The sequence below is a fragment of the Stenotrophomonas sp. Steno-Z10-HUANG genome (assembly GCF_056393075.1).
The window spans coordinates 111,821-158,840 of record NZ_JBWJPA010000009.1; the positions used below are offsets into that span (position 1 = coordinate 111,821).

Annotated in this window: 39 protein-coding genes (1 of these 39 only partly in view); 15 read left to right on the top strand and 24 right to left on the bottom strand. The window is 70.7% G+C overall.

What is annotated here, in order from left to right:
- Window positions 1–1,009 carry the 5' portion of an AMP-binding protein gene (locus AC06E6_RS12860; RefSeq protein WP_240212544.1) on the bottom strand. 263 nt of this gene lie to the left of the window's left edge, so the window shows 1,009 of its 1,272 coding nt (coding positions 1–1,009); the start codon lies at window positions 1,007–1,009; its stop codon lies off the left edge, out of view.
- A 283-nt stretch (window positions 1,010–1,292) separates the two neighbouring features.
- Here AC06E6_RS12860 and AC06E6_RS12865 point away from each other — a divergent pair, with 283 nt between their 5' ends.
- From AC06E6_RS12865 to hemF, 4 genes are all read left to right on the top strand, one after another.
- Window positions 1,293–3,656, top strand: coding sequence for a S9 family peptidase (locus tag AC06E6_RS12865; protein ID WP_240212545.1), 2,364 nt, complete (start codon window positions 1,293–1,295; stop codon window positions 3,654–3,656).
- 151 nt (window positions 3,657–3,807) lie between these two features.
- Window positions 3,808–4,227, top strand: coding sequence for an NUDIX hydrolase (locus AC06E6_RS12870; protein ID WP_240212546.1), 420 nt, complete (start codon window positions 3,808–3,810; stop codon window positions 4,225–4,227).
- A 43-nt stretch (window positions 4,228–4,270) separates the two neighbouring features.
- Window positions 4,271–4,849: a hypothetical protein gene (locus AC06E6_RS12875; RefSeq protein WP_240212547.1), complete on the top strand. Its 579-nt coding sequence runs from the start codon at window positions 4,271–4,273 to the stop codon at window positions 4,847–4,849.
- 22 nt (window positions 4,850–4,871) lie between these two features.
- Window positions 4,872–5,792, top strand: a complete 921-nt coding sequence (gene hemF, locus AC06E6_RS12880) for an oxygen-dependent coproporphyrinogen oxidase (protein ID WP_104939925.1) — start codon at window positions 4,872–4,874, stop codon at window positions 5,790–5,792.
- A gap of 50 nt (window positions 5,793–5,842) precedes the next feature.
- On the opposite strand, the gene AC06E6_RS12885 is transcribed toward hemF, so the two are convergent.
- Together AC06E6_RS12885 and polA are read right to left on the bottom strand one after the other, a co-directional pair.
- The gene (locus AC06E6_RS12885) at window positions 5,843–6,322 is read right to left on the bottom strand and encodes a DUF421 domain-containing protein (RefSeq protein WP_104939926.1); all 480 of its coding nucleotides are present in this window, start codon (window positions 6,320–6,322) and stop codon (window positions 5,843–5,845) included.
- A 553-nt stretch (window positions 6,323–6,875) separates the two neighbouring features.
- On the bottom strand, window positions 6,876–9,644 hold the full coding sequence (gene polA, locus AC06E6_RS12890) for a DNA polymerase I (RefSeq protein WP_104939927.1): 2,769 nt from the start codon (window positions 9,642–9,644) through the stop codon (window positions 6,876–6,878).
- 91 nt (window positions 9,645–9,735) lie between these two features.
- On the opposite strand from polA, the gene AC06E6_RS12895 reads away from it, so the two are divergent.
- On the top strand, window positions 9,736–10,023 hold the full coding sequence (locus AC06E6_RS12895; RefSeq protein WP_161614598.1) for a DUF2782 domain-containing protein: 288 nt from the start codon (window positions 9,736–9,738) through the stop codon (window positions 10,021–10,023).
- 219 nt (window positions 10,024–10,242) lie between these two features.
- Here AC06E6_RS12895 and AC06E6_RS12900 read toward each other — a convergent pair whose 3' ends face one another.
- The 20 genes from AC06E6_RS12900 to AC06E6_RS12995 form a co-directional block, all read right to left on the bottom strand.
- Window positions 10,243–10,692, bottom strand: coding sequence for a universal stress protein (locus AC06E6_RS12900; RefSeq protein WP_161614597.1), 450 nt, complete (start codon window positions 10,690–10,692; stop codon window positions 10,243–10,245).
- A gap of 102 nt (window positions 10,693–10,794) precedes the next feature.
- Window positions 10,795–12,984: a DNA helicase II gene (uvrD, locus tag AC06E6_RS12905; RefSeq protein WP_240212548.1), complete on the bottom strand. Its 2,190-nt coding sequence runs from the start codon at window positions 12,982–12,984 to the stop codon at window positions 10,795–10,797.
- Between the two features lie 113 nt (window positions 12,985–13,097).
- Window positions 13,098–14,486, bottom strand: a complete 1,389-nt coding sequence (locus AC06E6_RS12910) for an FAD/NAD(P)-binding protein (protein ID WP_478061594.1) — start codon at window positions 14,484–14,486, stop codon at window positions 13,098–13,100.
- A 153-nt stretch (window positions 14,487–14,639) separates the two neighbouring features.
- Window positions 14,640–14,807, bottom strand: coding sequence for a 50S ribosomal protein L33 (gene rpmG, locus AC06E6_RS12915; protein WP_172675037.1), 168 nt, complete (start codon window positions 14,805–14,807; stop codon window positions 14,640–14,642).
- 10 nt (window positions 14,808–14,817) lie between these two features.
- Window positions 14,818–15,054 (bottom strand): 50S ribosomal protein L28, encoded by a 237-nt coding sequence (gene rpmB / locus AC06E6_RS12920; RefSeq protein ID WP_054668347.1) that lies wholly within the window; start codon window positions 15,052–15,054, stop codon window positions 14,818–14,820.
- Between the two features lie 215 nt (window positions 15,055–15,269).
- Entirely contained in the window at window positions 15,270–15,956 is a 687-nt protein-coding gene (locus AC06E6_RS12925) for a hypothetical protein (RefSeq protein WP_478061596.1), read from the bottom strand.
- Window positions 15,957–16,014: 58 nt separating this feature from the next.
- Entirely contained in the window at window positions 16,015–16,647 is a 633-nt protein-coding gene (locus AC06E6_RS12930) for a cation efflux transmembrane domain-containing protein (protein ID WP_478061598.1), read from the bottom strand.
- 114 nt (window positions 16,648–16,761) lie between these two features.
- Window positions 16,762–19,935, bottom strand: a complete 3,174-nt coding sequence (locus AC06E6_RS12935) for an efflux RND transporter permease subunit (RefSeq protein WP_478061616.1) — start codon at window positions 19,933–19,935, stop codon at window positions 16,762–16,764.
- A gap of 19 nt (window positions 19,936–19,954) precedes the next feature.
- Complete coding sequence (locus AC06E6_RS12940) at window positions 19,955–20,947, bottom strand: efflux RND transporter periplasmic adaptor subunit (protein WP_240212562.1); 993 nt, start codon at window positions 20,945–20,947, stop codon at window positions 19,955–19,957.
- On the bottom strand, window positions 20,944–22,215 hold the full coding sequence (locus tag AC06E6_RS12945) for a TolC family protein (RefSeq protein WP_478061600.1): 1,272 nt from the start codon (window positions 22,213–22,215) through the stop codon (window positions 20,944–20,946). The genes AC06E6_RS12940 and AC06E6_RS12945 overlap by 4 nt, the downstream gene beginning before the upstream one ends.
- Window positions 22,216–22,269: 54 nt before the next feature.
- Entirely contained in the window at window positions 22,270–22,653 is a 384-nt protein-coding gene (locus tag AC06E6_RS12950; RefSeq protein ID WP_161615192.1) for a hypothetical protein, read from the bottom strand.
- 636 nt (window positions 22,654–23,289) lie between these two features.
- Window positions 23,290–25,077 carry a DUF885 domain-containing protein gene (locus tag AC06E6_RS12955; RefSeq protein ID WP_478061618.1) on the bottom strand — a complete coding sequence of 596 codons (1,788 nt, stop codon included), beginning with the start codon at window positions 25,075–25,077 and terminating at the stop codon, window positions 23,290–23,292.
- Between the two features lie 144 nt (window positions 25,078–25,221).
- A complete protein-coding gene (locus AC06E6_RS12960; RefSeq protein ID WP_409476027.1) occupies window positions 25,222–25,554 on the bottom strand; it encodes a lipid-A-disaccharide synthase N-terminal domain-containing protein in 333 nt (110 codons plus the stop codon).
- Between the two features lie 2 nt (window positions 25,555–25,556).
- Window positions 25,557–26,279, bottom strand: a complete 723-nt coding sequence (locus AC06E6_RS12965) for a glycosyltransferase family 2 protein (protein WP_104939936.1) — start codon at window positions 26,277–26,279, stop codon at window positions 25,557–25,559.
- Window positions 26,280–26,349: 70 nt separating this feature from the next.
- Entirely contained in the window at window positions 26,350–27,315 is a 966-nt protein-coding gene (locus AC06E6_RS12970) for an SDR family NAD(P)-dependent oxidoreductase (protein ID WP_293755557.1), read from the bottom strand.
- A 207-nt stretch (window positions 27,316–27,522) separates the two neighbouring features.
- Window positions 27,523–27,825: a helix-hairpin-helix domain-containing protein gene (locus tag AC06E6_RS12975; protein WP_054668371.1), complete on the bottom strand. Its 303-nt coding sequence runs from the start codon at window positions 27,823–27,825 to the stop codon at window positions 27,523–27,525.
- Window positions 27,826–27,859: 34 nt separating this feature from the next.
- Window positions 27,860–28,774, bottom strand: a complete 915-nt coding sequence (locus AC06E6_RS12980) for a ParB/RepB/Spo0J family partition protein (protein ID WP_240212565.1) — start codon at window positions 28,772–28,774, stop codon at window positions 27,860–27,862.
- On the bottom strand, window positions 28,774–29,571 hold the full coding sequence (locus AC06E6_RS12985) for a ParA family protein (protein ID WP_054668374.1): 798 nt from the start codon (window positions 29,569–29,571) through the stop codon (window positions 28,774–28,776). The genes AC06E6_RS12980 and AC06E6_RS12985 overlap by 1 nt, the downstream gene beginning before the upstream one ends.
- A gap of 195 nt (window positions 29,572–29,766) precedes the next feature.
- The gene (rsmG, locus tag AC06E6_RS12990; RefSeq protein ID WP_240212566.1) at window positions 29,767–30,405 is read right to left on the bottom strand and encodes a 16S rRNA (guanine(527)-N(7))-methyltransferase RsmG; all 639 of its coding nucleotides are present in this window, start codon (window positions 30,403–30,405) and stop codon (window positions 29,767–29,769) included.
- A gap of 105 nt (window positions 30,406–30,510) precedes the next feature.
- Window positions 30,511–31,107, bottom strand: coding sequence for a 4'-phosphopantetheinyl transferase family protein (locus AC06E6_RS12995; RefSeq protein ID WP_161615188.1), 597 nt, complete (start codon window positions 31,105–31,107; stop codon window positions 30,511–30,513).
- Between the two features lie 87 nt (window positions 31,108–31,194).
- Between AC06E6_RS12995 and AC06E6_RS13000 the strand changes: the two genes are divergently transcribed.
- The gene (locus AC06E6_RS13000; protein ID WP_104939941.1) at window positions 31,195–31,449 is read left to right on the top strand and encodes a GlsB/YeaQ/YmgE family stress response membrane protein; all 255 of its coding nucleotides are present in this window, start codon (window positions 31,195–31,197) and stop codon (window positions 31,447–31,449) included.
- Between the two features lie 87 nt (window positions 31,450–31,536).
- Here AC06E6_RS13000 and xth read toward each other — a convergent pair whose 3' ends face one another.
- Entirely contained in the window at window positions 31,537–32,307 is a 771-nt protein-coding gene (gene xth / locus AC06E6_RS13005) for an exodeoxyribonuclease III (RefSeq protein ID WP_161615187.1), read from the bottom strand.
- Between the two features lie 143 nt (window positions 32,308–32,450).
- Between xth and AC06E6_RS13010 the strand changes: the two genes are divergently transcribed.
- From AC06E6_RS13010 to AC06E6_RS13050, 9 genes are all read left to right on the top strand, one after another.
- Complete coding sequence (locus AC06E6_RS13010; RefSeq protein WP_104939943.1) at window positions 32,451–33,314, top strand: HpcH/HpaI aldolase/citrate lyase family protein; 864 nt, start codon at window positions 32,451–32,453, stop codon at window positions 33,312–33,314.
- Window positions 33,315–33,396: 82 nt separating this feature from the next.
- Complete coding sequence (locus AC06E6_RS13015; protein ID WP_240212567.1) at window positions 33,397–35,757, top strand: sodium:solute symporter; 2,361 nt, start codon at window positions 33,397–33,399, stop codon at window positions 35,755–35,757.
- Window positions 35,758–35,842: 85 nt separating this feature from the next.
- On the top strand, window positions 35,843–36,724 hold the full coding sequence (locus AC06E6_RS13020) for a LysR family transcriptional regulator (protein WP_199776739.1): 882 nt from the start codon (window positions 35,843–35,845) through the stop codon (window positions 36,722–36,724).
- A 270-nt stretch (window positions 36,725–36,994) separates the two neighbouring features.
- Window positions 36,995–39,187 carry a TonB-dependent receptor gene (locus AC06E6_RS13025; protein WP_240212568.1) on the top strand — a complete coding sequence of 731 codons (2,193 nt, stop codon included), beginning with the start codon at window positions 36,995–36,997 and terminating at the stop codon, window positions 39,185–39,187.
- Between the two features lie 221 nt (window positions 39,188–39,408).
- The gene (locus AC06E6_RS13030; RefSeq protein ID WP_240212569.1) at window positions 39,409–40,692 is read left to right on the top strand and encodes a serine hydrolase domain-containing protein; all 1,284 of its coding nucleotides are present in this window, start codon (window positions 39,409–39,411) and stop codon (window positions 40,690–40,692) included.
- Entirely contained in the window at window positions 40,689–41,630 is a 942-nt protein-coding gene (locus AC06E6_RS13035; RefSeq protein ID WP_478061605.1) for a ribokinase, read from the top strand. Before AC06E6_RS13030 ends, AC06E6_RS13035 begins: the two co-directional genes overlap by 4 nt.
- Window positions 41,631–41,659: 29 nt before the next feature.
- Window positions 41,660–43,849 carry a formylglycine-generating enzyme family protein gene (locus tag AC06E6_RS13040; RefSeq protein ID WP_478061607.1) on the top strand — a complete coding sequence of 730 codons (2,190 nt, stop codon included), beginning with the start codon at window positions 41,660–41,662 and terminating at the stop codon, window positions 43,847–43,849.
- Window positions 43,846–45,699, top strand: coding sequence for a glycoside hydrolase family 127 protein (locus AC06E6_RS13045; protein ID WP_478061609.1), 1,854 nt, complete (start codon window positions 43,846–43,848; stop codon window positions 45,697–45,699). The genes AC06E6_RS13040 and AC06E6_RS13045 overlap by 4 nt, the downstream gene beginning before the upstream one ends.
- A gap of 114 nt (window positions 45,700–45,813) precedes the next feature.
- Window positions 45,814–47,007, top strand: a complete 1,194-nt coding sequence (locus tag AC06E6_RS13050; protein WP_104939950.1) for a CaiB/BaiF CoA transferase family protein — start codon at window positions 45,814–45,816, stop codon at window positions 47,005–47,007.
- The last annotated feature ends 13 nt before the right edge of the window (window positions 47,008–47,020 follow it).

The window sequence follows — 47,020 nt, forward strand, 5'->3', positions numbered from 1 at the left end:
TCAGGTCGCCCAGCGACGCGCGCTTGCCGGCGATCTCCAGCAGGTCCGCGCGACGGCCGCGCAGCAGGAAGCGGTCGTGCGGCAGCGGCTCGACCAGATCGGCCAGCAGCACCGGCTCGGCCAGGTGCGGTGCATGCACCCGGGTGCCGTCGTCGCGCGGCTCCAGGCGCACGCCCGGCAGCAGCGTCCAGGCCTGTTCACGGGCGGTGCGGCGGCGGGCGAAGATGCAGGTCTCGGTGGACCCGAACACCTCGCGCACTTCCGTGGCGAAACGCGCTTCGGCCGCGGCGGCCAGCGGCTGCGGCAGCGGCGCGGTGGCGGTGACGATGCCGGCCAGCGGCGGCAGCGCCACGCCCGATTCGACCAGTGCCTTCAGGTGCACCGGCGTGGTGACCAGCAGCCGCGGCGCGGGCACTTCGGCCAGCGCCTGCGCCACGTCCTGCGGGAAGAACGGGCGGCCGGCATGCAGCATCGCCGGCGCCAGCAGCGGCAGCAGCACCGACATTTCCATGCCGTACATGTGCTGCGGCGGCACCGTGGCGACCACCGACGGCATGCGCTCGCCCCACAGGTCGCCCAGCGCCTGCAGGTTCTGCGCGGTGCTGGTGACGAACGCGCCCCAGGTCTTGGGGTTGGCCGCCGGCGCGCCGGTGCTGCCCGAGGTGAAGCCGATGGCGACCAGCTGCGCCGCATCCAGCAACGGAACCTCGCCCGGCAGCCGTGGCAGCACCTCCGGCAACGCGAACCAGCCCGCCGGCAGCGGATCCGGAGCGGTGTCGCCCAGGCACCAGGCCTGCTCGTGGCGCCGCTGCACGTCGTCCACCACCGCCGGCGCGCGCGAGGGCGGCAGCAGGTTGACCTGGCCACGCAGGGCGATGGCGCAGAAACCGACCAGGAAACGGTAGCGGTCCTCGCACAGGTTGACCGCGTGGCGCCCCGGCGGCAGCAGTGCCGCCACCCCGCGCACATGCGCGAGGAACGTATCCAGGTCGATCGTCGCGGCGGCCATCGCCAGTGGTCGCGCGCGGGCGCCGGTGGCGAGGGGATGCAGGCAGCGGGAAATCGGATGGGCAGCGGGCACGCGGGACGACCTTCGGGAAAAACCGCCGCGCAACGGAGGTCGCGGCCGGCGCCCAGCATAGCCGCTGGCGGAAGCCGCACAAACGCGGGCGCGGCGGAGCGCGGGCGCGCAGGGCCCGGGCGCGGTCTGCGCGCCCGTCCATGACCTGTGGCCCAGCCCTGCGGCGGGGCGGGCTGCTAGGCTTTGCCGGTTTTCTCCACCGGTGCCCGCGATGTCCAGATTCCTGCCCCTGTCCCTGTTGCTGCTGGCCGCCGCCGGCGGTGTCCACGCCGCGCCCACGCCGATCACCATCGAGCAGGCGATGGCCGACCCGGACTGGATCGGGCCGCCGGTGGAATCGGCCTGGTGGTCGTGGAACGGCCAGCAGGTCGAGTACACGCTCAAGCGCAAGGGCAGCCCGGTACGCGACACCTTCCGCCAGGCGGTCGACGGCGGCGCGGCGCAGCAGGTTGCCGACGACCAGCGCGGCACGCTGGACGCGGCCACCCGCGTGTATGACCGCCAGCGCCAGCGCATGGCCTTCGTGCGCAACGGCGACGTGTTCGTGCGCGACCTGCGCAGCGGCGCGCTGACCCAGCTCACGCGTGGCAACGAGCGCGCCGCGGGCGTGGATTTCGCCACCGACGGCGGCGTGATCTGGAGCGTCGGCAACACCTGGTACCACTGGAACGCGGGCAGCGGCGCCATCGCCGTGGTCGCCCAGCTCAAGGCCGAGAAGAACCCCGCCGATGCGCCCAAGGCCGACGTGCTGCGCGACCAGCAGATGCGCACGCTGGAGACCCTGCGCCGCGACCGCGCCCAGCGCGAAGCGCTGCGCGAGCAGGGCGAGCGCTGGCGCCAGGCCGATCCGACCCGCGCCCCGGGCCCGCTTTACCTGGGCGCGGACGTGGAGATCGTGGACAGCGCGCTGTCGCCCGATGCCACCCACCTGATCGTGGTGACCAAGCCGAAGAACTTCGAAGACGGCCGCGGCGGCAAGATGCCGCTGTACGTCACCGAATCCGGCTACGAGGAGACCGAGGACACCCGCACCCGGGTCGGCCGCAACGGCTTCGCCCCACACGCGCTGTGGCTGGCCGACGCCCGCACCGGCCAGGTACGGCCGCTGGCACTGGACGCGCTGCCCGGCATCGGCAGCGACCCGCTGGCCGCGCTGCGCAAGGCCGCCGGCAAGGAGCCGCTCAAGGGCAACCGCAGCGTGCAGGTGATGGGCGACTTCATGGGCGGCGGCATCCGCTGGAGCGCCGACGGCAGGCAGGCGGCGGTGATGCTGCGCGCCAACGACAACAAGGACCGCTGGATCGTCAGCGTCGGCGACGACGGCCGCCTGCAGAACCGCCACCGGCTCACCGACCCGGGCTGGATCAACTGGGGCTTCAACGATTTCGGCTGGATGGCCGACGGCCGCACGCTGTGGCTGCTGTCCGAGGAGTCTGGCTTCTCGCACCTGTATACCCAGGCCGGCAGCGACAGGCCGCGCGCGCTCACCAGCGGCAAATGGGAGTCCTCGGCGCCGGTGCCCTCGGCCGACGGCAAGGGCTTCTACGTGCTGTGCAACCCGCAGGCACCGCACGACTACGAGGTGTGCGGCGTCGACGTCGCCAGCGGCCAGGTGCGCGAACTGACCGATCTCAACGGCGTGGAGGACTTCTCGCTCTCGCCCGACGGCCAGCAGCTGCTGGTGCGCTACTCCGGCGCCTACCTGCCGCCCCAGCTGGCGGTGGTGCCGGCCGCGGGCGGCAGCGCGCGCGTGCTCACCGACACCCGCAGCGCCGAGTTCAAGGCGCGGCAGTGGATCCAGCCGCAGCTGGTGGCGGTGCCGTCGAAGCACGGCGCCGGCGTGGTCTGGGCCAAGTACTATGGCCCCGCGCAGAAGGAGCCGGGCAGGAAGTACCCGGTGGTGATGTTCGTGCACGGCGCCGGCTACCTGCAGAACGTGCACCAGCGCTACCCCGCCTACTTCCGCGAACAGATGTTCCACAACCTGCTGGTGCAGAAGGGCTACATCGTGCTGGACATGGACTACCGCGGCAGCGAGGGCTACGGCCGCGACTGGCGCACCGCGATCTACCGCAACATGGGCCACCCCGAGCTGGAGGACTACCTGGACGGCCTGGACTGGCTGGTGGAGACCCAGCAGGGCGACCGCGACCGCGCCGGCATCTACGGCGGCTCCTATGGCGGCTTCATGACCTTCATGGCGCTGTACCGCGCGCCGGGCACGTTCAAGGCCGGCGCCGCACTGCGCCCGGTCGGCGACTGGCACCAGTACAACCACGGCTACACCAGCAACATCCTCAACACCCCGGACATCGATCCGGAGGCCTACCGCGTGTCCTCGCCGATCGAGTACGCCGAAGGCCTGCAGGACCACCTGCTGATCGCCCACGGCATGATGGACGACAACGTGTTCTTCCAGGACTCGGTCAACATGACCCAGCGCCTGATCGAGCTGCACAAGGACAACTGGTCGATCGCGCCGTACCCGCTGGAACGCCACGGCTACACCCGCGCCGATTCCTGGCTGGACCAGTACAAGCGCATCCTCAAGTTGTTCGAGGAAACGCTGAAGTGAGCACCCGGCAGGGGCGGCCCGGCGCCGCCCCTGCGCGGTGCGCCGCCTTTCCGGTGGCACCGGCGCGCCGCCGCCTCGTGGCCTGGGCGACGGCGTCCACGACACCGGGTACCGCCGCGGGCAGGCCACGCCGCGCGGCGGATTCCAGCCGATGACCTCCCCCATCCGCATCGTTACCGCGGTGATCCTGGACCGCGCCGGCCGCGTGCTGGTGGTGCGCAAGCGGGGTTCGCGCGCCTTCATCCAGCCCGGCGGCAAGCGCGAGGCCGGCGAACAGGCGCTGCACACGCTGGCGCGCGAACTGCGCGAGGAACTGGGCGTGGCGCTGCGCGCCGGCGGCGCGCACGCGCTGGGCACCTTCGAGGACGACGCGGTCAACGAACCCGGGCGGCGCGTGCAGGGCGAATCGTTCCTGGTGCAGGTGGACGGCACGCCGCGCGCGCGCGCCGAGATCGCCGAGCTGGCCTGGATTCCGCTGCATCCGCCGCATGGCGTGGTGCTGGCGCCGCTGAGCGAACGCCATGTACTGCCGGCGGCGCGGCGCTGGCTGGGGGCTGGGCAAGCCGGCTGAAGCCGGCGATAGTGCCCGCCACCGCAACCGACAGCGCCTCCGCGTGATCCCATCCACTCCCCCGCCGCTCCGCCGCGCGTCGCAGACCGCCGCCGGCTTCGTCGACGTCACCGCCCGGCTGTCGCTGGCGATGGCGGTACTGTCCATCGGCTGGAGCCTGCTGCAGCTGCTGCTGGTGGCCCTGCTCGGCCGGCTCGACCCGTTGGGCTGGCTCGAGCGGCAGGGCCTGCCGGTGCCGGCGGCGCTGCACTGGGCCGCACAGCACGCGCTGTCGCTCAGCGTGCTGATGCTGCTGTTGTCCGTGGCCCTGCTCGCGGTGTCGTGGGCGCTGCTGCGCCACCACGAATGGGGACGGATCGGCTTCATCGTGTTCCTGGTCGTGGTGGCCCTGGCCAACTTCGCCATGCTGCCGCTGGTCGACGGCCTGTTCACGGCGATGCAGGCGGTGCTGCCACCGGGCTTCCACGACTCGGCCGACGGCCGCCATGCGATGGCGCAGATGCAGGCCAGCCGCTGGACCGCGCTGCTCAGCGCCGGCGCCACGGCGCTGGCGTTCGCCGGCCTGCACGCCTGGCTGGTGGTCAAACTGTGCCGCGACGAGGTCCGCGCGCTGTTCCGCTGAACGCCTGCGCTACAGTACGCGCATGGACGATTTCGAACGCGTACGCGACTACCTCACCGGCCTGCAGGACCGCATCTGCCAGGCCATCGAATCCGCCGACGGCCGGGCCCGTTTCGTCGAAGACCGCTGGCAGCGCGCCGACGCCGGCGGCTCCGCGCCGCTGCTGGGCGGCGGTGGCCGCACCCGGGTCCTGCGCGATGGCGCGGTGTTCGAGCAGGCCGGCATCGGCTTCTCCGACGTGTCCGGCACGCGCCTGCCGCCGTCGGCCTCGGCGCACCGCCCGGAACTGGCCGGCGCGTCGTGGCGCGCCTGCGGCGTGTCGCTGGTGTTCCATCCGCTCAATCCCTACCTGCCCACCACCCACGCCAACGTGCGCTACTTCCAGGCCGAGCGCGACGGCAAGGCGGTCGCGGCCTGGTTCGGCGGCGGCTTCGACCTGACCCCGTTCTATCCGTTCGACGAGGACGTGCGCCACTGGCACCAGGTGGCGCATGATCTGTGCGCGCCGTTCGGCGCCGAGCGCTACCACGCGCACAAGCGCTGGTGCGACGAGTACTTCTTCCTCAAGCACCGCAACGAGACCCGTGGCGTCGGCGGCCTGTTCTTCGACGACCTGCAGGGCGATTTCGAGCGCGATTTCGCCTATATGCGCGCCGTGGGCGACGGCTTCCTCGATGCCTACCTGCCGATCGTGGCGCGCCGCAGGGACACCGCGTATGGCGAGCGCGAACGCGAGTTCCAGCTGTACCGCCGCGGCCGCTACGTGGAATTCAACCTGGTCTACGACCGCGGCACGCTGTTCGGCCTGCAGAGCGGCGGCCGCAGCGAGAGCATCCTGATGAGCCTGCCACCGCGCGTGCGCTGGGAGTACGGCTACCAGCCCGAAGCCGGCAGCGACGAGGCGCGGCTGGCCGGCTACCTGGTCCCGCGCGACTGGCTGTAACGGCCGCGGCCCCGCGCCGGCACCGACCGGCGCACGCGGCCATGGCCGGGTCAGTCGCGGCGGCGCGGCACGATGGTGATGTGGCCATTGGTTTCCAGCAGCGCCAGCTCGACCTCATCGACGCCACGGCATCCCTGCTGGCGCATCGCCGCGTCGAAGTCGGCGTGGGTGATCAGTTCGCGGCGCAGCACCGAATCCAGCAGGCGGCCATCGCGCGCGATCAATACCGGTTCGCCTTCCACCAGCCGCTCAACCCGGCGGCTGCGGGTGGTGAGCCAGCCCACCGCGTAGTTGATGGTGATCAGCGTCGCGGCCAGCAACAGGCCACCGGCAAGCGAGGTGTCCTGGCCGAGCAGCGCGTTCTGCACGGCGTTGCCCAGCAGCACGATCAACAGCACGTCGAACGGCGTGATCTGCCCCAGCGCGCGCTTGCCGGTCAGCCGCACCATTCCCAGCACCACGACGTAGACCACCACCGCGCGCAGGATGAACTCCCACCACGGCATCGCCAGCGCGAACATGTCCGACATCGGCCCACCCCCCTTTCTGTCTGTGCGGCCATGATGCCCAGACCACCGCACCGGTGCACGCTGGACATGGCTGCGCGGGGCGCGGCCGGCACAAAAAAAAGCCCCGCCGACCAGGGGGGGGTCGACGGGGCTCGAGGAGCGGCGATTTGGGGAGGAATCCCCGCTCCGAGATCTGCTCCAGGGGATGGGAGAGATCCGCGACAGGCGTTGCACCTGTCACGGGCTATATGACCATCGCGCACATTGATGGTTCGTGAAGAGCGGCTATTTATTTCCGGACGATTAAGGAGGGATTCATCCGCAAAACAAGGTGTGCGCCATTACCCATTACGTGCGTGACGCAACGTTCCAGAAGTGGCATTTCGCACGTCGATCCATCGACAATCCGTGCTGCATTCCGCAATTGCAGCGGCAGGCATCACCAAATCCACTGGATGCCATTGGCAACACGAATACAGGTGAAGCCGCGACGCCAGCGCGGCGTGTGGCCAGCGCCCGGCAGCGGCCCCGCGCGGCGGCGCGACAGGCGTGAGCCGTGGCGCCGCCCGCACGCCTAGTGGGCCTGGTCCCAGTTGTCGCCCACACCGGTATCGACCACCAGCGGCACCCGCAGCTGCGCCGCGGCGGCCATGCGCGATTCCACCTCCGCGCGCAGCGTGTCGATGAAGTCCGCATCGGCCTCGAACACCAGTTCGTCGTGCACCTGCAGGATCATCTGCGCGCGTTCGCGGTGCGCGGCGAGCCAGCCATCCACGCTGACCATCGCGCGCTTGATGATGTCCGCGGCGGTACCCTGCATCGGCGCATTGATCGCCGCGCGCTCGGCGCCGGCGCGCAGGCCCTGGTTGCGCGCGTGGATGTCGTTCAGGTACAGGCGGCGGCCGAACAGGGTCTCCACGTAGCCCTGCTCGCGCGCCTGCACGCGCATGCGCTCCATGAAATCACGCACCGCCGGGTAACGGCTGAAGTACAGCGCCACGTAATCCTGTGCCTGGCCGCGGTCGATGCCCAGGTTCTTGGCCAGGCCGAACGCGCTCATGCCGTACATCAGGCCGAAGTTGATCGCCTTGGCGGCGCGGCGCTCGTTCGCGGTGACATCCTCCAGCGCGCGCCCGAATACTTCGGCGGCGGTGGCGCGGTGCACGTCCACGCCCTGCTCGAAGGCGCGGATCAGGCCCGGGTCTTCGGACAGGTGGGCCATGATGCGCAGCTCGATCTGCGAGTAGTCGCAGGCCATCAGCCGGCGCCCCGGCGGCGCGACGAACGCCCTGCGGATGCGGCGGCCGTCGTCGGTGCGGATCGGGATGTTCTGCAGGTTGGGATCGGACGAGGACAACCGCCCGGTGGCCGCGCCGGACTGGTGGTAGCTGGTGTGCACGCGGCCGGTGTCGGGGTTGACCATCTCCGGCAGCTTGTCGGTGTAGGTGCTGCGCAGCTTGGCCAGGCCGCGGTACTCCAGGATCACCCGCGGCAGCTCGTGCTGCTCGGCGATGGCTTCCAGCGCCTCCTCGTTGGTGCTGGGCTGGCCCTTGGGCGTCTTCACCAGCGCCGGCAGGCCCAGCTCGTCGAACAGCACCGCCTGCAGCTGCTTGGGCGAATCGAGGTTGAAGCTGCGCCCGGCCAGTTCGGTGGCCTTCTGCTGCGCGGCCAGCATGCGCGCCGACAGGTCCGCGCTCTGCCGCCGCAGCTCGGCGGCATCGATGCACACGCCGTTGGCCTCGATGCGCGCCAGCACCGGCACCAGCGGCATCTCGATCTCGCGGTAGACCTTTTCCAGCGCCGGCTCGGCGGCCAGCTGCGGCGCCAGCACGCGGTGCAGGCGCAGGGTGATGTCGGCATCCTCGGCGGCGTACTGGCCAGCCTCTTCGATGCCGACCTGCGAGAACGGGATCTGCCTGGCGCCCTTGCCGGCCACGTCCTCGAACTTGGTGGTGGTGTAGCCCAGGTAGCGATGCGCCAGCGAATCCATGTCGTGGCGGGTGGCGGTGGAGTTGAGCACGAAGCTCTCCAGCATGGTGTCGTCGGCGTAGCCGCGCACCTCCACGCCGTGGCGGCGCAGCACGTGGATGTCGTACTTGCCGTGCTGGCCGAGCTTGCGCCTGGCCGGGTCCTCGAGCAGCGGCCGCAGTGCGTCGAGCACGCGCGCCAGCGGCAGCTGCGCCGGCGCGCCCGGGTAGTCGTGGCCGACCGGGATGTAGGCGCCCGTGCCCGGCTCGACCGCCAGGCTCACGCCGACCAGCCGCGCGCGCATGGCATCCAGCGCATCGGTTTCGGTATCGAAGGCGAATTCGGCGGCGGCCTGCAGGCGTTCGACCCAGGCCCGCAGCTGTTCGTCGGTGAACACGGTTTCGTACTCGCCCTTGCCGGCCAGCGCCGGGTCCGCGGCGACGGCGGGCGCCGCCTCGGCGGACCGGGCGAAGCCGGCGGCGGTACCGCGCAGGCTGACCCTGGCCTCGTCGGCGGCGGCCGGCGCGGCGACGCCGCCCAGCTCGCGCAGCGCCTGGGTGAAGCCGTAGCGGCCATACAGCTCGCGCAGGCTGTCCACATGCTGCTCGCGCAGGCGCAGGTCGCGCGGGCCCTGTTCCAGCGCCACGTCGGTGCGGATGGTGACCAGCTCGCGGTTGAGCGGCAGCCGCGGCAGCGCGGCGCGCAGGTTCTCGCCGATCTTGCCCTTCATGGTGGCCGCGGCGGCCATCACGCCGTCCAGGTCGTTGTACTCGGCCAGCCATTTGGCGGCGGTCTTGGGCCCGCACTTGTCCACGCCGGGCACGTTGTCCACGGCATCGCCCATCAGCGCCAGGTAATCGACGATCTGGTCGGCGCGCACGCCGAACTTGTCCATCACCGCGGCATCGGAATCGGTACGGCTGCCGGTCATGGTGTTGACCAGGATCACCCCCGGGCGCACCAGCTGGGCGAAGTCCTTGTCGCCGGTGGAGATGGTCACCTCCAGCCCGTCGGCGGCGCCGGCCAGGGCCAGGGTGCCGATCACGTCGTCGGCCTCCACCCCGGGCACGCGCAGGATGTCGATGCCCAGCGCGTGCACGATGTCGCACATCGGCTGCACCTGCGCGCGCAGGTCGTCGGGCATCGGCGGGCGGTTGGCCTTGTACTCGGCGTACAGGTCGTCGCGGAAGGTCTTGCCGGGGGCGTCGACCACGAAGGCCACGTAGTCGGGCTTTTCCTTCAGCGTGGCCCGCAGCATGTTGACCACGCCGAACAGCGCGCCGGTGGGTTCGCCGGCGGCATTGGACAGCGGCGGCAACGCGTGGAACGCGCGGTACAGGTAACTGGACCCGTCGATCAGGACTAATCTGCTCATCCGGCGATTCTACGCGGCCGGCCCACGACGACGCGCGCGCCCGCCGCAGGCAGGCATAATCACCCGGACACCGATGCGAGGAGCCGCCGTCATGAAACACCTGCTGCTGATCCCCCTGCTCGCCCTGGCCGGTTGCGCCAGCATGGGTCGGGACGCCGATGCGCCGCCGGTGGACGTGACCGGCGCCGATGTCACCCGCCGCAGCCTCGACAACGGCGACACCATCGAGGAGTACCGCGTCGGCAGCCAGCTGCGCATGGTCAAGGTCACCCCCGCGCGGGGGGCGCCGTTCTACCTCTACGACCGCAATGGCGACGGCCGCATGGACAACGACAAGGACGGCGTGTCGCCGGTCTACTGGAAGCTGTACAGCTGGTGATGCCGGGGTGGCTGCCGCGACGGCGGCCAGCCAGCCCCGCCACAGCCTGGGCGCCGCCCGGCGGCGACCCCGCGCTCATCACCCCGGCCATCAAAGAAAAGCCCCCTTCGGCAACGATGGCGATGAAGGGGGTACGCTGAAAAAGGGAAAGCGACGGCCGCAGGCCGCCACCGGGACGCCGCGGGGGACGTCCCGGGCCGGGCAGGCGCAGGGCCTGCCTCAGCGGATCACCAGCACCGGTACCCTGCTGCGCGCCAGCACTTCGGCGGTCTGGCTGCCGAGCAGCACCCGGGTCATGCCGCGGCGGCCATGCGAGGTCATCACCAGCAGGTCGCTGCCGCAGGCATCGGCGGTCTCGATGATGCCGTCGGCGGCATAGCGGTCGAGTACGTGGTGGCCGGTCACCTCGGCCACGCCGGCGGCGCGCGCGGCGTCCAGCGACGGCTGCAGGATCTTCTGCGCCGCGGCCTCGCGGTCCTGCTTGTACTCCGGGCTGGCTTCGTAGCCGGCGCTCCAGCCCATGGCGTCGTACATGCCCACCGCCCACGGCTCGGACACGGTGACGATGTCGACCTTGGCGCCGAGCTGCGCCGCCAGTTCCAGGCCCTTCTGCAGGCCCTTCATGGCCAGCTCGGAACCATCGGTCGCGATCAGGATGCGCTTGTACATGGCGGTATTCCTCGGCAAGGGTGGCAGGCGAGCATTACACACCCGATGCCACCGGCGTGCATTGAGCCTGATCAAACCGCCCCGCCCGGGCCGGGCCGCGGCCTAGAGCACGTTCAGGTTGGCGTAGGCCATCACCAGCCACTTGCTGCCGGCCTCGGCGAACTCCACCTGCACCCGCGCATGCGCGCCGCTGCCCTCGTAGTCGGTGACCACGCCCTCGCCGAACTTGGGGTGGCTGACGCTGGCGCCCAGGCGGATCGCCGGGGCCTCCAGCGCGGCATGGCCGGCCACCCGGCTGCTGCCGAGCGAGGCCGGGCGCGAGACCTGCACCCTGGGCCGTACTTCGTGCAACAGCTCGCGCGGGATCTCACGCAGGAACCGCGACGGCAGGCTGTAGTTGTCCTGGCCGTGGATGCGGCGCGACTCGGCGTAGCCCAGCACCAGCTTGTGCCGGGCGCGGGTGATGCCGACGTAGGCCAGCCGGCGCTCTTCCTCCAGCCGGCCGCTTTCCTCCAGCGAGCGCGCACCCGGGAACAGCCCTTCCTCCAGCCCGGCCAGGAACACCAGCGGGAACTCCAGGCCCTTGGCCGAATGCAGGGTCATCAGCTGTACCCCGTCCTCGCCGGCCTGGGCCTGGCCTTCGCCGGCCTCCAGCGAGGCGTAGGACAGGAAGGCCACCAGCTCGCTCATGTCGGCGGCGCCCTCTTCGTCCTGGTCGCGCTGGACGAAGCGCGAGGCCACCGAGACCAGTTCGTCGAGGTTGTCGCTGCGCGATTCGGAGTCGAGCGTGTTGCGGCTCTCCTTGCTCCAGTGTTCGCGCAGCGCCGAACGCACCAGCACGTGGTCGATGCGCTCGGCCAGGGTCATCTGCGCGGTTTCGGCGCCGATCTGCTGGACCAGGTTGAGGAAGCCGGCGAGCGCGTTCTTCGCGCGCGCCGCGAGGTCGTTGCCCTGGGTGGCGAGCATCGCCGCCTCCCACAGCGACAGCGACTGCGCGCGCGCGATGCGCCGCACCTCGTCCAGGGTACGCTCGCCGATGCCACGCGCCGGCGTGTTCACCGCGCGCTCGAACGCAGCGTCGTCGTTGCGGTTGGTCAGCAGCCGCAGGTAGGCCAGCGCGTCCTTGACCTCGGCGCGCTCGAAGAAGCGCATGCCGCCGTACACGCGGTACGGCACCTGCTCGGACAGCAGCGCCTCTTCGAAGGCGCGCGACTGCGCGTTGCTGCGGTAGAGCACGGCGATGTCGCCGTAGCTGCCGCCGTCACGCACCCATTGCCGCGCGCGCTCGACCAGGTAGCGCGCCTCGTCCATCTCGTTGTAGGCGGCGTACAGGTCGATCGGCTCGCCGTCGCCGCTGTCGGTCCACAGCTGCTTGCCGATGCGGTCCGGATTGTGGGCGATGACCGCGTTGGCGGCATTGAGGATGTTGGCGCTGGAGCGGTAGTTCTGCTCCAGGCGGATGGTCTGCGCGCCCGGGAAATCCTTGAGGAAGCGCTGCACGTTCTCGACCTTGGCGCCGCGCCAGCCGTAGATCGCCTGGTCGTCGTCGCCGACCACGAACACGTGGCCCGAATCACCGGCCAGCACCCGCACGAAGGCGTACTGGATGGCATTGGTGTCCTGGAATTCGTCGACCAGGATCTCGCCGAAGCGCGCGCGGTAGTGCGCCAGCAGCGCCGGGTTGTCGCGCAGCAGTTCGTGCGCGCGCAGCAGCAGTTCGGCGAAGTCGACCAGGCCGGCGCGGTCGCAGCGCGCCTGGTATTCGGTGTAGGCCTGGCGCATGGTTTCCAGCCACGCATCGTGCGGCTCGGGCTGGATGTGCTGCGGCCGGCGGCCCTCGTCCTTCTGCTCGTTGATCCACCAGGCAATCTGCTTGGGCGGGTGCTTGCCGTCGTCGATCTCCAGCGCCTGCACCACGCGCTTGACCAGCCGCAGCTGGTCGTCCGAATCCATCACCTGGAACGCTTCGGGCAGCCTGGCGTCGGCCCAATGCAGGCGCAGCAGGCGGTGCGCCAGGCCGTGGAAGGTGCCGATCCACATGCCGCGCGCGCCGTTGCGCAGCTGCAGGTCGATGCGGTGGCGCATCTCGCCGGCGGCCTTGTTGGTGAAGGTCACCGCGAAGATGCCGTGGGTCGGCACGCCGTGCACTTCATTGAGCCAGGCGATGCGGTGGGTAAGCACGCGGGTCTTGCCGGAGCCGGCGCCAGCGAGGATCAGGTAGTGGCCGGGAGCAGCGGAAACGGCCTCGCGCTGGGCCGGGTTCAGCCCGTCGAGCAGGTGGGAAACATCCATCCCAGCATTTTAGGGCGTAGCGTGGCCAAAAGCCGAGAAACCGCAGGCGCCGGCACCCTGCGTGGCCGGGCCGGGGCGAGGAATGCCCGGCCCGGCGGGGTCCACCGCCGCGTTCATGCCTGCGGCGGCAACAGCCTCGCGGCCGCCTGCGCGGCCTGGCCGCGCAGTTCCGGGATGGCCAGGCTCTCCCACAACCGGCCGATACGCAGGCTGCCGACCACCTGTATGCGCGGCTCGGCCACGCCATCGGCGTCGAGCAGGCTGCCATCGTCCGCGCTGTCCAGGCCGATGCCGTGCGGCCCCGGGCGCGCGATGCCGCTGCCCAGCAGCTGCTGCAGCAGCGGATTGCGCATGGCCTGCGCGCGCATCTCCACGCCGGTGGCGTTGACCACGCAGTGCGCGTCGATCTGGAACGGCTGCCGCCGCGGGTCGAGCGCGCCCAGGCGCACGCAGGCGCCTTCGGCGATGGCGGTTTCCAGGCGCCCGCGGTGCAGGTGCAGGCGCCCCTGCCGGCGCAGCTCCAGCAGCTGCGCATGCACCGGCGCGGCGATGCGGTGCCGGTGCACGTCCCAGTAGCGCACCACGTGGCGCAGGAAACGGCGCTGGTCATCGAAGGACAGCGACTGCCACAGCGCCTGCCCCAGCGGGCGGATGCGTTCCATCACGCTCTGCCAGGGGATGCCGCGGCGCGCCGCGTCGGCGGCATGCCGGCGCAGCGCGCGCATGCGCTGGCGCAGGCCCATCGCCAGCAACGGCTCGGGATCGTAGTCGGCGGCCGCGCCGCTGGCGTGCGGCAGCGGCAGCAGCGCGTGGCGCGAGAGCACGTGCACCTGCCCGCGGTGCCCGGACGCCGCGAGCGAGGCCACGCAATCGGCCATGCTCAGCCCGGAGCCGACGATGGCCACGTCGGCGCTGGCGGCGACATCCTGCACCGCGTCGTAGTCCCAGGCCTCGATGCGCTTGCCCGGCGGCACCGCGCCGGCGCCGCGCGCCGGCAGCGGCCGCAGCGCGTTGCCGCTGCACAGCGCCACCGCGGCGGCCCGCAACGGCGGGCCCGCGTCCAGCTGCAGCAGCAGCCCGTCGGCGTGGCGCTGCAGGGCGTGGACCCGCGCGGCGCGCACGTCCAGCCGCGCCGGGCTGGCGTCCACCGCCTCCTGCAGGCGCTGCCGCAGATAGGCGGCGTAGTGGTGGCGGGCGACGAAGGCCTGCGCCAGCGCGTCGCGGCCGGTGCCCGGCAGGGCCTCGTGCGCGACCAGGTAATCGAGGAAATCGTCGGGCCGGTCCGGGAAGCCGCTCATCTTGCCGGCCGGCACGTTGAGCAGGTGTTCGGGACGACGGGTGGCATAGGCCACGCCGCGGCCGAGCGGGAGCTGCGGTTCGACAAGCACCACGCGCAGCTCGCCGCGCGCGCCACGCAGCACGCCGATCGCGGTGAGCACGCCGGCGGCGCCACCGCCGATGATGGCGATGTCGCAGGTCTGCATCGGGTCGGGAACGGTCATGCGCCGATTGTAGGCGATGCGCCCGGCGCGGCATGATGCCGCCGCCGCATGTGCTGATGGAGCATGCTGATGGCGCCGCGCATGCCCCGGAAACAACGAACCCGCCTTGCGGCGGGTCCGGTGTGGAACGGCGATCCAGGCAATCCGTGCGGATTACTTGATCTTGCCTTCCTTGTACATCACGTGCTTACGGACCACCGGGTCATACTTCAGGAATTCCATCTTCCCGGGGGTGTTCTTCTTGTTCTTGTCCGTGGTGTAGAAGTGGCCGGTACCGGCCGAGGAAATCATACGGACCTTGTCGCGCTTGCCTGCCATGATGGTTTACTCCTCAGACCTTTTCGCCGCGCGCACGCAGCTCAGCCAGAACGGAATCGATGCCGTTCTTGTCGATGGTGCGCAGTGCATGCGCGGAAACACGAAGCTTGACCCAGCGGTTCTCGCTGGCGACCCAGAAACGACGCTCGTGCAGGTTCGGCTGGAAACGACGACGGGTCTTGTTGTTGGCATGCGAGACGTTGTTACCCGTCTGCACCTTCTTGCCGGAAACTTGGCAAACTCGGGACATTGCGCACCTCGGTAATGTCGGTTGTCTCTTCCTTGGCCAGGAAGAGGGCGGCCCCGGCGGTTGCCCGCCACGTGTCATGGGAATCAAAGGGTTACGCTGACGAGGGTGGGCGGATGACACGTTCCCGGCCACCGATCCGGAGGTTTCCGGACACAGCGAGCCGGCAATTATGCCGGGCCAAGGCCCCGAGTGCAAACCGCCGGCCGCGGCCGGCCCTACCGGGGCGCGAAATCCAGGCTCCGGCGCCAGCGCAGCGGCGTGGCGGCCCGGCCCGGGTCCGGCGGAAACAGGCTCAGGTAGCCGGCGGCGATGGCACGGTCGCGCAGGCGTTCGCCCACGCCTTCGGCCACTTCGACCTCCACATGGGTGACCTTGCCCTGCGGATCGACGTCCATCGCCCAGACCAGCCGGCCCCCCCATTGTTCCGGGGCGATCGAGGCATCGTAGTTCGGGCGGCCGGCGACATAGGGAACGTCGCGCTGCTGGAACAAGGGTGAGTCCTCCAGCCGTGGATCGACACGGATCGTCGCGGTGTTGCTGCCACCGTCGCCGAGGACCGCATGCGCGGTCCAGTCTCCCGGCCGGCCACCGCTGCCCAGGTCGGCCCGGTAGCAGCGCTTGCTGCCGCGGTAGTCGTCATGACGCTGCAGGGACACCCGCTTGCCGTCGGCATCGCGCAACTCCAGTTGCAGGCCGCCGGCATCGCCGCTCGCGGCAGTGCCGGCCACACAGATCTGGTGCGCGTGATCGCCGGTCATGACGAACTGCCGGGTCTGCTGGCGGGCAAGCGCGTCAGCCGGGGTCCTGGACCACAGGAACTCGATGTAGATGCCGCTGTCCTGCGCGGCGGCCGGGCCGCACAGCGACAACAGCAAGGGCACGACAAGCTGGCGCGATCGCATGGGTCCGCTCCCTGGAGATACCGCCGGACTCTAGCCAACCCGGCAGGTGCGGATCAAATCAGCACGCGCGCGCCCGCGCGCCACGCAGCTCACGCCAGGCCGTGCGCGCCACCTTCCAGGCCGAGCGCAGGAACAGCAGCAGCAAGGCCACCGCGATCAGCAGGTCCGGCCAGCCGGCACCGAACGCCCACACCGCCAGCGCGGCCAGGATCACCGCGCCGCCTTCGTAGACGTCATTCAACGAGCATGCCCAGGCCGATGCCAGGTTGATATCGCCCTGGCGATAGGGCCACAACAGGCGCAGGCACAGCAGGTTGGCGGCCAGGTTCAGCAGCGCGGCGATGCCCATGCTCTCGAACAACGGCAGGTGCGGATGGCCCAGCTTCCAGCCGATGCCCACGGCCACCGCGATGGCCGCGCCCAGGATGAAGGCCGCCTTGAGCAGGGCGACCCTCGCCTTGGCGGCGAGGCCGGCACCCACCACCGCCAGGCTCAATGCGTAGGTCAGCGCGTCGCCCAGGTTGTCCAGGCTGCCGGACAGCAGCGACGCCGAACCGCTGTGCCAGGCCGCGGCCATCATCATCACGAAGGTCAGCAGGTTGATCACCAGCACCCACACCAGCACACACCGCTGGCGTGCCTGCATGCGCCCGACCTCCAGGGTCCGGCCACAGCCGCAACAGTCGCTCATTCCGGTTCCAGACACGATGCCAGGGCCGATTTTCCCACCGGCGGGCACGGCTTGCAGCGCACCCCGCAGCGCAGCGTTCCCGGCCCACGCCGATGGCGTGGGCCGGGGCTGGGTTCACGCTTCGCGGCGATGCAGCCAGCGGTACAGCACCGGCAGCAGCAACAGGGTCAGCAGGGTCGAGGACACGATGCCGCCGATCACCACCGTGGCCAGCGGCCGCTGCACCTCCGAGCCGGCGCCGACGTTGAAGGCCATCGGCACGAAGCCCAGCGACGCCACCAGCGCGGTCATCAACACCGGCCGCAGGCGGCCGAGCGCACCTTCGCGCACCGCTTCCAGCAGCGGCCGCCCCTGTGCACGCAGGCTACGCACGAAGCTGATCATCACCAGCCCGTTGAGCACCGCCACCCCGGACAGCGCGATGAAGCCCACGCCCGCCGAGATCGACAGCGGGATGCCGCGCAGGGCCAGCGCCAGCACGCCGCCGGTAAGCGCCAGCGGCACGCCGCTGAACACGATGGCCGCATCCTTGCCCGAGCCGAACGCCCAGAACAGCATCGCGAAGATCAGCACCAGCGTCGCCGGCACCACCACCGCCAGCCGCTGGCTGGCCGAGATCAGCTGCTCGAAGCTGCCGCCGTAGTCGACCCAGTAGCCGGCCGGCAGCTTCACCCCGGCGTCGATGGCCTGCTGCAGCTCGCCGACGAAACTGCCCAGGTCGCGGTCGCGGACGTTGGCGGTGACCACGATGCGGCGCTTGCCGTTGTCGCGGTTGATCTGGTTCGGGCCTTCGCTGGTGTCGATGCGTGCCAGTTCGCGCAGCGGCACCGTACGCGGGTTGCCGGTGAGTACGCCGGCGGCGCCGCCGCGGCTCAGCTCATCGGCGTTGCCGCTGGCCAGCGCGGTTTCCAGTGACACCGGCAGGTCCGCCAGGGCCGCAGGATCCTGGCGCAGTTCCTCCGGCAGGCGCACCACGATGTCGAACCGGCGGTCGCCCTCGAACAGCTGCCCCGCCACCTGCCCGCCGACCGCGGTGGCCACGGTGGACTGCACCTGGCCCGGGTTGAGGCCATAGCCGGCCAGTTTCTGCCGGTCCGGGGTGACGGTGAGCAGCGGCAGCCCGCTGGTCTGCTCCAGCCGCACGTCGGCCGCGCCAGGCACGCCGGCGACCACCTTTTCGATGCGCCGGCCCACCTCCGCCAGCGTGTCCAGGTCGTCGCCGTAGAGCATCACCGCCACGTCGGCGCGCACGCCGGAGATCAGCTCGTTCATGCGCATCTGGATGGGCTGGGTGAACTCGTAATTGTTGCCCGGCAGCTCCTCCACCGCCGCCTCCAGCTCGGCCAGCAGGCCTGCGCGTGGCTTGCGCGGGTCTGGCCACTGGCTGCGTGGCTTCATCATGATGAAGGTGTCGGCGACCGACGGCGGCATCGGGTCGGAGGCCACTTCCGGCGTGCCGATCTTGGAGAACACCTTGGCCACTTCCGGGAACTGCAGCAGCCGCAGCTCGATCTGGCGCTGCATCTGCAGTGACTGGGTCAGGCTGGTGCCCGGGATGCGCATGGCGTGCATCGCCACGTCGCCTTCGTCCAGGTTGGGCACGAACTCGCTGCCGAGCTTTGTTGCCAGCAGGCCGCAGCCGACCACCAGCAGCAGCGCGCCGGCCACCATCCAGCGCCCGCGGCGCAGGGCCAGGTCCAGCAGCGGCTGGTAGCGCCGGCGCAGCCACGCCATCAGCCGGTTCTCCTTCTCCTGCACGCGGCCACCGAGGAACAGCGCGATCGCCGCCGGCACGAAAGTCAGGCACAGCAGCATCGCCCCGCTCAGCGCCAGCACCACGGTGATCGCCATCGGGTGGAACATTTTTCCTTCCACCCCGGTGAGGGCGAAGATCGGCAGGTACACCGCGGTGATGATGCCCAGCCCGAACAGGCTGGGGCGGATCACCTCGGCGGTGGCGGCGGCGGTCTCGGCGAAGCGCTCGGCGCGGGTCATCGCCCGGCCCAGTGCATGGGTGCGCTCACCGAAGCGGCGCAGGCAGTTCTCGATGATGATCACCGCGCCGTCCACGATCAGGCCGAAGTCCAGCGCACCCAGGCTCATCAGGTTGGCCGACACGCCGCCGCGGGCCATGCCGGTGAGGGTGAACAGCATCGCCAGCGGGATCACCGTGGCGGTGATCAGTGCCGCGCGGAAATTGCCCAGCAGCAGGAACAGCACCACGATCACCAGCAACGCGCCTTCCAGCAGGTTCTTCGCCACGGTCTGGATGGTGCGGTCCACCAGCGCGGTGCGGTCGTAGCTGGCGGTGACGGTGACGCCCGCGGGCAGGCTGCGCTGCGCCTGCTGCAGCCGGGCCGCGGCGGCCTGCGCCACCTCGCGGCTGTTGGCGCCGATCAGCATCACCACCGTGCCCATCACCACTTCGTGGCCGTTCTGGGTGGCCGCGCCGCTGCGCAGCTCCGGGCCGTCGGCGACCGTGGCCACGTCGTGCACGTGGATCGGCACGCCTTCGCGGCGATCGAGCACGATGTTGCCGATCTGCTCCAGGTCGGCGACCTGGCCGGGCACGCGCACCAGGAACTGCTGGCCGTTGCGCTCGATGTAGCCGGCGCCCACGTTCTGGTTGTTGGCCTCGACCGCGGCGGCGACGTCTTCCAGGGTGAAGCCCAGCGCGCGCAGCTTCGCCGGGTCCGGGGTGATGTGCACCTGGCGCTGGAACCCACCGATGGTGTTGACCTCGGTGACCCCGGGCACGTTGCGCAGCTGCGGCCGGATCACCCAGTCCTGCAGGGTGCGCAGGTCGGTGGCGGTGTAGGGGCTGCCATCGGCCTTGCGCGCGTCGGGGTCGGCATCGATGGTGTACATGAAGATCTCGCCCAGGCCGGTGGCGATCGGCCCGAGCTGCGGGTCCAGCCCGTCGGGGATCTGCGAGCGCGCCTGCTGCAGGCGTTCGGCCACCTGCTGGCGGGCGAAGTAGATGTCGGTGCCGTCCTCGAACACCACCGTCACCTGCGACAGCCCGTAACGCGACAGCGAGCGCACGCTCTCCATCTTCGGCAGCCCGGCCAGCACCGTCTCCACCGGGAAGGTGATGCGCTGTTCGGTTTCCAGCGGCGAGTAGCCCGGTGCGGAGGTGTTGATCTGCACCTGCACGTTGGTGATGTCCGGGGTGGCGTCGATCGGCAGCCGGCTGAAGCTCCAGGCACCGAGCAGCACCAGCACGCCGGTGAGCAGCAGCATCAGCCAGCGATGGGCGATGGCCGCGCCGATGATGCGTTCGAGCAGGCCGCGGCGCGGCGCGAAGTCAGTGCTCATGGCCCGCCCCCGCCTTGCCGATGTCGGCCTTCACCGTGTAGCTCTGTTCGACCACCACCTCTTCGCCGGCGCGCAGCCCGGCGCTGACCGCCACCTGGCGCGCGTCGCGCGCGCCGAGGGTGACCGGCCGCGCCTGGTAGGTGTCGCCGTTGCGCACGAACACCACGTCGCGGCCGTCCATGCTCTGCAGCGCGGTCAGCGGCACCACGATGTCGGCCGGGGTGCTGGCCACGACGATGCGCGCGCGCACCGCCGCGCCCGGCCGCCACAGGCCGTCGGCGTTGTCCACGGTGGCGCGGGCCACCGTGCTCTGGCTGGCGGTGGCGGTGCCCGGCAACACGCGCTCGAGCGTGGTGGACTGGCTGACGCCATCGGTCATGCGGGTGACGGTGACCGGCACCCCGGCGGTGATGTGCTGGGTATCGGCGCCGAAGATGTGCAGGTCCACCCACAGCTGCGAGAGATCGCCGATCTCGAACAGCAGCTGGCCTTCGGCGGCGACCCCGCCGACCTGCGCCTGGCGCGACAGCACCACGCCGGAGATCGGTGCGCTGACGCCATAGGTGGTCAGGCTCAGGTTGCTGTCGATGCTGGCCAGCGCCTGGCCGGCGCGCACGCGGTCGCCGACGTTGGCGCGCAGCGCGCGGATCGGGCCGGGAAAGCGCGCGGTGACCTGGGCCATGCGCCCGTCGATCGGCGCCAGCAGACCCTGCACGTCGTGTTCGTCGGCGATGGTGCCCGGGCCGACGGCGGTGCTGACGATGCCCGCGGCTTTGGCGCGCGCGGCGGGGATGGTGGTCTGTTCGGGCGCAGTGTCCTCGTCGGCGTGGTTTCCGCCCTCGTCGCCGGCATGGCCGTGGTCGTCCGCGGCGGCATCTTTGGCGGTGGCGGCGGGGTCGCCGCCGCAGGCGGTGAGCGCGGCCAGCAGCAGGCCCAGCGCGGCCAGGCGGAACATCGGGAAAGCAGTCAGCGAAGCCTTCATGGCGTGTTTCCTTCGGAAGCGGTGGCGACCAGGGGCTGCCCGGTCAGGCGCTGGATTTCGATCAGGGCGGTCTGCGCGGCGAGCGCGGCATCGAGCTGGCGTTGCCGCGCCTCGATGCGCATGGCCTGCAGCTGCGCCCATTCCAGGTAGCTGATGGCACCGGCGCGCCAGGCGCTCTCGGCGGCCTTCTCGGCACGCTGCAGCTGCGGCAGCACGTCGCTGTCCAGGCGCGCCACTTCCAGCCGCGCGGTGGCGTAACGGCCATGGGCCTCGGCCAGCGTCGAGTACAGCTGCAGCGCACGCGATTCGCGCTGCACCGCGCTCATCGCCAGTTCGGCCTCGGCAGCGCGGATCTCCGGCCCGGCGCGACGGGCATTGCCCAGCGGCAGGCTGAAGCCGCCGACCAGGGCGGTATCGCCACTGTCGCGGTTGTTGCGCATGCCCAGTTGCCAGGACAGGTTGCCGCGCAGCTCACTGCGCGCCAGTTGCAGCTGGGCCTCGCGCACCCGCGCCTCGCCGGCGATGAGCGCCAGCTCCGGGGTATCGGACAGCAGCACCGCCAGTTGCTGGAAGTCCTCCAGCGCCGGCAGCTGCAGCGGCTCGCCACTGACTTCGGTGAAGTCGGCTTCGCGCGCGTTCCACAGCGCCGCCAGCGCCAGCCGTGCCGCGCGCTCGGCCTGCGCGGCACGGTCGCGGTCCAGTTCGGCCTGGGCCAATGCCGCCTGCGCGGTCATCAGCGTGGAGGCGGGCGAGGCGCCGGCCTGCAGCCGCACCCGCGCAGCGGCGACCGCGCGGCGACGCTGCTCGATGTCGTCCAGCGCGATCCGGCGCTGGCCGCGTGCGGCAGTGATGGCCAGGTAGCGGCGCGCCACCTCGGCCATCAGGTCCAGGCGGGTGATCTCGCGCTGCGGCGCGAGGGTGTCGATGTTGGCCTGCGCCAAGGCGCGGCGGGCGTCGAGCTTGCCGCCGCGTTCGAGCACGCCGGCCAGCGAGACGGTGACCTCGCTGGCGTCGAAGCCGCGGCTGGCGCCGGTGCCCAGGGCGTTCTCGATATCGACCCCGAACGCCAGCGGTGGCTTGAAGCCGGCGCCCTCGTAGCGGGCCTCGGCGGCGGCACGCTGCAGGACGGGCAGGCGCAGGTCGGGATGGGTGCGGGCGACGCGGCTGATCGCCGCGTCCAGGGTCAAGGGTTCAGGCGGCGACGGCACCTGCGCGATGGCGCACGGTGCGATCGCCAGGGCCGCAAGCGCGGCCAGGCGTTTCCACATGGGGAATCTCCGGTTTTCGGGAAAGGATCGGGACGTCCGCGCGGCGGACGTGGATCAGGCCCGAATCGGAGGGCGCAGCAGGCTTTCGGTGGGCGCCGGGCGCCAGTGGGTGTCGTGCGCGGTGGCGCCCGTTGCCGCCGGCGGCATGGGCACGTCCCAGGCCACCGACGCGAACGGCAGCACGCCGCCGTGGCCATGGCAGTGGCCGCAATGCACCAGGGCGTGCAGCAGGCGGGCACTGTCGTCGGCGTCGTCATGGCCGGTATCGGCTTCCAGCACCGGATCGTGCGTGGCCGACGGATGATCGGCGTGGCTCAGGGCGTGCAGTTCGCCCAGTGCGGACGCCAGCGCGCCGCCGGCGGTGCCGAGCGCGATCACCGCCAGCACCAGCAGGCGGAGCAGCAGCGACGGCGGACGGCGGCGCAGGAACGCGATCATGCGCGGCAGGGTAGCGGCGGCCTGCCGCGTTACACAATCGCACGGTGCCTTTGCATTCAGGCACGCGGCCTGCCGACCGCGCCCACAGCCGTGCGGGGCGCACATCCGCTGGGCGGTGCCATCGCGGTTGCCGGCAGCGTGGCCACCGCGCCCCCGGCGGGCATGCACCCACGACCCTCCGCGGAAACGGCGCGACCCCAGGGAGCGGACGCGTGCGCCAATGGCGCTGCGGCTCCAGCGGACGAACCCTGCGCCCGGCTGCCGGCCATCTTCGCGGGGGAACACGCGCGTGGCAGTGGCGCACGATCGCGCGGCGGGGCGCTGGCACCACGGCCATCGGCCCGTTGCAGCAACCCGCGCCGTCGCGCGAGCGCCACGCGCGCCGCCGATCCGCGCACGTTCCTCGCGGCGATCCACGCGTTCATGCGCATTGCCAGGCGTGTAGTAGCGCAGGCGGCTGGCGTCGGTTGCCGTGGACGAGGGCGTGCGACGCGCGGACGCCGTGCGTGGCCGCCGGCCACTGGCACTGGCAGCGGCCGGCGCACGGCCCGGGATGGTGCCGCCAGCGGCGGGCCGCATGCCCGGGCACCCGGCACGACGCGCCGCGGGCCGGCGGACGCACCGAGCGTCGGGCGGTCAGGCCTTCTTGCGCTCCTCGATGTAGGCCTTGATCTGCCGCTCCAGCACCGGCAGCGGCACCGAGCCCTGCCTGAGGATGGCGTCGTGGAACGACTTGACGTCGAACTTGTCGCCCAGCTCCTTCTCGGCCTGCGCGCGCAGCTTGACGATGGTGATTTCGCCCAGCTTGTAGCTCAGCGCCTGCGCCGGCCAGGAGATGTAGCGGTCGACCTCGGTGGTCACCTCGTGCTCGCTCAGCGCGGTGTGGTCGCGCAGGTAGGCGATGGCACGCTCGCGGCTCCAGCCGTAGTGGTGCACGCCGGTGTCGATCACCAGGCGGCAGGCGCGCCACATCTCGTAGGTCAGGCGCCCGAAATCCTCGTACGGGGTTTCGTAGATGCCCATCTCGATGCCGAGCTTCTCGCTGTACAGGCCCCAGCCCTCGCCGTAGGCGGAGATGTAGGCGCCGCGGCGGAAATCCGGCTGCTCGCCCTGCTCGGCGGCCAGTGCGCCCTGCAGCGCGTGGCCCGGGTCGGACTCATGCAGGGTCAGCGCCGGCAGGTTGTACAGCGGGCGCGCCGGCAGGTTGTAGGTGTTGACCCAGTAGGTGCCCATGCCGCCGCGGCCGGCGGTCCAGAACGGGGCGATGTCCGGCGGCACCGGCACGATGGTGAAGCGCGCCCGCGGCAGGGTCATGAACTTGCCGATCACGCTGTCCACGCGCTTGGAGATCCAGGCCGCGCGCCACAGCAGCTCTTCCGGCGTCTTGGCATAGAACTGCGGATCGGTGCGCAGGAACTCGAGGAAATCGGCGAAGCGGGTCTGCTCGCTCTTTCCCTTGAATCCCACCTTGTCGATGATGGCGTTCATCTCCTGCTGGATGCGGTTGACCTCGCTCAGGCCCAGCGCGTGGATCTGCTGCGGGCTCATGTCCAGGGTGGTGTATTCGCGGATCTGCTGGCGGTAGAACGCCTTGCCGCCGGGCATCTTTTCCGCGGCCAGGGTTGTGCGCGCCTGCGGCACGTATTCCTCGCGGAAGAACGCCAGCAGCTTGCCGAACGCCGGGACCACGCTGCCGGCGATCGCCTGCTGCGCTTCCTCGCGCAGTTTCTGCTGCTCATCGGCCGGGATGCCGGCCGGCAGCCTGCGGAACGGCGCGTACAGCGGCGATTCGGTGGGGTCCTTGAGCCCGGCCACGGTCGAGATCGAGACATCGCGGCCGTCGAGCACCGCGCGTGGCACGCTGAAACCACGCTCCAGGCCGGCGCGCATGTTGGCGGTCTGCTGGTCGAAATAGCGCGGCACGTCGTTCAGCCGCGCGATGTAGTTGCGGTAGTCCTGCGCGGTCTTCATCTCGCGCCGGGCCATGAATCCCAGGTTCGACCAGAACGAGGAATCGGAGTTGAACGGCATCTCGTAGGTGCGCAGGCGCACCGCGTCGGCCAGGTTCTCGACCTGGTACCTGTAGATGGCGTAGTTGACCTGGTTCTCGGCCGAGAGCGTGGCCGGGTCGATCGCCTTGAGCTGCTGCAGCACGTCGTCCCATACCTTCAGGCGCGCGGCCTGCGCCTCGGCGCCGACGTCCGGCAGGCGGGTGGCGTTGGCCGGGCCGTCCGCGTCCTCGCTGGCCTCGCCGCCACCGGCCTGGCGCCAGGCCCATTCCTTGGTGTAGATCGCCTTGAACTGCGCATCGGCATCCTGCACGGCCAGCGCCGCGGGGGCGGACGTCCTGGCGGGGGCGGCGTGGACGATGGCGCCCGGCAGGGCAAGGGCGAGCAGCAGGGCGGCGGACAGGTTGGTTTTCACGAACGGCGGGCTCTTCGGGAAACAGAGCCCGATCATGTCACCGGCGGCGCGGCCGTGCATGGTTCGAAAGTCCTGCCCGCACGCGCCGTGCCGGGACGTGGGCCGGATCGGCGCGGCCGCGCGGCGCCGGCTGCCGCCGGTGGCTCAGTGCCCGGCCCTGTCCCGCTTCCAGCCGCGGTGGCGGATGTCCAGGTACAGGCTGTAGAGCGCGGTGAACGTGGGGAACAGGTTGCCGAGGATGCCCACCGCGTCGTTCTTGCCGAAGATGAAGTAGCTCAGCGTCATCAGGCTGCCGAGGATGCTCATGTACCAGAACAGGCGCGGGATCACCGGCTTGCCCTCGCGCTTGCTGGCGATGAACTGCACCAGCCAGCGGCCGCCGAACATCAGGGTGCCGGTCAGGCCGATCAGCTTCCACGGCGACATGTGCACGCCGGTCCACTCCAGCCACGGCAGCGGCTGGCTCATGAAATCCATGCTCAGACCTCCTCGACCGCGGTGCGCCTGCTGCGCACGATCAGCCAGGCCACGCCGCGCAGGTCGCGGATGCCGACCAGGGCACGGCCGAGGTTGTTGTACTTGGACACCCCGGCGGTGCGGTGGCGGTGGTTGACCGGCACGCTCACGGTCTGCCAGCCGGCACGCTGCATCAGCGCCGGCAGGTAGCGGTGCATGTGGTCGAAGTACGGCAGGTCGAGGAACGCCGCGCGCTCGAACAGCTTGATGCCGCAGCCGGTATCGGGCGTGTCGTCGCGCAGCATGCGCGCGCGGATGCGGTTGGCCCAGCGGCTGGCCCAGCGCTTGGAGCCGGAGTCCTGGCGGTTGACCCGCCAGCCGGCGAACAGCTTCACCGCGGGCGCGGCGGCGTCGCGCGCGGCCAGCAGTTTCGGGATGTCGGCCGGGTCGTTCTGGCCGTCGCCATCGAGGGTGGCGATCCACGGCCCGCGCGCGGCCTTGACCCCGGTGCGCACGGCGGTGCTCTGCCCGCTCTGGCTGACGTGGTGCAGCACCCGCAGCTCCGGGGTGGCGGCCTTGAGCGCGCGCAGTACCTGCAGGGTGTCGTCCTTGGAGTCGTCATCGACGTAGACGATCTCGAAATCGACCCGGCCGCGCAGCGCGGCGGTGATCTCGGCAACCAGCGGGGCGACGTTGTCGCGTTCGTTGAAGACGGGGACGACCACCGAAAGTGCGGGTTGGCTCATCGCGGGATCCGTTCGTGCAGTAAGAGGAAAGACCGCGCATTTTCGGGTACGCGGCTGGCTGGAAGAGGGGTCAGGCGGCGGCGCCGAAGTAGTCGCGGCACCAGGCCACCACCGGCGGCAGTCCGGCCTCGATCGGGGTGGCCGGGTCGAAGCCGAAGGCGGCGCGGGCGCGCGCGGTGTCGGCCATGGTCTCGACCATGTCGCCCGGCTGCATCGGCTTGTAGACCTTCAGCGCCGGGCGCCCGGCGGCGCTGGCGATCACCTCGATGAAGCGTTCCAGCTCCACCGGGGTGTGGTTGCCGAGGTTGAATACCCGGTGCGGCACGCCGTCCTCCGAAGGGTGGTCGAGTGCACCGAGGATACCGGCGACGATGTCGGAAACATGCGTGAAGTCGCGGCGCATGCGGCCTTCGTTGAACACCTCGATCGGCCGCCCGGCCAGCACCGCGCGCGAGAACAGCAGCGGCGCCATGTCCGGCCGGCCCCACGGGCCGTACACGGTGAAGAAGCGCAGGCCGGTGGCGCGCAGGCCATACAGCTGCGCGTAGGTGTATGCCATCAGCTCGTTGGCGGCCTTGGTCGCCGCGTACAGCGAGCGCGGCCGGTCCACGCGCTGGTCCTCGGAGAACGGCGGCGTGGCCGAATCGCCGTACACCGAGCTGCTGGATGCATAGACCAGGTGCTGCACGTCGCGGTGGCGGCACAGCTCGAGCATGTTGACGAAGCCGGCCAGGTTGCTGTCGACGTAGGCATGCGGGTTCTGCAGCGAGTAGCGCACGCCGGCCTGCGCGGCCAGGTGGATGACCCGCGACGGGCGGATCTCGTCGAACAGCGCGGCCAGGCCGTCGCGGTCGGTCAGGTCCAGCGCGCGGATGTCGACCTGCGGGCACAGCGCGGCGACGCGGTCGCGCTTGAGCTGCGGGTCGTAGTAGTCGTTGTAGTTGTCCAGCCCGACCACGCGCGCGCCGCGCGCGGCCAAGGCCTGGCAGGTGTAGGCGCCGATGAAGCCGGCGGCGCCGGTGACGAGAACGGTCATCTGTCTGGTCCGGAAAAAAACTGGGTCAAGCGCCGCTCCACGGGGAAGCGGCATCGGCGCCGGCACCACCACCGGCCGGCAGCGGTTGCGCGGCATGCGGCGTGCGGCGCCTGGGCCGCCGCTGCACACCTGGCCCCGCGGGGCGGCGGTGGGTGGATGCCGGCCATTATCGCCGCCGCGCCTCCCGGCGTGGACCGGGACGCCCGCTCACAGCGTCAGCGGGTCCCGCGCCAGGGCGGCCTTGCGCTCGCGGCTGAAGGCCCACCACGGCTGCGGATCGCCGCCCTCCATGAAGCGCACGACCGACAGGAACACGTCGATCACGCAGGGGTCGTGCACCACGCCGGTCTTCAGGCACAGCTGCGCGTACATGTCATAGGGATCACGCCCGCGCAGGTGCGCGGGAACCCGGATCCCGATCAGACGGAGATCCTTTTCACAGGCCGGCCCGACATTCGGCAGGTCGGTCAGACGCAACAGGTGATTGCGGTCGACCTTGGTGGGGTTCATTGCCTTGCATGCACCTCGGGGGTGGGAGGGAACGTCAGCCGTGCTGACGGGTACGCAGCCTCTCCAGCACGCCGTCGAGCGTGTCCAGGTCGGTGTAGTGGATGACCAGCTTGCCCTTGCCGCCGCGGCCGTGGTTGATGGCGACCCTGGTGCCCAGCGATTCGGACAGCTCGGTCTCCAGCGAGGCGATGTCGGCCTGCGGCGCGCTCGGCGCCGGCCTGGCCTTGCGCGCCCCGGGCACCTTGCCGGCGGCGAACTGCTGGGCGCGGTGCTCGACCTCGCGCACCGACCAGCCTTCGTCGGCGGCGTCCTGCGCCAGCTTGGTCGCCAGCTCCGGCGCCAGCGTCAGCAGCGCGCGGGCGTGGCCCATTTCCAGGCGGCGGCTTTCCAGCAGCACGCGCACGCCGGCGGGCAGGTCGATCAGGCGCAGCAGGTTGGACACCGAGGCGCGCGAGCGGCCCACCGCCTGCGCGGCTTCGGCGTGGGTCAGCGAGAACTCGGAGATCAGCCGCTGCAGCGCCTCGGCCTCTTCCAGCGGGTTGAGGTCCTCGCGCTGGATGTTCTCGATCAGCGCCATGGCGATGACGGTGCGGTCTTCCAGTTCGCGCACCACCACCGGCACTTCGTCCAGCCCGGCCAGGCGCGAGGCGCGCCAGCGGCGTTCGCCGGCGACGATCTCGTACCTGCCGCCCTCGACCTGGCGCACCAGGATCGGCTGGATCACGCCCTGGGCCTTGATCGACTCGGACAGCTCGGACAGCTTGGCCTCGTCCATCTCGCGGCGCGGCTGGTACTTGCCCGGCTGCAGCAGGTCGATCTGCAGCTTGCGCAGCACCTCGCCCGGCTGCGGCTCGGCCACCGCCGCCACCGACACCGGGGTCACCGCGCCCTTGGGGCCCAGCAGCGCATCGAGGCCACGGCCCAGTCCACGTTTCTTCGCAGCGCTCATCAGACAGCCTCCATGGCCCTGACGGCCCTGTTGCGTTCATCGGTGCGGCGGATCAGTTCGCCCGCCAGGCCGAGGTAGGCCACGCCGCCGCGCGAGGTGCGGTCGTAGCCGACGATGCTCTGGCCGTGGCTCGGCGCCTCGGCCAGGCGCACGTTGCGCGGCACGATGGTGCGGAACACGCGGTCGCCGAAATGCTCGGTCAACTCGGCCGAGACCGCGTTGGCCAGGTTGTTGCGCACGTCGAACATGGTGCGCAGCACGCCTTCGATTTCCAGCGCCGGGTTCAGGTTGGCACGCAGCGCCTCGATCGTCTCCACCAGCGCGCTCAGGCCTTCCAGCGCGTAGTACTCGCACTGCATCGGCACCAGCACCGAGTCGGCGGCGGCCAGCGCGTTGAGGGTCAGCAGCGACAGTGCCGGCGGGCAGTCGATCAGGATGAAGTCGTACTCGCCGCGGATCGGCGCCAGCGCGCGCTTGAGCCGCTGTTCGCGGCCTTCCTGCTCCATCAGCTGGATCTCGGCCGCGGTCAGGTCGATGTTGCCCGGCAGCAGGTCGTAGCCCTCCGGCGCCTTCACCCGGATATCGGCCGCGGCGCTCTCGCCCAGCAGCAGGTCGCAGGTCGATGCCGCGACCTCGCGCTTGTCCACGCCGCTGCCCATGGTCGCGTTGCCCTGCGAATCCAGGTCGACCAGCAGCACGCGCCGGGGCGCTGCGGCAAGGGCGGCGGCCAGGTTCACGGCGGTGGTGGTCTTGCCGACGCCGCCTTTCTGGTTGGCGATGGCGATGATGCGAGCCATGCGGATGGGCCTCATGGGCTGGAAGGTTGGGACTGGCCATTATGCGGGCTGGGGGCCGGATCGGGGAAATCCGGGCCTTGCCGCATGTGGCCGTGCGCCTCCCGGCCCCGGGCGGGGCGGCCCGCAGGGCGTCAGGCGCCGTGCGGAATGCCTCGCCAGCCGCGCCCGCCCCATTGGTCCGGCGGGGAGCGGAACCTAGGTGCGGCTGCACACCACCAGGTGGCGCTCGCCGACCAGCCCCGGCACCGGCAGCGGGCGCACCTCGAGCACGTGCCAGTCGGCCGGCAGCGCGGCGATTTCCTCGTGCGGGTATACGCCCTTCATCGCCAGCAGGTGGCCGCCGGGGCGCAGCAGGTGGCCGCCGACCGCGACGATGCCGGCCAGGGTGTCCATGGCGCGCGCGGTGAGGTTGTCGTAGGCGGCCGGCTCGTCCAGCGCTTCGGCGCGGGATTCGGCGACGCGGGCGTTGCCCAGGCCGAGCTGGCGCACCGCTTCGCGCAGGAAGCGCGCCTTCTTGCCGTTGCTCTCCACCAGCGTCACCTGCAGCTGCGGGCGGGCGATGGCCAGCGGGATGCCGGGCAGCCCCGGGCCGGTGCCGAGGTCGGCCAGGGTGCCGGATTCGACGTGCGGCACCATCGCCAGCGAATCGAGCAGGTGGCGGGTGACCATCTCGTGCGGGTCGCGGATGGCGGTGAGGTTGTAGGTGCGGTTCCAGCGCACCAGCAGCGCCAGGTAGGCCAGCAGCGGCGGCGCCAGCGCGGCGTCCAGGCCCATGGCCTGCAGGCCGCGCTGCAGTTCGTCGGCCACGCCGGGCGGGAGGGAAGTGTCGTTCATGGCCGGATTATCGCAAAGGGCAGGAGTGAGTGAAGAGGAGTGAGGAGTGAGAAGAAGCGGGAGCGCTTGGCTTTTACTCACTTCTCACTCCTCTTCGCTCACTCCTCAGAACGGGTACCAGGCCAGCGCGGCGCGGAAGTCCGGCGTGGCCTGCCATTCGTGCAGGTGCCAGCGCGCGGCTTCGCCAAGCCCGGGGTCGCACCAGGCCAGGCGCAGCGCACCGTCCGCGCCGGGAGCGAAGCACAACCGGTGCAGGCCGAAGGACAGGCCGTGTCCATGCGCCTTGAGCAGCGCTTCCTTGGCGCACCACACGCGGAAGAACCAGTGTTCGCGGGCGGCATCGTCCAGGCCGTCCAGCCAGGCGATCTCGTCGGGATGGAAGAAGCGCGCGATCACCTGACGCATCTGCCGGCGCGGGCGCTGCTGTTCCAGGTCCACGCCGAGCCGGGCGTGTTCGCCCAGCGCCACCAGCAGGTGGCCGCCGCTGTGGCTCCAGCCGGTGCCGTAATGGGCCAGTTCGCCGATCAGCCAGGGCCGCCCGCGCTCGTCGCGGGTCAGCGGCAGCGCCTGCGGTGTGGTGCCGAGTTCGGCCGCCAGCAGTTCGCGCGCCTGCGGCTCGCCACGCGCGCCGGGCTGGTGCGGCAGCTGCCATACCCTGACCTGCCCGAAGCGCCAGGCCTGAAGCGTTTGCATCAACGCCACGCCGCGGTCCACAAGCGCTTCACGCCCGATCGTCTTGACTGCACCGGTCGCACCGCTCCGGGTGCACACACGAAAGGAGACATCGGCATGGGCATCATCATCTGGTTGATCGTGGGCGGCGTAGTCGGCTGGCTGGCCAGCCTCATCATGCGCCGCGACGCGCAGCAGGGCATCATCCTGAACATCGTGGTGGGCATCATCGGCGCAATGATCGCCGGCTTCCTGTTCAGCGGCGGCAGCATCAACGGCGCCATCACCCTGCGTTCGTTCCTGTTGTCACTGGTGGGCGCGGTGATCCTGCTGGCCATCGTCAACCTGTTCACGCGCAAGAGCATCCGGTAGAACCAAGGAGTGAGTGAAGAGGAGTGAGGAGTGGGAAAAAGCGGGCGCGCCCCTGCCTTTCTCTCACTTCTCACTCCTTCTTTTCTCTCACTCCTCAACCACCACCCAGGCCGGCGCATGGTCGCTGGGGCGGTCCCAGGTACGCGGCTCGCGGTCGATGCCGGCGGCCACCGCCTTGGGCCGCAGCGCCTCGGACACCAGGGTCAGGTCGATACGCAGGCCCAGGTCGCGGCGGAAGCCGGCGGCGCGGTAATCCCACCAGCTGAACACCCCGGCGGCGTCGTTGTGCAGCCGGAAACCGTCGTGCAGGCCCAGCTGCAGCAGCTTGTTCAGCGCGCCACGCTCGGCGGTCGACGTCAGGATGTGGTCGCCGTTCCAGACCGCCGGGTCGTGCACGTCGCGGTCGTCGGGGGCGATGTTGAAGTCGCCCAGCACCACCAGCTTCGGGTACTTCCGCAGCTCGTCGGCGATCCAGCCGTGCACCGCCTCCAGCCAGCGCAGCTTGTAGGCGTACTTGTCGGTGCCCACGTCCTGCCCGTTCACCACATAGAGGTTGACCACGCGCACGCCATTGACGGTGCCGGCGATCGCCCGTTTCTGCTCGTCGTCGAAGCCGGGGATGCCGACCTGCACGTCCTCGATCGGGTCGCGCGCCAGCAGCGCCACGCCGTTGTAGGTCTTCTGCCCGGCGAACACGTTGCGGTAGCCCAGTTCCAGCAGCCGCGTGTCCGGGAACCTGTGATCCTCCAGCTTGGTTTCCTGGATGCCGACCACGTCCGGGGCGAAGCCGGCCAGCCACTGTTCCAGGTGCGGCAGGCGGACATTGAGCGAATTGACGTTCCACGAGGCGATTTTCATGGCGCGATTCTACGGCCTGGCGCCGCGCACCGGGCCGGCGGCGGCGCCGGCACTGCAAACAAACGCTATTGCATGAATGTCGGGGAATACACTTTTTCAGCGTTCCGAATCGCGCAGACTGCCCCGCAGGATGAGGGGAAACCATGCGTAGCAAGCTGTTCGTGCCCGGCGCACGCCCGGAACTGTTCGACAAGGCGCTGGCCGGCGCGGCCGATGTCCTGTCATTCGACCTGGAGGATTCGGTGCCGGAGGCCGGCAAGGCCGCCGCCCGGGTACAGGTCGGCGGGTTCCTGCGCCGCGCGGACGTCGCCGCCAGCGGGCGGCTGCTGATCGTACGCTGCAACGGCACCGACACCGCCCATTTCGCCGCCGACCTGGCCGCGGTGGCGTTGCCCTCGGTGTGGCTGCTCAACCTGCCCAAGGTCGAATCGGTGGCGCAGGTGCACCAGGCAGTCGCGGTGCTGGAACGCGCCGAGGCCGGCAACGGCGTTGCGCGGCCGATCGGCCTGCTGCTCAACATCGAGACGCCGCGCGGCCTGCGCCTGGCCGCCGAGCTGGCCGCCGCGCATCCACGCGTGGCCGGGCTGCAGCTGGGCCTCGGCGACCTGTTCGCGCCCAACGGCGTCGCCCGCACCACGGACAACGTCCACGCCACCCTGTTCGCGCTGCGCATGGCGGCGGCCGAGGCCGGGGTGTTCGCCTGCGATGGCGCGTTCCCCGATGTCGCCGACGAGGACGGGTTCCGTGCCGAGGCGCGGCTGGCCCGCGACCTCGGCTTCATCGGCAAGAGCTGCATCCACCCGCGCCAGGTGGGCCTGGCCAACGCGGTGTTCGGCGTGTCCGACGCGGCGCTCGCCGAAGCCGGCCGCATCGTCGCCGCCGCCGCGGCCGCCAGCGCCCAGGGCCGCGGCGCGTTCCTGTTCGAGGGACGCATGATCGACCTGCCTTTCCTGCGCCGCGCCGAAGCGCTGCTGGCCACCGCCGGCCGCGCCCACGCCGCGTCCTGACCCCCTGCCCTGCCGAGCCACATCGATGCCGATACCCGCAGTAGCGCCCGTCCATTCCCTGCCCCGATGCCTGCTGCGCGGGTTGCGCCTGCTCACGGCGACGGCACTGCTGGCGCTGGGCGGCACCGCCGCGGCGGACAACCTGACCACGGTGACGTCCGGCACCCTGGCGCCGCTGCCGGCCGATGCGGTCGAACCGCGCCTGCTGGTGATCGACGGCCGCGACGTCGCCCTGTCCGCCGACAGGGCCTGGGCGCTGTCCGCCGACGGCAAGGCCTGGCAGCCGCTGGCGCTGGCGCCGGCCGCGGCCACGGACGACATCCGCATGGCGGTCGCCGCCGGCGGCCAGACCTGGCTGCTGCGCGGTGGCAGCGGCGACCGCAGCGACCGCCTGCAGGGCGTGCGCCTGCAGGGTGGCACCCTGGCAACCGGGCGCACCCTGGCGCTGCCGGCGCCGCTGGGCCAGGCCCAGGCGACCGCGCTCGGCGACGTGCTGTACGTGGCCGGCACCGGCGCCGACGGCGCGATGCACCTGTACCGGCACGCGCTGGCGGCCGAGGGCGGCAGCTGGCAGGCACAGCCGGCCTGGCCGGGCGCCGGGCGGCTGGTGGCGCTGCAGGGCCAGAAGGGCGGCCTGTACGCGGTCATCGGCGACGCCACCGGCGATGCGCTGTGGCGCTGGACCGCGGACAGGGGCTGGCAGCAAGCGCCGGCACCGGGCGGGCACATCCTGCCCGGCTCGCTGCGCGCGCTGGGCCAGGCGCACCTGCTGATGCTGGTGCGCGAGGCCGGCGACATCAGCCTGCGCACCTTCCACACCATCACCAGCGCCTGGGCCACGCTCGACGCGGCCGAGGCGCCGCCGCCGGTACAGATCGCCGCGCGCGGCAACGGCCTGGCCTGGACCGGCGCCGACGGCGGCGTGCACTACGCCGAGGTACAGGGCGGCAAGCACCTGCTGGGCTGGCTGGACTGGAGCGTGATCGTCATCTACCTGGCCGGCATGATCGGCATCGGCGTGTACTTCTACCTGAAGGACCAGACCGCGTCGGAATCGGAGTTCTTCGTCGGCGGCCGCAGCATCCCGTTCTGGGCCGCCGGCATCAGCCTGTACGCCACCAACACCAGCTCGATCAGCTTCATCGCCATCCCGGCCAAGGCCTACGAGACCAACTGGCAGTACCTGACCAACAACCTGGTGGCGGTGCTGGGGCTGATGTTCGTGGCGGTGTGGATCGTGCCGCTGCTGCGGCGGCTGGACCTGATGAGCGTGTTCTCCTACCTGGAGACCCGCTTCCACCCGGCCATCCGCATGCTCGCCAGCGCCCTGGCCATCGCCATGCAGGTCGGCAGCCGGCTGAGCGTGATCCTGTTCCTGCCGGCGCTGGCGATCGCCACCATCACCGGCATCGACGTGGTCTGGAGCATCCTGATCATGGGCATCTTCACCATCATCTACACGGTGATGGGCGGCATGCGCGCGGTGGTCTGGACCGACTTCGTGCAGGTGTTCGTGAAGATGGGCGGGGCGATCTTCGCCATCGGCTTCATCGTGTGGACCCTGGGCGCCGACTTCGACGGCATCCGCGAAGCGGCGATGGCCGAGCACAAGACCAAGCTGCTGGACTTCAGCTTCGACCTGACCAAGGCCACGGTGTGGGGCTTCATCTTCCTGGTGGTGTTCGACGTGGTGCTGACCTTCCCCAAGGACCAGGTGCTGATGCAGCGCACGCTGGCGACCAAGTCGGACAAGGAGGCCGGGCGCTCGATCTGGATCTTCGCCGCGATCATGATCCCCGGCGGCTTCATCTTCTACAGCATCGGCACCGCGCTGTGGATGTACTACAAGCACAACCCGGGGCGGCTGGACCCGCTGCTGCCGATCGACGCGACGTTCCCGCTGTTCATCGCCGCCGAGCTGCCGCCGGGCGTCACCGGCCTGATCATCGCTGGCATCTTCGCCGCGGCCATGTCCACGCTGTCGAGCATCATCAACAGCGTGGCCACGCTGCTGTCGGTGGACTTCTACGACAAGCTGGCGAAGAACCCGACCGAACGCGGCAGCGTGCGCTTCGCCGAGATCATGACCGTGGTCGTCGGCCTGGCCGGCATGGGCCTGGCGCTGGTGCTCTCGCGCTATGACATCCACTCGCTGTTCGACGTGTCCATCGAGCTGGCCGGCCTGCTCGGCGGCGGTTTCGCCGGTGCCTACACGCTGGGCATGTTCACCCGCCGCGCCAACTCGCCGGGGGTGGCCATCGGCATCGCCGGCAGCATTGCCCTGACCCTGCTGGCGTGGTCGTTCGACCTGGTGCACCCGTACTTCTACCTGGGCATCTCGATCCTGCTGTGCATCGTGATCGGCTACCTGGCCAGCCTGTGCTTCCCGGCGCCGGCGCGCTCGCTCAAGGGCCTGACCATCTACCGCCAGGACGCCACATGAACGGCCGGCGCGCGACCGTGACGTTGGTCGGATGCCGCGCGCCGGACCCTGCTGTAGCGTTGCCCCCGAGCCAAAGGGCATAGCCGTGGAAACCCAGTTCCTCAATACCTTCGTCACCGTCGTCGACCGCGGCTCGATGGCCGCGGCGGCGCGTTCGCTGCACATCACCCCGGCCGCCGTGGCCCAGCAGATCCGCACGCTGGAACGCGAGCTGGGCGCGCCGCTGATCGCCCGCGCCGGGCGCACGGTCAGCGTCACCGCCGAGGGCGCACGCATCCTGCAGCGCGCGCGCGACCTGCTGCGCGACGTCTCCGACCTGCGCAGCGTGGCCAACGAGAGCGGCATGGCCGGCGAGCTGCGGCTGGGCGCCTGCCCGACCGCGCTGGCCGGGCTGGTGCCGGACATCCTGGCGCGGATGGTGGCCAAGTTCCCCGAGATCAACGTGTTCATCCGCCCCGGCTACTCGGCCGACCTGTACGGCGCGGTGGAAGCCGGCGACCTGGATGCGGCGATGGTGCTGCAGGCGCCGTTCTCGCTGCCCAAGACCTGCGACTGGCAGCTGCTGCGCGAGGAACCCATGGTGGTGCTGGCGCCGGCGCGGCTGGCCTCGCGCGACCCGCACGCGCTGCTGCGCGACGAGCCGCTGATCCGCTACGACCGCCATGAATGGGGCGGGCGCCAGGCCGACGAGTACCTGCGCCGGGTCGGCATCGTGCCGCGCGAGCGGTTCGAGCTCAACGCGCTCAATGCCATCGCGGTGATGGTGGACCGCGGGCTCGGCGTATCGCTGGTGCCGGACTGGGCGCGGCCATGGCCCGAGGGCCTGGCGGTGGCGCGGCTGCCGCTGCCCGAACCGTGCGAGCCGCGCCGCATCGGCATGGTCTGGTCGCGCTCGTCGGTGCGCATCCGCCAGGTCAACGCGCTGCTGGAAGAAAGCCGCGCCGAACTGTTGCCCGGCAAGTCCTAGCCACGCCCGCCGCGCCCGGCCGGGCGCCCTGTGCGCATGCGCCGGAGCGGCGCGATCGGCAACAAATCCTAGGCAGTGAACATACGATTGCGCGCTTCTATCGTCATGAAGCCGCACCTAGTCTTCGGCCAAGACCGGCCGGTGCGTGGCCAGATCCCGTAGAGGATCGTCCTCCACCCCGGCCCGACGGGCGCAAGCCCGGACGCGATATCCGGCACGGTCGACTCCCCGGTCGTCGGCGCCGCAATCCACTTCGGGGGGAGAGAATCAATGATCAAGCCACTTACGGCCGCCATCGGCATGGCCCTGCTCGCCGGCATGACCGGCGCCGCCTGGGCGCAGGACGCCGAGGACAAGCGCCAGGACAAGGCCATCGACCTGGACCAGGTGATCGTCACCGGTACCCGCACCGCCACCGCCATCGACAAGATTCCCGGCGCCATCACCCTGGTGTCCAAGGAAGAAGTGCAGCGCACGCTGAGCCTGACCGAAGACGCGACCGCGGTGCTGGCGCGTACCGTTCCCGGCTACGCCGAGTCGTCGCAGGCGATGAGCAACACCGGCGAAACCCTGCGCGGCCGCATCGCGCTGCGCCTGTTCGACGGCATCCCGCAGGGCTCGCCGCTGCGCGAGGGCAACCGCAACGGCACCTTCACCGACATGGGCGTGGTCGGCCGCATCGAGGTGATCAACGGCCCGTCCGCCTCCGAAGGCATCGGCGCGGCCGGCGGCATCATCAACTACATCTCCAAGGTGCCGACCGTCGAGGGCCACGAGACCGAGGTCGTGTCGCGCTACTCCACCCAGTTCGGCGACGACAGCGCCGGCTGGAAGCTGGGTGTGAACCACGCCTACAAGGGCGACGACGTGGATGCGCTGCTGAGCGCGTCGTACATCGACCGCGGCATTTCCTACGACGGCAATGGCCGCCGCATCGGCATGAACACCAGCGGCTCGACCTCCGATTCGGAGGCCCGCAACCTGTTCCTGAAGGCCGGCTACAACTTCGGCGAATCCGGCGCGCAGCGCCTGCAGGCCAGCTACAGCCGCTTCAAGATCGAAGGCAAGGCCAACTACCGCCAGGTCGAAGGCTGCCGCTACGACCCGGTGACCTGCCCGGTGCCGACCACCAATACCTCCGAGCGCGGCGCCGTCGCCGGCTCGCTGGCCGAGTTCAACGACTTCACCCAGTTCGCGCTGAACTACAGCAACGGCGACCTGTTCGGCGGCACCCTGGTGGCCGACTACTACTGGGCCGACCAGGCCATGCGCTACCTGCCGGAGAACGGCGACGACAAGCAGCTGGTCAAGGTCGGCCCCGGCTTCGACGAGAGCCAGCGCATCTTCGACCAGTCCGAAATCACCTCGAAGAAGCAGGGCCTGCGCAGCTCCTGGACCCGCGGCGACGTGTTCGGCGTGGAAGGCCTGCAGCTGCGCGCCGGCGTGGATCTGGTCAAGGACGAGGCCGCGCAGCGGCTGGCGCTGACCGACCGCCTGTGGGTGCCGCCGATGAAGTACAGCAGCACCGCGCCGTACGCGCAGCTGACCTGGGACATCGGCCCGGTGACGCTGAGCGGCGGCCTGCGCCGCGAGGACGGCGAGCTCAAGGTCGACAGCTACACCACCACCGCCTACCGCAACAGCGTGTTCGTGCAGGGTGGCGGGCTCAAGTACACCGAGAACATGAAGAACCTCGGCGCGATCTGGCGCGTGACCGACGAGCTGTCGGTGTTCGCCTCCTACGGCGAAGGTTTCGGCCTGCCGAACATCGGCATCCCGCTGCGCAACATCAACGTGCCGGGGCAGTCGGTGGACCGCATCGCCGACCTGCAGGCGATCATCGTCGACAACCGCGAGTACGGCTTCAACTGGCGCGGCGACCGTGGCGCGCTGGGCATGTCCTACTACGACAGCCGCTCGGAGTTCGGCACCTCGCTGGCCATCGACCCGCGCACCAATGACTTCATCCTCAGCCGCGCACCGACCCGCATCAAGGGCTTCGAAGCCAACGGCGAATGGCGCTTCAGCGACGCCTGGAAGGTCACCGCGCTGTACTCGCGCATCCGCGGCACCACCGAGTACTACCCGGGCTCGGGCCTGATCAAGAAGATGGGCGTGCTGGACATCAACCCGGACAAGATCGGCGCCTCGGTGGCGTGGAACTTCCTGCCCGAAGCCAATGTCACCCTCGGCGCCACCAAGCTGCTGGACCGCGACCTGCGCGCCACCCACACCCGTCCGGACACCGGCACGGTGTACCGCAACGAGGAGAACACCGAAGGCTACGTGCTGTTCGACCTGGTGGTGAACTACGACACCGGCCGCTACGGCAAGCTGTCGCTGGGCATCGAGAACCTGTTCGACAAGCAGTACATCCTCAGCTGGTCGCAGCTGCCGGGCTGGCAGAACTACTGGTCCGGCCGTGGCCGCATGGTCTCGCTGAGCCACAGCATCAAGTTCTGATCGCGTCACCCCCAGCGGCGTCCCGGTTCACCGGGGCGCCGCTTTCGTTTGCACGCCGCGCGCGCCGGCATCACCCCGGCATCGCTGTGGCCTGAAGCAAGCGGACTTCCCTTTGCGCCGGCGCGCCCTGCGTCTAGGCTGGTCCCGGCAAGGCGCACCCGGCGCCAATGCACGCCCCGCTCCCTTCCGCGCCTCGACGGCCGGCCATACGGAACCGCAGCATGCACTCCACGGCATCCACAACCGGCACCACCGCATCCCCGGCAGGGCGATCGCCCGCGCGCTGGCTGCTGGCGGTGCTGCTGGCCGCCGCCTGCGCCGCGCCGGCCAGCGCCCGCGACGACGACCGCTGGCAGCGGCTGGACGCCTTCCTGCAGGACACTACCGGCCCCGGCCGTTTTCCCGGTGCGGTGGCGGTGGTCCAGCACCAGGGCCGCGTGGTCTTCCGCGGCCATCGCGGCCATGCCGACAGCGCCGGCACCCGGCCGCTGCGCGAGGACGCCATCTTCCGCATCTACTCGATGACCAAGCCGGTGACCTCGGTGGCGGTGCTGATGCTGATGGAGGAAGGCCGGCTGTCGCTGGACGATCCGCTGTCGCGTTACCTGCCGGCATTCGCCGACCGCCAGGTGGTGGTCGGCGGCGATCCCGCGCATCCGCGGCTGGCGCCGTCGCCCAGGGCGATCACCCTGCGCCACCTGCTGACTCATACCAGCGGGCTGGCCGCGGACCCGGCCGCGCGCCCGGTCGCCAGCGGGCTGCTGGACGCCGCCGGCGTCGACGACGCCACGTCGCTGCAGGACGTGGCCGCGCGGTTGGCAAACGTGCCGCTGGCCGACGCGCCCGGCACCCACTTCCATTACGAAGGCAGCAACACCGAACTGCTGGCGCGGGTGGTGGAGGTGGTCAGCGGCCAGCCGTTCGCGCGGTTCCTGCAGCAACGCATCCTTGATCCGCTGGCGATGTACGACACCGGCTTCGAGGTGCCCGTCGCCCAGCGCGGACGCGTGGTCGAACTGCCCACCAGCGGCGACGGCGGCCGCCTGCGCGTGGCCGATACCGCCAGCGCCCGCACCCCCGGCGTACGCCTGAAGGGTTACGACAGCGGCGCCGGCGGCCTGTATTCCACCGCCGCCGATTACCTGCGGTTCGCGCACATGCTGCTCGACGGCGGCCGTGGCAACGGGCGGCAGCTGCTGTCGCGCAAGACCATCGATCTGATGATGGCCGACCAGCTCGGCGGCTTCGCGCCGGCGGTGGCCAGCCAGGGGCCGGGCGAAGGCTTCGGCCTCGGCGGGTATGTCGTCACCGACCCCGCCGCGCGCGGCAGGCTGGGCAGCGCCGGCCAGTTCGGCTGGTCGGGTGCCGCCTCGACCTACTTCACCATCGACCGCCGCGAGCAGCTGGTGGCGATCCTGATGCTGCAGTACCTGCCCGCTGGCGACCGGCCGCTGGCCTCGCCTTCGACCCGCTTCTACAACCTCGTCTACCAGGCCATTCCATGAGCTCCACCGTCCTCGTTGCCGGCTCGGCCAATCTCGATTTCGTGGTGCGCGCCGCGCACGTGCCGGCACCGGGCGAAACCGTGCTCGGCCGCGACTTCCAGACCTTCCCCGGCGGCAAGGGCGCCAACCAGGCCGTGGCCTGCGCGCGTGCCGGCGGCGCCGATACGCGCATGCTGCTGGCGCTGGGCGAGGACGACTTCGCCAGGCCCATCGAAACCTCCCTGCGCGATGCCGGCGTGCAGCTGCATCTCGTGCGCGACGCACGGTTGCCGACCGGCACCGCCTTCGTCTGCCTGTCCGACGACGCCGAGAACGCCATCACCGTCGCCCCCGGCGCCAACCTGGCGCTGCAACCGGCGCACCTGCCGCCGCTGGACGGGGTGCAATGGCTGCTGCTGCAGCTGGAAACCCCGCTCGATGCCGTGCTGGCCTACGCACGCGCCGCACGCGCGGCCGGGGTCAAGGTGGCGCTCAACGCCGCACCGGCGCAGGTGCTGCCGGCGGCGCTGCTGGCGCAACTGGACATGCTGATCGTCAACGAGGGCGAACTGGCCGTGGTCGCCGGCCACCCGCCGGACCTGGCCACCGGCCTGGCGCGGCTGCAGGTGCCGTGCGTGATCGTCACCCTGGGCGCGCGCGGCTGCCTGGCGCGCAGCGAAGGCCGCACCCTGCTGCAGCCAGCGTTCGCCATCGAACCGGTGGACACCACTGCCGCCGGCGATACGTTCTGCGGCACGCTGGTGGCGTCGCTGGCGCGCGGCCAGGCGCTGCAACAGGCGCTGCTCGGCGCCAGCGCCGCATCCGCGCTGGCCTGCACCCGGCTGGGGGCGCAGGCCAGCATCCCCGACCATGCCGAGGTCGCCGCATTGCTGGCCGATGCCACCCGCATCCCCGGCGCCGACGCCCATGCCGCGCTGGCGACCGCCTGCGCGCTCTGACCCTTTCCGTTTTCCGCTGGATGAATGCCATGACCACGCCGTACACCACGCCCGATTACGACAACGAAGCCGCCGACCACGGGCGTGAGGCGATCACCACCGAGTACAAGTTCTCCCACGTCACCACCGGCCGCTACCTGCCCACCCCGGGCAAGGCGCCAGCCTGGCCGTTCGCCGACATCGGCAGCTGGATGATCGACGCCAACGCCAGCGCCGGTGACTGGCTGACCGAACTGAAGGACTGGCGCCGCGAGCACCTGGTGCGGATCGGTTACACCGACGTGAACTACCGGCGCCCGGAGCTGCAGTGGGCGCAGCGCAACTTCGTGCACGCGCAGATGATGGTCGAGGACCGCTATTTCTTCGACGTGGACACCGCGCAGTACACCGTGGACAGGTACCTGGACGACCTGGTCGCGCGCTTCGGCGGGATCGATTCGGTGCTGATCTGGTACGTCTACCCGAACATCGGCATCGACGACCGCAACCAGTTCGACCTGGCGCACACCCTGCCCGGCGGCCTGGAAGGCTTGAAGGCCGCGGTGCAGGCGTTCCAGAAGCGCGGCGTGCGCGTGTTCCTGCCGGCCAAGCCGTGGGACCACGGCACCCGCGACCCCGGCGTGACGCACTGGGACGGCATGGCCCAGATCATCCAGGCCACCGGCGCCGACGGCATCAACGGCGACACCTTCAATGGCGTGCCGCGCGCGTTCTTCGACGCCTGCGATGCCAACGGCAACCCGGTGGTGGTGCAGCCCGAGTCGACCATCAGCTCGGAGGAACAGCTGATCTGGAACGTGCAGAGCTGGGGCAAGAAGGCGCCTGATGGCCCGGTGCCGCCGGTGTCCAAGTGGAAGTGGCTGGAGCCGCGGCACATGGTCAACTACGAGAACCGCTGGGGCCGCAACCGCAACCACGACCTGCAGTACTGCTTCTTCAACGGCATCGGCTACAACGCCTGGGAGAACATCTGGGGCATCTGGAACCAGTTCACCGCGCGTGACGGCGAAACGCTGCGCCGCATCGCCGCGATCTACCGCCAGTTCCCGCAGCTGGTGGTGTCGCAGGACTGGGAGCCGTACCAGGTCTGCTACCAGGGCGGCATCTTCGCCAGCCGGTTCCCGGTAGAGGGCCTGTGCCTGCATACCTTCATCAACCGCAACGAATACGCGGTCAACGGCGAGCAGATCGGCCTGCCGCACGTGGACGGCACGCGCTACTACGACGTATGGCACGGCGTGGAACTGTCGCCGTCGATCCGTGACGGCGCGGCGGTGATCGAACTGCCGATGGAAGCACGGGGCTTCGGCGCGGTGCTGAGCGTCGGCCCGGGCGTGGTGCTGGATGGCTTGGACGCGTTCCTGGCCGAGACCGCGCGGCGCGCGGCACAGCCGCTCAACAGCTACTCCGGCGCCTGGAAGGCGGCCCCGCAGCAGCTGCGCGCGATCGCGCCGACGCCGCCGCAGGCCAGCGCGCCGGCGGGCATGGTCACCATTCCGGCCGGGGAGTTCGTGTTCGCCGTCGGCGGGGTCGAGATCGAGGGCTTCAACTGGGCCGGCCAGGACGTGCAGTTCCCGTGGGAGGACTGCCCGCGTCGCCACCACCGCCGGCGCATGCGGATGGACGCGTTCCACATCGACCGCCATCCGGTGACCAACGCGCAGTTCAAGGCGTTCATCGACGCCACCGGCTACCACCCGGCCGACGACATCAATTTCCTCGCCCACTGGGTGGACGGCGCGCCGCGCGCCGGCTGGGGCAACAAGCCGGTGACCTGGGTATCGCTGGAGGACGCGCGCGCCTACGCCGCGTGGGCCGGCAAGCGCCTGCCGCACGAATGGGAATGGCAGTATGCCGCACAGGGCAGCGATGGCCGGCTGTATCCGTGGGGCAACGACTGGGACCCGGCCCGGGTGCCGCGGGTGAACCGCGGCCGCCGCATCCTGCCGCCGGACGACGTCGACGCGCACCCGGACGGCGCCAGCCCGTTCGGCGTGGAGGACCTGGTCGGCAACGTGTGGCAGTGGACCGACGAGTTCGTCGACGAGCACACCCGCGCGGCGATCCTGCGCGGTGGCTCCAGCTATCAGCCGCAGACCTCGCACTGGTATTTCCCGCAGGCCTACCGGCTTGACCAGCACGGCAAGTACCTGCTGATGGCGCCGGCCAAGGACCGCAGCGGCATGCTCGGCTTCCGCTGCGTGGTGGACGCGGCATGAGCGCGGCGATCAGCAGCGGCCAGCAGCTGGCCGCGCCCGCGGCGGTGCAGCTCGACGGCCTGTTCGGGCAGATGCTGGCGGCCAACCGCGGCGGCCGGCTGAGCCACTTCATCGTCGATGAGGACAGCCCGTCGATCCGCATCTTCGGCCAGGCGCACAAGCAACAGAACCAGGAAGGCGACTGGTACGGCGAGCATGCCGGCAAATGGCTGTCGGCCACCGCCCGCGCGGTGGCGCAGGGCGGGCAGCCGCAGCTGCAGGCCAACCTGCGCCGCGTGGCCGACTGGCTGGTCAGCCAGCAGGACGATGACGGCTACCTCGGCAACTACGCCGCCGACCGCCGCTTCACCGTGCCGCAGCCGCCGCGGCCGGAAAGCTGGAACGGCGAGCCGGCGCTGCGTACCTGGGACATCTGGACCCACAGCTACCTGATCCTGGGGTTCCTGGAAACCTGGCGCGCGTTGCGCGACGACCGCTACCTGCAGGCCGCGCGGCGCATCGCCGACCTGTGCTGGCAGGCGCTGGAATCGGGCATCGACATCACCACGCTGGGCAACCACCACGGCATGTCCGCCACGGTGCTGCTGGACCCGGCCGCCGATCTGTACCTGGCCACCGGCGAGCCCCGCTATCTGGCGCTGGCCGAGAAGATCCTACAGCAGGCCAACGCCAACCCACGCCTGGCGCTGCTGGACAAGGCGCTGGCCGGCGAGGACGCGGCCTTCATCGCCACCGGCAAGGCCTACCAGCTGTGCTGGAACCTGGTCGGGCTGGCCAAGCTGTACAAGGCCACCGGCAAGGACGAGTACCGCGTCGCGGTCGATACGCTGTGGCACAACATCCGCGCCCATCACCTCACCCTAGGCGGCGGCCCGTGGGGCGGCGTGGCGCACCGGTCGCGTGAAGTGTTCAACGCGCCGCGTACGTTCTTCCCGCAGGCCTACGTGGAGACCTGCTCGGTGCTGGCATGGATGCAGCTGAATCGCGAACTGCTGGCGATCACCGGCTACGCGCGTTACGCCGACGAACTGGAACGCACCGCCTACAACGACCTGCTGGCGGCGATGGCACCCGATGGCGAGGACTGGTGCTACTACACCTTCCCCAACGGCAAGCGGGTACACACCACCTACTGGCGCTGCTGCAAGTCCTCCGGCGCGATGGCGGTGGAGGAACTGCCGCAGGTCGCCTACGGCACCAGCGCCGACGGCAGCCTGCGGGTCAACCTGTACGGCGCCGGGCAGGCGAGCCTGCAGCACCCGGAGGCCGGCGCGGTGACGCTGCAGCAGCACACGCGCTATCCGTTCGATGGCCGGATCACGCTGCTGGTGACACCGGAAAACCGCGCCAGCTTCGGCATCGGCCTGCGCATCCCCGGCTGGGCCGAGGACGCGCGCATCCAGGTCAACGGCGTCGAGGTGCCGGTGCAGGTGGGTGCGGACGGCTTCGTGCAGCTGCGGCGGCAATGGCAGGCCGGTGACATGGTCAGCGTGGTGCTGCCGCTGCGGCCACAGCTGCAGCGCGCGGCCAACATCAACGTGCAGGAATCGCGCGCGCCCGATGGCTCGCCGGTGGCGCAGGAGGTGCTGCGCTGGGAATACATCGGCCTGACCTACGGCCCGCTGGTGTACGCCACCGGGCTGATCGACGGCTACAAGACCGACGAGACGGTACGGTTGCCGGCCGGCGATCCGTCGAACTGGCTGCAGGTCGGAGACGACCAGGGCGAAGGCGCGCCGGTGACGATGCGGCTGGACTGCCGCGCGCCGCTGGTGTTCGAGCCCTACTACCGCTGCGGCGGGCGCGAGCACGGCGCCTGGCGGCTGACCTGGCTGTCGCTGGCGCCGTGAAGGCGCCGGCCACGCGGCCATTCACCGCTTTAAGTCCTCGCTGAAAATACCCGCACGATATGTTTCTTCCCGGCCACGCGGAGGAAACTGCAATCAAGGAATCGAGCGCACCCCATGACAGGAAGCCCCAGCCCCTCTCCCTTCGACATCGCCCGTCGCGACGGCGCCAGCGGCCCGCTCAGTGGCGTGCGCGTGCTCGATCTCAGCGCGTACATCGCCGGTCCCTACGGCTGCACGCTGCTGGCCGACCAGGGCGCGGAAGTGATCAAGGTGGAGCCGCCAACCGGCGACAACCTGCGCAAGTACCCGTCCACGCTGGAAGCGGAAAGCCGCGCCTTCCTCGGCGTCAACCGCTCCAAGCGCGGCGTGGTGCTGGACCTGAAGCAGCCCGACCAGCGCGCGGTGCTGATGCGCCTGGTGCGCGAGGCCGACGTGCTGGTGCACAACTTCCGCCCGGACGTGCCGGCGCGGCTGGGCATCGACTTCGACAGCCTGCAGCGGCTCAACCCGCGGCTGGTGTACTGCGCGGTCACCGGCTACGGCGAGACCGGGCCGCTGCGCGACAAGGCCGGCTACGACCAGGTGCTGCAGACCATGACCGGCATGTGCGCCATGCAGGGCAAGCCCGGCGGTGCCCCGGAGATCCTCTACGGCTCGGTGGTGGACTACTACGCCGCCGCGCTGGTGGCCGCGGGCGTGTCCTCGGCGCTGTACGAGCGTGAACGCAGCGGTGAAGGCCAGTACGTGGGCGTGTCGCTGCTGCGCAGCGCGCTGACCATGCAGTCGGCGCGGATGATCTGGGCCGAAGGCGAACCGGAGGCGGTGGGCCGCGACATGCGCTCGGGTGGCGTCACCGGCATCCATCCCACCGCCGACGGCTGGCTCTACATCTCGGCCAACACGCCGCACTTCTGGCAGGCGCTGTGCGAGAAGACCGGGCTGCCGGAACTGGCCACGGACCCGCGCTACGACACCGTGCGCAAGCGCGCCGCGCACTCGGACGAACTGCTGGCGCGGCTGCATGCGGCGCTGGCCGCGCGCGGCGCGCTGGAATGGGAAGCGCTGTTCGGCGAGGACGTGCCGTGCGCGGCCGCGCGCAAGGTCGAGGACATGTTCGAGCACCCGCAGGTGCAGGCCGGCGGGATGATCACCACGCTGCCGCACCCGGTGCTGGGCAGCTACCGCGGCATCACCCGGCCCATCGTGTTCGGCCGCACCCCCGGCCCGCAGCCGTTCGCCGCGCCGGTGTTCGACCAGGACACCGCCGCGGTGCTCGCGCGTGTCGCCGACGACGACGCCACGCCCTGACCAGGAACCCGCC

Excerpts from the sequence above, each read along its gene's own strand:
- AC06E6_RS12865 (WP_240212545.1), top strand. The coding sequence starts at position 1,293 with ATGTCCAGATTCCTGCCCCTGTCCCTGTTGCTGCTGGCCGCCGCCGGC.
- AC06E6_RS12870 (WP_240212546.1), top strand. The coding sequence starts at position 3,808 with ATGACCTCCCCCATCCGCATCGTTACCGCGGTGATCCTGGACCGCGCC.
- hemF (WP_104939925.1), top strand. The coding sequence starts at position 4,872 with ATGGACGATTTCGAACGCGTACGCGACTACCTCACCGGCCTGCAGGAC.
- AC06E6_RS12885 (WP_104939926.1), bottom strand. The coding sequence starts at position 6,322 with ATGTCGGACATGTTCGCGCTGGCGATGCCGTGGTGGGAGTTCATCCTG.
- polA (WP_104939927.1), bottom strand. The coding sequence starts at position 9,644 with ATGAGCAGATTAGTCCTGATCGACGGGTCCAGTTACCTGTACCGCGCG.
- AC06E6_RS12895 (WP_161614598.1), top strand. The coding sequence starts at position 9,736 with ATGAAACACCTGCTGCTGATCCCCCTGCTCGCCCTGGCCGGTTGCGCC.
- AC06E6_RS12900 (WP_161614597.1), bottom strand. The coding sequence starts at position 10,692 with ATGTACAAGCGCATCCTGATCGCGACCGATGGTTCCGAGCTGGCCATG.
- uvrD (WP_240212548.1), bottom strand. The coding sequence starts at position 12,984 with ATGGATGTTTCCCACCTGCTCGACGGGCTGAACCCGGCCCAGCGCGAG.
- AC06E6_RS12910 (WP_478061594.1), bottom strand. The coding sequence starts at position 14,486 with ATGACCGTTCCCGACCCGATGCAGACCTGCGACATCGCCATCATCGGC.
- rpmB (WP_054668347.1), bottom strand. The coding sequence starts at position 15,054 with ATGTCCCGAGTTTGCCAAGTTTCCGGCAAGAAGGTGCAGACGGGTAAC.
- AC06E6_RS12925 (WP_478061596.1), bottom strand. The coding sequence starts at position 15,956 with ATGCGATCGCGCCAGCTTGTCGTGCCCTTGCTGTTGTCGCTGTGCGGC.
- AC06E6_RS12930 (WP_478061598.1), bottom strand. The coding sequence starts at position 16,647 with ATGAGCGACTGTTGCGGCTGTGGCCGGACCCTGGAGGTCGGGCGCATG.
- AC06E6_RS12940 (WP_240212562.1), bottom strand. The coding sequence starts at position 20,947 with ATGAAGGCTTCGCTGACTGCTTTCCCGATGTTCCGCCTGGCCGCGCTG.
- AC06E6_RS12945 (WP_478061600.1), bottom strand. The coding sequence starts at position 22,215 with ATGTGGAAACGCCTGGCCGCGCTTGCGGCCCTGGCGATCGCACCGTGC.
- AC06E6_RS12950 (WP_161615192.1), bottom strand. The coding sequence starts at position 22,653 with ATGATCGCGTTCCTGCGCCGCCGTCCGCCGTCGCTGCTGCTCCGCCTG.
- AC06E6_RS12960 (WP_409476027.1), bottom strand. The coding sequence starts at position 25,554 with ATGGATTTCATGAGCCAGCCGCTGCCGTGGCTGGAGTGGACCGGCGTG.
- AC06E6_RS12965 (WP_104939936.1), bottom strand. The coding sequence starts at position 26,279 with ATGAGCCAACCCGCACTTTCGGTGGTCGTCCCCGTCTTCAACGAACGC.
- AC06E6_RS12970 (WP_293755557.1), bottom strand. The coding sequence starts at position 27,315 with ATGACCGTTCTCGTCACCGGCGCCGCCGGCTTCATCGGCGCCTACACC.
- AC06E6_RS12975 (WP_054668371.1), bottom strand. The coding sequence starts at position 27,825 with ATGAACCCCACCAAGGTCGACCGCAATCACCTGTTGCGTCTGACCGAC.
- AC06E6_RS12980 (WP_240212565.1), bottom strand. The coding sequence starts at position 28,774 with ATGAGCGCTGCGAAGAAACGTGGACTGGGCCGTGGCCTCGATGCGCTG.
- AC06E6_RS12985 (WP_054668374.1), bottom strand. The coding sequence starts at position 29,571 with ATGGCTCGCATCATCGCCATCGCCAACCAGAAAGGCGGCGTCGGCAAG.
- rsmG (WP_240212566.1), bottom strand. The coding sequence starts at position 30,405 with ATGAACGACACTTCCCTCCCGCCCGGCGTGGCCGACGAACTGCAGCGC.
- AC06E6_RS13000 (WP_104939941.1), top strand. The coding sequence starts at position 31,195 with ATGGGCATCATCATCTGGTTGATCGTGGGCGGCGTAGTCGGCTGGCTG.
- xth (WP_161615187.1), bottom strand. The coding sequence starts at position 32,307 with ATGAAAATCGCCTCGTGGAACGTCAATTCGCTCAATGTCCGCCTGCCG.
- AC06E6_RS13010 (WP_104939943.1), top strand. The coding sequence starts at position 32,451 with ATGCGTAGCAAGCTGTTCGTGCCCGGCGCACGCCCGGAACTGTTCGAC.
- AC06E6_RS13025 (WP_240212568.1), top strand. The coding sequence starts at position 36,995 with ATGATCAAGCCACTTACGGCCGCCATCGGCATGGCCCTGCTCGCCGGC.
- AC06E6_RS13030 (WP_240212569.1), top strand. The coding sequence starts at position 39,409 with ATGCACTCCACGGCATCCACAACCGGCACCACCGCATCCCCGGCAGGG.
- AC06E6_RS13035 (WP_478061605.1), top strand. The coding sequence starts at position 40,689 with ATGAGCTCCACCGTCCTCGTTGCCGGCTCGGCCAATCTCGATTTCGTG.
- AC06E6_RS13040 (WP_478061607.1), top strand. The coding sequence starts at position 41,660 with ATGACCACGCCGTACACCACGCCCGATTACGACAACGAAGCCGCCGAC.
- AC06E6_RS13045 (WP_478061609.1), top strand. The coding sequence starts at position 43,846 with ATGAGCGCGGCGATCAGCAGCGGCCAGCAGCTGGCCGCGCCCGCGGCG.
- AC06E6_RS13050 (WP_104939950.1), top strand. The coding sequence starts at position 45,814 with ATGACAGGAAGCCCCAGCCCCTCTCCCTTCGACATCGCCCGTCGCGAC.